The following is a 57,671-nucleotide window of genomic DNA, read 5'->3' as shown; positions in this document are numbered from 1 at the left end:
CTAAAAAAGAGGCTGCTGACGAAAATGCAGCCTGCATAGGCTTCGCATCACCATCCGCAGAAATACCGATTTCATCACGAGCATTCGCACCGAGTGCGTCATGCTCCATTAACTGAAAAGAGACCTGTTGGGCCAACCAGGGGTCGACGCCTCTTTGTTCGTAAATTTCGGCAAGTTCCAGCTGTTCAATCTCATAATTATCTTCTAATGATTTTCTTTCCAGCGCCAAATCGGCATTTTCTGTGTCAGATTGCGAACTGACGGAAACATACTCGCCGGCGGCCATCGACATGGCCCCGGCAACCAGTCCGGCAACGCCCGCTAACAAAATCTCATTATGTCCGGTTGAGGCTGACGCCACACCAATAATCAAGCTTGCCGTAGAGACAAGGCCATCGTTGGCACCTAACACCGAGGCTCTCAGCCACCCAACGCGATTCGACCTGTGAATTTCATGATGACTCATCAAAACATCTCCTGATTTCTGGCGTTAGCGCTTTATTTTTTGGCGAAACGTCATCAGACCCTGAAAAAATAAACCTGTGTTTACCATGTGTTTATTACATTCATTACTACTTCAAAACCATCCTGCCGTCCTGTGACTGGAGATCTTAGATGCAGGGGCATACCGGCACCTTTGGCAATGGCATCGGCAATCGCCAGGCCCAGGCCGGAACCGGAAGCATCTGTTTTTGAGCGGGTAAATCGATTGCGTAATAAAATGAGCTGATCCGGTGGCACGCTGTCACCGCCATTGCACACTCTTAGCGTGCCATTGTCCTCCAGGCTAACTTCCACCGGCTGGTTCGGTGAGCCATGCTTGAGCGCGTTTTCGATCAGATTACGCACCAGAATGGCGAAAGCATCGGGATCAAGAAAAGAACTCACCTCTTGCTCTGGCAGGGACTGGACAATTCTTCCAGGTACTTGGTCCTCAAAATCTCGGACGATTATTGCCAGTACGGGCACAAGATCGTGCGGGTTTTGTGATAGGGCGCCGCCACCTTCCGCTTTTGCCAGCTCAAGCAGTTTTCCGGAAAGCGTCGACAGGCTGCGCAAGGCCTCTTCAATTTCCGTAACATTCTTCTTCACTTGATCATCGAATATCCGGGTTTTCAGTCGCTGCACTTTGGCGAGCGCTGTTGCGAGTGGGGTTCGTAACTCATGGGCACTGTTGGCGGTAAAACTCCGTTCCGATTCAAGTGCACGGTGCAATCGTTCGAGTAGCCGATTGACGGCAATGGCGATCGGTTTAAATTCACGGGGCAGCTGATTCTCTGCAACCGGGGTAAGGTCTCCCGCGCCGCGGGATTCAATGTCTTGTTGAAAATCAACCACCTTGCGCAGCGAAAGCCGGACGATCCACCAGACACCCAGCAGGCTTACCGGAATCAGTACCACTAACGGCATCAATAAGGCCAATCCCGCCTCCAACGCGGATTCACGCCGATGCGCCAGGGGCTCAGCCACTTCAAGATAAATCGTATTACTGACCGCAAACGCGCCGTATAGCCGGTGGGTAGAGGTGTTTGAAAAGCCTTCTATGGGTGTTGTACCAAAAACCTCAGGATTGGCGTCGTGGGAGCGGAGCAGGAGGTTGCCCTGTTCGTCCCGTACCAGATAAGTCAGGTATTCATCGTGGTCTTTCAAAGCCGGAGCTCTTTGATTGCCGGTATCGTTTTCCCGGTTCAGGATGTCAGTAACGGCCAGCGGCAGGATTCGCTGGGCGGTTTCTTCCAGAGCGCTGTCGAATACCTCATTCATTTCGTGCTGGGCAACGAGTCCGGACGCAGTAACGCCTACCAGCCAAAGTAGGGTGACGCCCAGTGTAAGGCCGATACCGAGTGTTTTCTGAAGGCTGGTTCTAGTGGCCATGTGTTTCCAGGCGATAGCCCATTCCCCTAACGGTTACGATGGCGTCCCGCCCCAGCTTTTTGCGCAAGCGGCTGACATAAACCTCGATGGTATTACTTTCGATTTCGGCCCCGAAGGCGTAAAGACGATCTTCAAGCTGCGATCGCGATAACAGCATTCCAGGGCGTTGGATAAAGCCCTCGAACAGTGCCCACTCTCGGGCAGTCAGTTCTACCGGCAGCCCGCTGCGACGGATGCGATGATCACCAAGATCAACTTCCAGATTACCCACATGTACGACCGGGCTCGGATCGCCCCGGTAGCGGCGGGCGACGGCAGCCACGCGGGCTGATAACTCGGAAAGATCAAAGGGTTTTATCAAATAGTCGTCAGCACCGGCGTTTAATCCTTCAATCCGGTCAGAGACCTGGTCTCTGGCGGTAAGGATGATCACCGGTGTTTTTTTTCCGGTTGCCCGTAATTTCCGTAAAAAATCAAAACCATGGCCATCGGGCAGCAGCAGGTCGAGCAGAATCAGGTCGTAAGCGATTGTCTGAACGCTCGCCTCGGCAAAGTCCAGTGTTTGCACCCAGTCCACGGCGTGGTCGTCGTCGGTGATTTGATCTCGTACCGCCTCACCCAGCCCCGCCGTATCTTCCACCAACAGTACCCGCATAACACACCTCTGATTCTGCACCGATAAAAAGATATTACAGACAAAACCTGACATTAGCCTGAACGGCCACCAAGGCTGTAAAGAAGCCTTCCAGTTCCGCTGAAATAGTCTCGTCTGTTCAGGTCATTGTCAGGTTGGCGCCGTAGAGTGAATCGAAAGACATCAACAGGAGAACGATCATGAAAACGATCACAAAAACGATCAGAAAAACGACCACAAAAACAATATCCCTTTTTCTAAGCCTTTCTTTACTGCTTCTGAGCGGTTCCGCCCTGGCCGATGATGACTGCGATGACCCGGTGGCGAGTTGGCAGCCCCGCGAAAATCTGCGTGAAAAGCTGGAAGCCGAAGGCTGGAGAGTGCGCCGGATCAAGGTGGATGATGGTTGCTATGAGGTAAAAGGCCGCGATGCCAATGGCGTTAAGGCAGAGGCATCTTTCGCCCCCGCGTCTTTGCTGATGATGAAGTGGGAGCGGGAAGAAGACGACGATGACGAAGATGATGACGACAACAATTACGAACGGAATGACAAAGACCGGCTTGTGAACCAACAGCAGGGCGATGCCAGCAGTCGGATGTCGAGTAACGGCATTGTTAAAGATCGTCCCAGCGTAACGGTTGAATAAGCCGCCCGTAAGTTGTGCTTACGATTTATGCAGTTCCTGTTCTGACTTGAGATATCCCATGAAAAAAAACCTGTGTGCTCTGGGTCTGGCGATTGCGGTGGCTATTCCTGCTTTTGCCCAGGCCCGTGAAGTGGCGTTCACAACCGAATTACAGAATTACAGGGGCGATGGCGCCTACGTGGTGCTGTACCTGACCGATGCTTCCGGAACCTATCAGGGCACGCTCTGGGTGGCCGGTGAGAAATCCAAATACTACAAGCATCTGAGCGGTTGGGCGCGAGGCAGCAGGCTGGACCCAGCCGAGTACGATGGCCTGACTGGTGCCAGTGTCACTAGTGGCCGCACCCTGAAGATTACTCTGAACCTGGAGGATTCGCTGATCGATAGTGGTTATGAGGTTCGTGTTGACTCGGCGGTTGAAGATATGCGCGATATCAGGGCAGATGTGGTGGCTCCTCTTACCACAGAAGGGTCAGGTAAGCCGGTGTCCGGGCGCGGTTATGTAAGCTCTTTCACTTACGATCTTCAATAAGCAGGCAGGAGTTAAAGCCATGTTGCGCAAGTTCCACCGCTTACCGGGCCTGATGGCGGGTTTGTTTTTGATCGTTCTCTCAGTCACGGGGGCTGTCCTGGCGTTGGCGCCTACGCTGGATCGAGTCTCAGCGGTTATTCCGGCTTTCGGTGAGGTCAGTGTTGCCGAGCTGGCCGACCGGGTAGTCACTCACTATCCCGGGACTGAACAGATTGTGCGAGAGCCCTCGGGCAAGGTCATCGTTTATTACAGCCGTGATGGTCAGGCGGGCGCGGATCTGGTTAATCCAGTAACCGGTGAGGGCATTGCACCCTACGAATCGTCGGCATTTTTTGGCTGGGTCAAGGATTTGCACCGCGCCTTTATGCTGGATGATGCCGGAAGAGCGCTGGCTGGAGTGCTAGCTGCTTTCATGGTGCTTCTGTGTATTTCAGGAATCTTGTTGCTGGCCAGGCGTACTGGTGGATGGCGAAACCTGTTACGTCCGCTCTCCGGTTCGGGCAGCAAACGGATCCACGCCGAACTGGCCCGGTTTGCCGTGCTTGGCTTGCTGTTGTCAGCGCTGACCGGCAGCTATCTATCGGCGCAGCGCTTTGGTTTTCTGCCTGAAGCGTCTGAAATCGGGCCAACATTTCCGGCTGAGGTCTCGGGTGGGCAACCGGCCCCGGTGGGCACCTTGAAAGCGCTTGGCAATGTGGATTTTGGTGAATTCCGTGAACTGGTATTTCCCTATCCTGGCGACTCACAGGACGTCTATTCTCTCACCACTAGGGGTGGTTCCGGTTTTGTTGATCAAGCGACCGGTGAGTTACTGCAGTACCAGCCGCGCTCTGACGGCAGCGTGGTGCAGCAGTGGATCGTCAGTCTGCATACCGGCGAGGGCCTGTGGTGGCTAAGCCTGATTCTCGGGGCTGCAGCACTGACCGTACCGGTGCTCTCGATGACGGGGGGAATCATCTGGTGGCAGCGTCGGCGTTCCTCAGGGCAGCTTCCAGACAATGCTGATGCCTCTCAGGCGGATACGCTTATCCTCGTTGGTTCCGAGGGCAATGCCACCTGGGGCTTTGCCCGGGAACTCCACTCCAGCCTCAACAAGGCAGGGTTTCGGGTGCATTGCAGCGAAATGAATGCGCTGGCGAATCAATACCCGCAGGCTTCCAGGCTTTTTGTACTGACGTCAACTTATGGCGACGGTGATGCGCCAGCATCGGCCCAGCAGTTTATGGCCAGGCTTGGTAATTTTCGCCCCGGCAAAGCGCTGACCTTTGCGGTACTGGGTTTTGGTGATCGGCAGTTTCCTAACTTCTGCAAGTTTGCCGTGGAGGTGGATGCGGCGCTGGCCAATAAAGGGCTCGGCCGCCTGCATGGCCTTGAAAAAATTGATCGCTGCGCCGCGGCGCAATTCAGCGAGTGGGGAGAAAGCATTAGCAAGGATATTGGGGTTCCACTTACGTTGGATTACAACCCGTTGCCGCCCGCCACGGTCGAGTTGGAACTGGTAGAACGGGCAGATTATGGACTCGCGATACAGGCACCCACCAGCATTCTGCGTTTCAAGGCAGCAGAGCAGGGCGGATGGACGAAGGTTTTCTCTGGCAACCACAAGACACTACCCTCATTTGAAGCCGGCGACCTGCTTGGGGTTATGCCGCCGAACGGGCAGGCCCCGAGGTTCTACTCACTCGCCTCTTCTGCCACAGACGGTGTTGTGGAGATATGCGTTCGCAAGCAACCTGGCGGTCTTTGCTCCGGATACTTGCACGCGCTTAGGCTAGGTGATCGTATAGAGGGTTTCGTTCGCCAAAATCCTGAGTTCCGACCGGCCAAGGGCAATCTTCCGATCATTCTCATTGGTGCGGGAGCGGGAATTGGGCCGCTCGCTGGTTTCATCAGGAAGAACACTAGCCGCAACCCTATGTACCTGTATTGGGGTGGGCGTGATTCACGCTCAGATTTTCTCTATCAACCGGAGCTTGGGGATTATCTTGACGACCTCCGGCTGACGGGTCTGAATACAGCATTTTCCCGATCCGACGAACGCGCCTATGTCCAGGATAAGCTTAGGCAGGATCAGATGGCTTTGCGACAGATGGCCAGCAAAGGAGCTCAGTTCCTGGTGTGTGGTGGCCGTGATATGGCAGCGGGGGTTAGGCAGGTAATTGATGATATTTTAAAGCCTTTAAACACCGATGTGGAATCGTTAAAAAAGCAGGGGCGGTATCTGGAAGACATTTACTAGATGCCAAATGAGTGAGGGGTAGGTATTAAGCCAAAAGAAACAAAGCAACCACAGCCCCAACATCTGCCATACCTATTGCATCAAGTGTATCCAAAACTTTACACACTAAAAGGCGAAAAGGGATATGCATAATTGTACTTGTACTTGTACTTGTACTTGCACTGCTTAACCTCAATAGCTGAAATGTACGGCTGACCCCAATGCTAAAAATAGCGATGGTAATCTCAATGGACTCTACCCCAAATAGCACCAGGAGTACGTTTAACAAGGAAGTGCGATTAACAAGGAAGTGCGATTAACAAGGAAGTATGATTAACATAGTTAAAATACGCATAGCCGAAAAGAAACTATTTCCTATTAATGAGAGCAGTTTCATCACTAGGCATTCAATCATCAGGCGCTGTCTTTTTGGTTGATAAGAGCGATATGGACATTTCGATGCACCCGAATCGTGATGAGGATGCACCTACATTGCCATCAACTGCTTAACGATCACTTACGCGTTTAACTGCTAGAGGATTGTCGGCACGCTTGGCTAATGTCTCTTTCTTGCTGGTACACATCTGTTGCGACGCCAAGCAAACCCAGCACGCTGTGAAATAAGTTGTCGTGCGAGGCGGGTTGGTCAGCGATTTGTCGTAAGCACTCCGTATTGAGCCCTTGCTGTTGTGAAAACGTGTTGGAAAGCCACCAAGCCATAGGGACATGGGTTTGTTCATCGGGGGCAATGGCGTAGGGAACACCGTGCAAATAAAGTCCTTTTTCGCCTAGTGATTCACCATGATCCGAGAGATAGATCATCGCAGATGCGTATTCATTCTGACGCTCTAACGTTTCAATTACCTGATCCAATACGGAATCGGTATATAGAATGGCGTTGTCGTAGCTGTTGGTAATGGCGTCTCTTGAGCATTTGGCTAAATCAGCAGTGGTGCAGGTGGGAACAAAACGTTCATGAGCAGCAGGGTAACGCTGGTAATAGCTGGGTCCATGGTTACCTAGCTGATGCAGCACGACCACCTGGTCAACTGAGGTACTGCTAACTTGCGAGGTTAAGGAGTTCACCAGTGCCTCGTCCAAGCATCGCCCATCTTGGCACAAAGAAGCATAGTCCTCTGGCGACAGCGTTTTTGTAGTCACTCCCTCGCAAACGCCTTTACAGCCCGACTGGTTATCAAACCAGGTGACCACTATGCCCGCGTGGGTTAATACGTCCAGCAGGGATTCATGCTGCTGAGCATAGGATTTAGCGTAATTGGCACGCCCTGTTAATGAAAACATACAGGGTAATGAGACCGCCGTACTGGTACCGCAGGCGGTAACGTCGGGAAAATTAATCACATTGGGTTGCTGGGCAAGTTTGGGCGTGGTTTGGCGTTCATAACCATTTAACCCCCAATTCGCTGCCCGCACGGTTTCGCCTACCACGATGACGAGCAGTGTCGGTTTGTCACCCTCTTGCGAATTGATGTAGGCATCCTCTCCCACTGGGAGTCGTACCGCATTCACGCTAGCATGTTGACTGGAAAGCGCCTGTACCATCGAAACAATATAATTACCTGGGGTCACCAAATAGCGAAGCTGTTTATTGTTGCGCATGAGTGACGATACTTCTTGGTAAGATAAGAAGATCGTTAACAACAATATAGCCGTACTGGCGAGATAATAAGCCAAGCGGCGAACAATAGCTTTTTTCCAGGTTGAGGGCGTGATTTTTACTCGCCAAATCAGGAGGGTAGGCAAGCCAAAAAAAATTGCCAAATGGATCAGTAATCCAGCGGTAAGAAGTTCCCGTGCTTCGTTAATGTCCGTTTGAAGCACATTGTCTAACATGGAGGTATCAAAATAGGTGCCATAGTAACTGGTAAAGTAACTGACGAAGGCAGCAATCAGGAACAATAGAGTTAATAAGGGTTTTACTACCGGTCGAAAAGCAAAGCTGACGAAAACCACAAAGTTAAGGCAGGTCATTACCAAAAACATAGTGGCAAAGGTTAGCCACGTCTGGACGGCAAGAAGGTCATAGCCGGCAACGGTCTGTTGCCAGAAAGGTATATTGTAAAAAACACTGAATATGACAACGACCCATAAGACAAGCTGCTCCGTGCTTGTCGTGGGACGATACTTCCAAACGGAGTCAACAATTTTTGAAGGTAATGACAGCAACGGGGGCATCGAAAAGCTCTCTGTGAAAAGATTAATGAACGCGGGGGTTTAATAACAACCTTGAAAGGGCAAAGCTAACGGTCCAACAAAGCATGACGGTCCAGAGGTCGTGGGACAGAAAGTGCGCCCCGCGAAACTGTTGAGTGAGCCCAAACACAAGGCCAAGCCCTAACCCCACCGCAAGTCCTGCCCACCGCCAATGAGGCCGTGTGACGGCAAAAAAGAAGTAAAGGGCTATCCACGTATAGCCTGCGCTGGCATGCCCGGCGGGGAAGCACGCGGACGCCGGCATTGAAGAAGGACGTATATCAAGCAAGCCAATAAAATCTCGTTCTCCTCCATAGCGAATTAAATCCCAAGGGCATTCCATGCTTACCAGGTGTTTAATTGTCGATATCAGTAACGCTGAGAGAAGTGTTGCGGAAAAAAGATACAAAAGCGGCATGCGATAGGCTTTAAGACGAGTGACCGTGGTGCTTAGTATCAATAGGAGGAGTATGGCTAAACCCATAGCCAGGCTTAGCCATTTACCGCCTTTGTGAAAAATATCTTGGGTAATCAAGGCATCTTTCCACGCCCAGGTATTACCCTGAAAGCGATATATAACGTCTGCTAGCGTAATATCTATGTTTAAAACACCGAAAACTGACATGGCGATCAGAAATAAAAGCCAAGCGGCTGCCAAGGGTTTGACAATATTTAGTTGAGCAACACGCATAGCCACACACCCATCATCATTAAAAACGGTCGGCGTGACGGCGTCTGCCTCCAAGCCAACAGTTCACTTAGTAACGTAATATTAAGATCACTATAAGGAGCAAAACTTAAAAAGTTATGCGCTTTAATTTAGATTTATTAGCTAGAGTACGTATGAACTACACTAGGTGGCGTCGTTACGCATGGTCTTGGGTTGTTGGTTACCGAGACCGCAAGAGCGGGTGTTGTTGCGGCTTGGCCGTCAAGATTAGCGTGTATGGCTTCTATTACTGTGCTGATTTCTGGGCGCCACAGAATGGTGTCATTGGCTTCTCGTGGTACAAAAGCGAGTGATTTTTTCTGGCGTACCAAGGAAATGGTGGCGACATCGAGTGCTGCCGCCAAATGCATAGGTCCCGAGTCTGGTGTCACGAGTAACTGCGCCTGCTCTAAAACCGCGGCAAAATGACGGATTGGAAGCGGTGGGCATAAGCTGCCATACCGCGATGACAACAAACGCTGCTCAATCGGTGCTAGAAGCCTAAACTCTTCCGGTCCAAGAAATACGACATAACGTATTTTGCGGGCTTCCATGGCATCGATGAGCATTAGCCAAAATGCCAACGGCCAACGTTTGTCTTGATGCCCACCAACAAAGATCGCAATAAAGCCAGAATGTGATGGGGGATTGCTATGAAAGTTGACTAGCTGTTGTATCTTCGTTGTTGCCTGGTAGCGTTCCTGCTCGGTTAGCTGGAGAAGTGGCCGATTACGGCAGGTTACTCCGAGCGGACGTGTCAAATTAACGATGTCATCGTAGGCATGTGATGACTTACCTTCTGACTCAATGCTGTACCAGCGCTGGTGACCTTTACGTGAACCCATGCTGTACCGTGCCCCTATTAACCGGGTCACGATAAAGCCGCTTGTTGATCCTCCGCTTACTTGTACCGCTAGGTCATAGCGTTGTGCTCGTAATCGTCGTAATAGTGTCAGACACTGCCAAGGACGGAGAATGGCGGATCTCGACAGTAAATAAAAATGGTCAACAGGCCGCTGTTGTAACAGTGGTAATGTTTTGTCTGTCGCTAAATAATCTATGCGCGCGGAAGGGAAACGTTCACGAAAAGCATCGATGACAGGGGTGCTGATTAGCGCATTGCCCAGACGGAAATTAGGGCGAATGATTACAATTTTTTCTATGCCCACTAAGCTGTCGATGGTTTCCGGCGCAGGCGCTTTGACGATATACCGTATGCCTCTCAGTAAACTTCGTTTCATTCCTTTTTCTAAGAAACGAGCCATTATTTTTAAATAATAGTTTGTTCTAATGAGTGACAGTAAGTGCATAATTAGACGCTCGTCTTAGTTAATAAAAATTCTGCCCACGGCAGCTTCGAAGGCGATCCAAAGTAAACGCGAGTGAAGACGCTGTTTTGGCTTTGCCTACAGCGGAAGAAATAGTTTGGGCCTGATAACTTAAAAAAGACTTAAACAACGTAAGTGTTTGCGAAAAACCGGGTGGTAGGCATAACGCTTGAAGAAAGCCAGGCATGTTTTGTGGAATATAAGTCACTGTATTTAAGCAACGCTTAAGCTTTGGTAGCCAGGATAGTGATTTGTCGATTGAGGGGATCTGCATGCGCGCACTGCTGTTAGAGGATGACCCCTTGCTGGGGGACGGCATTAAGACGGCGCTGGAACGCGAGGGATACACGGTCGATTGGTTTATGCTTGGCCGTGAAGCCATCATTGCTGTCGGTAACGAGACCTTCAGTGTCATCATTTTGGATCTAGGGCTGCCCGATATGGACGGTATGCAGGTGCTGCAGTTACTACGTCAGCAGTCCGCTCTGCCTATTCTTATTTTAACGGCCCGCGATGCGGTGGAAGACCGTATTGGCGGCTTAGATGCGGGGGCAGATGACTACGTGCTTAAGCCTTTTAACTTGCAGGAATTACTCGCCCGTTTGCGGGTCGTAATGCGACGCGCAGAGGGGCGTGCTTCTCAGATAATAACGCTGGGAGCGCTGAGTATTGATGAAGCTCGTCATACGGTGAGTTGGCGGGGCAAAGACGTAAAGTTGAGCCGACGCGAGTATGCTTTACTTCTAGAGCTAGCTAGGCACCCCGGCAGGGTGCTATCTCGGCCCCGTTTAGAAAATTTGCTTTACGGCTGGGGCGATGAGGTAGAGTCCAATGCGGTGGAAGTTCACATTCATCATTTGCGTAAAAAGCTTGAAAAGCATCTGATCATTAATGTGCGCGGGATTGGCTACCGACTGGATAGCCAAGCGCAATGAGATCGATACGGCTTTATTTACTTCGCACGCTAGCCGTTACTATGGTTGTCGCCGGGGGCATCGCATTTACCGCTGCCTACTTAATTACCGATCACGAGCTAGAAGAAATTCTCGATACACAGCTCAGTCTGCATAGCCGGATTGTGGCTGGCCAACTCGATCCAAACGCGACCATTGACGACTACGCTCGCTTGGCTTCGCGCGTGGGCCTTCCAGAACATCCGGCTCAGCTATATAGAGACGGTAACGCAGTGCCCGTGAGTAGCGCTGAACCAGGTCCTAAGCTCTACCACGAGGAAGAGCTTAAATTAGTACTGGGTTTTTGGAATGCCGATGGCTCACCTAGGTTGTTAGGAGGCAAATGGAATGATGCTGGCCCCTTCCCCGCGCCTTTAGAGGAGGGTTTTCGTTGGGAACGTTACGATGGCCATCGTTGGCGGGTTTTTAGTATGTTCGATATTGCCAGCGATAGCTGGATCAGTATGGGGCTGGAAGGCTCGTTTCATGATGAAGTAGTGGAGCGCATCACCTGGAACAATTTATTGCCGATGCTCTTTTTGCTGCCAATCCTTCTTTGGTTGATGAGCCGTATTATCCGGCGTGGTATTGCGCCCATCCAAGCGCTTTCCAGTCAGGTACAAGGCCGCTCTGCCCACGACCTGAGTCAAATCGATAATCCGGTTCCTCTAGAGCTTAATGAATTACAGCAATCGCTAAACGACTTTATTGCCCGGTTGAAAGCGACGTTAGAGCGCGAAAGACGCTTTACCGCAGATGCGGCCCATGAATTACGCACTCCCTTGGCAGCGCTTAGAATCCACTTAGACAATGCGCAAGCGGGAGAAGAAAAATCTCTACAAAAGGCTTATGTCGGGGTTGAACGGCTTCAGCGGGTGGTAGAACAGTTGCTTATTTTGGCTCGTCTGGATCAAGTCGCCACAGCTTCAACGGCTACTATCAATCTTTATCCGATTGTTGCTGAATTGGTAGCAGAGCTATGGCCTCTCGCTGAAGAGCGAGATCAGCACTTGACGTTAACAGGATTAACCCGGCTGGAGGTTAACGCCGATGAGGTCGAGGTGGGGATTCTCTTTCGTAACCTATTGGATAACGCGTTGCGCTATACGCCGGAAGGCGGTCAAGTGGAGATAGAGTTAGCTCTTTGGGAAGGGTTGCCTCAACTCATCGTAAGAGACTCTGGCCCCGGACTCCCTGAGGCACTTTTGGTTAAAGTCACTGAGCGCTTTAGGCGTGCGTCTGGGCAGGGCATCACCGGCAGCGGACTGGGTTTATCGATTGTTTCGGAGTTAGTCCAGCGTCAAGGCGCGCACTTTACGCTTAGTAACCGCACGCCCAGTGGGCTAGAGGCAAGCGTGACGTGGGGGAAATACCAGCAGTAAGAACGTTGATTACTGATGTAGTGACATGCTGGTTTTGTTACCTCCTATTTTTAAGCTAACCTTCCTTAGCTCTTAAAATCATACGCTTAAAATCATACATAGCCGTTAGTTTTTCAAATTCATAGAATCGCTGCATCGCCTTAGACTTGGCAATGGGGAATGTCTGACAATGCTCAGCTTTATTGATTAACCTAGTAGACCTAAGTTTAGTGTGCGTTTGTCAGTCTTTTTAGTAGTGATAAGGTTACGCAGGTCAAATGTGTTCTTTTAGTTGGGCTATCTCATTACACTCTTATGTCGAGATTTACATTATTTGACGCGTGATTTGCTAAACGAGTTTATAAACCCAAATACCCAGTTGTGTTGCTCATAAGCAATAAATTTGTGGGTGCGCATCTAGACGCATGCCGAGGTCGCATAAGCACGCGAGTAATTTCTTCCCAGTAACGCTGACAAGGCAAAGGCTTTATGCAGGCTATAGCAATCACCACATTACCCTTGCTGGTGCCTTTAGGCTATTGGCTGGGGTTATTGTTTACCCTGATATGGGGAGTCCTTACTTGGAAAAAAAACCGACGCTGGCGCGGTATAAATCACGCGAACAGTCGTTTCGACCGCCTTCTGTTGATGTTGATTGTCGGGCTTGGTGCGGTCGACATTATGATTGGCGTATGGCATGACAGCTTGCGTCAGGCGTTGCCATTGGCAGGAGCCGCTTGGCTCGCTGCGCTGGTTGTGTTGATGATTCGCGCAGTTACACCACGGCCAGCTGCATGGTGGGCGGGGCTCGCGTTAAGTGGGTTGGGAGCGGGTGGATGGGCTGCGTGGCAAAAGTTTGGGATTGGGTTGACGCGTGCGACAGGCCACCCGCCGCTACACTCTATCTTCTTCGGTAATTTTGCATTATTGAGCGCACTGCTTTGTCTTGCCGGTTTAGGCTGGGCTTGGCACCAACAACAATTACGTCTTTGCTGGTTATTACTGTTGCTATTGGGCGCGGCGGGAGGTGCATTAGCCTCGGCACTGTCGGGTACGCGGGGGGGATGGTTGGCGTTGCCGATAGCCATAGCGGTGTTTTATTACGGCTATGCTTACCAGTGGCCAGCGATATGGCGCTGGCTGAGTATCTGCTGCGTATTAGCAGTGATGATGGTGTCGTATGTAATTCCGCAAAGTGGTGTAGAAAGGCGAGTGGATAAAGCAGTGGCTGACGTGCACCACTATATTGAGGGAACGGATGTTGGCTCCGTGGGGGCACGCCTGGAAATGTACCGCGGTGCGTTGTGGTTAATTCGAGAGCAGCCTTTATTGGGCTACGGTCACCAAGGTTATCAACCCGCAATGAACGTACTGGTCGCCGAGGGGAAGTTGAACCCGGCATTAGGCAATTACTGGCATGCGCACAACGATCTGCTTGATGCCTGGGTACGGCGAGGCTTACTGGGTATGTTGACGGTTCTGGGGCTTTATCTTGTTGCTTTATGGCGTTTTTTTCCAGGCTTGCGCAGTGAAAATCCTGCACAAAAATCTTTTTCCGTCGCTGGAATGTTGCTGACAACCTCTTTTATAAGCTTTGGCTTAAGCTACTCTTTTTTCGCATATCCCGCAGGAATTGCTGTATATATCAGTTGGCTAATTGTTCTGTGGGTTCAAGTTCCTGAGGTTCTTCCGCGAAAAAGTCGCTATGTATACGCTAATTAAAACGTTGGTAGCAATATTAGTAATGCCCACCGCCTTGATGGCAATCACCTTTGGGGTTGGGTGGGTAATTCGTGGGGTTGGAAGACATCGCTTAGGCAATAACCTGATTGCCAGTTCGATGGCCTTGTTACTGTTGGCGGCGTGGGCGCCAGTGTCAGATAGCCTGCTTATTCCGCTAGAGTCGAAATATGATGCCTTAAAGAGTTGGCCGGAAAACAAAGACGTTGATGCAGTGGTTGTGCTGGGCGGCGGTTGGCAGCCAGATCAGCCTTGGTCAATAACCGGAAAGTTGGGGGAAAGTTCGGGGTTGCGTTTAATGGAGGGACTAAGACTATGGCATCTGCGCCCAGGGTTGCCGCTACTTGTTTCAGGGAGTGGTGCAAATTCAGAAATGACGATGGCGCAGGGTTATGCCGAGGCCGCTGAGTCGTTAGGCGTACCGCTAGAACGCATCGTGAAGCTGCCATCGCCGAAAGATACTGCAGAAGAGGCAAGGGCGGTAAAGGCACTGCTTGGTGAAGGCGCTCAAGTTGTACTAGTCACCTCAGCATCACATATGCCACGCGCAATGCAGCATTTTGAGCGAGTTGGTTTGCGTCCTGTCGCGGCACCTACGCATTACTTAGGTAACCGCAGAGGGGGCATCGCTTACTGGATACCTTCAGCGCGTGAATTGCATAAAACCGAGCGTGCTATTTACGAGGCTTTTGGTCTGCTTGCTATCCGGTGGGAGCATTAAACATATTTAAACACTTACCATTCCGCTTCTTGTTAAGAGACTCAACACGTATGTTCACGCACATTTTGGTGGTTTGTACCGGTAATATCTGCCGTAGCCCTGTGGCTGAAGCACTGCTTAGGCAGCAACTCCCCGACTATCAGATCAGTTCAGCCGGCTTAGGCGCCTTGGAAGGTGAGCCTGTCTCACCGTTTGCACGACAATTGGCTGAAGATGATGGCCTTGATGTCACGGATCACCGAGCTCGCCAACTGACAGCCACAATGATTCAGACAGCCGACCTCATTTTAGTCATGACGGAGGGGCAGCGTCGTGCTGTCGGGAAACAAGCACCACAGGCTTTGGGTAAGACACTATTACTGGGTCGTTGGCTTAATGACGGTGAGGGGCAGGATATCCCTGATCCTTATAGAAAGACATTAGAAGTCTTTAAGTATGTTCATACGCTACTGAAAGGCGCTACTTTGTTATGGGCTGAAAAACTCCCGAAAACCTTACTCTGACGTTGATACTGGTTATGTGGAGTAGTGCCCCATCATGTCGAGTAGTGCCCCCTAAGCTTCGACCAGATGCTATCTGAAATCTCTTTTCCTATTTGGGGGTTTCTCTCCGCTTTGGCTGAGTCTTCATTGGTGCATTAAGGGGCCGGTAATCCTACGCTTGGCTTCTAATTAAGAATTTGCTCACATAGCTATCCCCTGTGCCAAGCACAATCTCGTTACATTTTGGTTACAAATCCGGGTGGTATCAAAAAACTGACTTACCTGCCTATACAACTATTGTAAAAATTAAATGACATTTTTGTTGAGTATTTTTTATTTCTATTAAAATGTTGATTTTAATAATAAATATTTTTTAATAATAACTAAACCCGTTTTTTTATACGTTTCTATCCTCGTTTTTCTCGTGTCTAAACCTGCCATTAAGCATGTCTCCCTGCCTAAAAAAGTAGCAGTTATTTCACCCTCCGTTAGTTATGTAAATGAAATTAATATTTCTGTGTTTTTATGTAACATTAAAAATAATTACCGTACCGGTAGTTATGTCTCATGGCGATGCGCGAATTTGCGTCGCCTAGGCAATGTTCAATAAGGCTCTGGGAATTGCCTGACTAAAATCCTCGGGCGGTAGCGTGGCTAGAAAAAAAGCACAGGGAGCAAACATGACTAATTTTAATAAAGTAGAAAAAGTGAAATCTAGTAACAATTCAGCTCGACTACTCCGCTATCTAGCGTTGACCGTGCTCTTGGGAGTCCTCAGTGGCTGCGCTATGGCCCCTGGTGGCCACATTGATGAAGACAAGCTTGGGCAATCATTAGATGGTCGAGTGGACGTTCAGCAGATCACCCCAGATTTGGTGAATGCGATGTTCGAAAGAGATGTATCTTCTCGGGTTCCGACCCCAACATCGAACCCAGTGGTGCCGGGCTATGAGTACCGGGTGGGACCTGGCGACATTTTAAGCGTCATTGTCTATGACCATCCTGAATTAACCATTCCCGCCGGTTCCGAGCGCTCCGCAGCAGAAACCGGTAATCGGATAAGACCCAATGGCACCATGTTCTACCCCTACGTAGGGCGTGTAAGGGTTGAGGGAATGACGCTTGATGAAGTGCGTGACCTTATTACTCGGCGTCTTGCCAATGTGATCAACGAACCACAAGTTGAAGTTGGCATCGCGGCGTTTAACTCCCAGAAAGTTTATATCAGTGGCGCTGTCCAAAATCCTGGCACATTACCACTGACCATTGTGCCGATGACAATCCTTGATGCCATTAGTGAGGTAGGTGGGGCGCAAGAAAATGCAGACTGGCGCAACGTAACATTGAGCCGTAATGGTAGCGAAGAACGCATTTCGCTATACGCCATGATGCGTCAGGGGGACATGACGCAAAATCGTTTACTGCGTGATGGTGACTTGTTGCATGTTCCTACAATGGAAAACCAGAACGTTATCGTGATGGGGCAAGTAATACGTCCAGGAGCGATTGCGCTGGGTAACGAGCGAATCACCCTGACGGATGCGCTAGGCAGAGCAGGTGGCGTGAATGAAGGCCGTGCTGAGCCTTCCGGTATTTTTGTCGTGCGAGGCAACGCGCCAGGTAGTGAAAAATTCGCCACTGTTTATCAGTTGGATATTAGCGATGCCACACGGTTATTGCTTGGCACTCGCTTTCCGCTCCAGCCTCAGGATGTGGTGTACGTAACGTCAGCGCCATTGGCTCGCTGGAACTCGGTCATTTCTCTGCTGCTGCCATCGGTCAGTCTGCCGGGTAATGTCATAAACGTAGCCAGTGATGCCAGCGAGCTTTAAGTGGCTATTTTGAATAGTATTTCTGAATAGCGAGGCATGACTATGAACTACTTTCCTCATCCACCTTCATCATCACCTGGCCCCCAGGAGAGCGATGACCTTAATTTACGCAAGTTAATTGACTCTCTCTCTGACCATCGCTGGTTTATCGTAACGATAACGGGGCTTTTTCTCCTGGCAGGATATTTTTACGCCAGTTCTCAGCCGCGTATCTATCAGGCTGACGCTTTAGTCCAGATAGAAAGTCGTGGCGCTAACTTAGCGTTTATGGAGTCATTGGGTGAGCAACAGCCAGGTAATCCTACCGCTGCGGAACTCGAAATCTTACGATCACGTATGGTGCTGGGGGAAACCGCTGATCGGCAAGACTTAGCTATCACGGTTGAGCCGCGCAGATTGCCAGTGATAGGGGATTTCCTGGTCAACCACGGGGTTAGTCAAGATTTGATAGAAAGTCTTACCCCTGCATTTATGCGTGAATGGTTAGGGATGGGCGAGGAAAGTCACTGGCAAAATCCTTATGTATGGGCCAATGAGTCGTTGCGTATCGCACGTTTTGATGTGCCTGATGAACATGTGGGAAGTGAGCACATACTGCGTATAAAGGAAGATGGTAATTTTGAATTATGGCTGGAAGATGAGCGGCAGCTTATCGGCACTGTTGGAGAAACCGTACAGGATGATGAATTAGGGTATCGCCTCTTCATTAGTCAGGCAGTTGCTCATCCCGGTGCTGAATTCAGATTAACGCGGATATCTTCTCTTAATGCGATAAAGAATCTTGAAAGTAGTTTTGAGGTGTTACCGCGAGGCACTGAGTCAGGCGTTTACGAACTCACGCTTAACGGCGCTGATCGCAGCAAGATTCAGCCGACGTTGGATACCTTGACAGGGGTTTTTCTGACCCAGAATGTTCAGCGACATTCTGAAGAAGCAGAGAAACAAATCGCCTTTCTTAGCGAGCAAATTCCCCAAGTTAGAGACCAATTATCCAATGCGGAAGGAATGCTCAATGACTATCGGGCGCAACGTGACTCAGTTGATCTAACGTTCGAGACCCAAAATCTTCTCACCCGTGTCGTGGAAGTCGAAAATCAACTCAGTGAACTGGCCATGAGTGAGGCTGATTTAGCTGAGCGCTATCGTCCATCGCACCCTAACTACCAAACCTTACTACGGCAACGCTCTCAGCTTGTGGCGGAGCGCGACCGTCTCAATGCTCAGGTCAATGAATTGCCTGAAACACAGCAGGAAGTGCTTCGCTTGACCCGAGACAGCCAAGTCAACCAGCAGGTGTATGTTCAGCTGCTTAATCAACTTCAAGAAATGCGTTTGGTTAAAGCCGGTACGGTAGGCAACGTGCGCATCCTGGATGCTGCAATTCTAAATCCTGGCACTATCGCACCACGCATTCCGTTGATAACGGCGGTTAGTGCGTTGATAGGAGCGTTGTTGGCGGCGACGTTAGTTGTGCTGCGCTTATTACTTAGTCGCGCAATTAAGTCACCCGAGCAGCTCGAAGAACTGGGATTGCCTGTATACGCCACGTTGCCAGATTCTGGAGCGCAGACAGGGCTCACCGAGCGAATTCGTCCGCGTCATTCAAAAAAGGGTCAGGAAGTTTTCCGAGGCTTGTTAGCCATTAAAAAACCCGCCGAAATTGCCGTGGAAGCGCTGCGTGGTCTGCGGACTAGCCTCTATTTTGCGATGCTTGAATCAGACAATAACCGTTTGATGATCACCGGTGCGAGCCCTGGAGTTGGAAAGAGCTTCATAGCCGCTAACTTGGCCGCTGTCTGTGCTCAGGCAGGTCAAAGAGTTCTGCTAATTGACGCCGATATGCGACGCGGACATTTGCACCACGCGTTTCACGGCAAGGGTGTAAAAGGCCTTTCTGAGTTGCTGGCACGACGAATTGATGCAGAAGAAGCTATTCGTCATAGCGATTTAGAAGGCTTGGATTATGTGTCCAGAGGCAGTGTGCCACCTAATCCATCGGAGCTGTTGATGCAGCAAAGTTTCCACGATTTCTTAGAAGCCATGAGCCAATGCTATGACTTAGTGATCGTAGATACGCCACCGATATTAGCGGTAACCGATGCTACGGTGGTGGGCAAGTTGGCTGGAACTAGTTTGATGGTTGTGCGTTTTGACAGAAACCCTCCAGGAGAAATTAAGGCCGCAAAGCGCCGTCTGGAGAGCGCTGGTGTGAATATCAAAGGTGCGATCTTAAATGGCGTTAAGAAAACGACGAATAGCCGTCATGGTTATTACGGCAGCTACCTCTATGCATATCGGTGATCCAAAATGCTGAAGCAATTGCGCGAACTTTATTCTTTGTTGACTAAGCAACAGCGGCGCCAATTGTTGAGGCTCCAGATACTGATTATCGGTATGGCGCTGGCGCAGATCGCCGGGGTGGTGGCTATCGGGCCTTTCATGGCGGTTGTAGGTGATATGAGTAAGCTCCAGGGCGATGGTTGGCTTGCAATGGCTTATAGCGCTTCCGGCTTGCAAAGCCCCAGAGCTTTCTTGAGCTTGTTGGGTGCTATGGTGCTCGGCGTTTTGTTGATGGCGGCGCTACTTTCTATATATACCTCGTGGCGCCTGGCGCTCTATAGCGCTCGAGTGGGAGCGGAGCTCTCAAGCCGCCTTTACCGCTATTACCTTTACCAGCCCTGGTTGTTTCATTCGAACTACAATACTAGCGGCCTGACCGCTAAGGTGTCTGCGGAAGTTCAACGCGTCACTATTAAGATCATTAACCCTGCCATGGAACTAAACGCTAAGTTGGTCATGGTGTCTCTCATGACCTTAGCCATTTTTCTCTACAACCCGCTGGTGGCAATTGTCGGCGTGGTGGTCTTTTTTGGCACCTACCTTTTGCTTTATCAAACAGTTCGCCGTTTTCTTATCAGCAATGGCAAGCGGATTTCCAAAGCGCAATCTAAACGCTTTAAATTGATGAGTGAGGGGTTCGGAGGGATTAAAGATCTGCTTTTATTACATCGTCAGGAAAATTTTACCTCACGTTTTGATGATGCCTGCAATAGTATCGCGCGTGGTGAGGGAGTAACGCAGGGACTTAGTGATGCTCCCCGTTATGCCATTGAGTTGGTGGCCTTCGGCTCGGTTATTGTGCTGGTGCTTTATTTGCTTAACCTTTACGACGGCAACCTTGGGGCAATTCTACCGGCACTTTCCATCTATGCGCTGGCAGGCTTCAAAATGCTACCCGGTTTTCAAAAGATATATACCTCACTTACGAAAATCCGCGGCAACTTGGCGGCTTACAACGTCATTCGTGATGATCTGATAGCTAGTCGTGATGAGTCGAAAAATAGTGCTGTCGCTGTTAGTGACACTCAGACATCCGCTCCGATAACGCCCTGGGTACCTCAGCAAGATATCAAACTTGAAGACGTGGTCTTTGACTATCCAGGAACGCGAGCCCTGGCACTTGACGGGCTGACGTTGACCATACCGGTCAATAAGATGGTGGCTATAGTCGGTTCCTCGGGTAGTGGCAAAAGCACGGCTATCGATTTACTGCTGGGCCTGATTGAGCCTCGGCAAGGACATGTACTGATTGATGGTGTTCCTTTAACCCAGGAAAACATACGGCAATGGCAGGCTGGGGTAGGGTTCGTGCCTCAGCAGATATTCTTATCCGATGCCAGCATTCTCGAAAACGTCGCATTTGCTATCGAGCGTAAGGATATTGATGTCGAAAGAGTCAAGGAAGCGCTACGCATGGCGCAACTTGATGATCTGCTGGATAGATTCCCCGAGGGACTCGAAACTCATATTGGCGAGCGCGGGGTGCAAATATCAGGCGGGCAGCGCCAACGTTTGGGGATCGCGCGCGCCCTTTATCAGCACGCCAAAGTGCTGGTGTTCGACGAAGCGACCAGTGCCCTGGATGGCATTACCGAACGCCGCGTGATGGAAGACATCAAGCATTTTTCTGGTCAGATGACCGTAGTGATGATTGCCCACCGCCTAGCAACAGTAAAGGACTGCGACATTATCTACATGCTTGAAGGCGGACGAGTTACGGATGCCGGCACCTACGACGAATTGGCCAGCCGTAATCATACCTTCCAGATGATGGCGAATCTCTAGCCAGGAGTCGCTAGCCAGTAGTCTCTTTCAAGATAGACAAAGGGTATCGTCATGAATCTGATAGGCGCACTACTACTTTTTATAGGTCTTTCGTTAAGCAGTCTTTATTTGTTTCCCAGTGGATCGCCGCAGCTAACTGATTTTATATTGTTAGGCTTTGTCGGCGTGATGCTATTGATGTCACTGGGTGACAAACACCTGAAAGTTTCACCTTTCGCCATAAGCTGGGCAATGATGGTGTTATGGGTAGTGATGGTATGTCTTAGCTGGACGCTGATCATTGGAACGACGAACTTTTTTAGACCTGCTCAGTTTTTCTTGTTTAATTTCCTTGTTGGCATGGCGTTATTACGTTTTCTTAGCGTATATGGTGAGCGCGCCATAGGGCTTATCCGTAATGGCGTCGCTATCGCACTAATGATTGCGGGTAGCCAGGCCTTGCTGCAGTTAGCCATGGGCGTGAACCGCACGACCGGAAGCTTTAATAACCCTAACCAACTCGCCTATTTCTCATTATGTGGCGTGGTGGTGTTATTGATGCTTGATGATTTTCGTCCTCGGATGAGGTTTTTGGGGGTTGCTGGGCTAGCTTCAGGCGTATTGGGGATTCTAGCCGCATCGTCGTTAGCCGCAATGGGGGGAGGTGTCTTGGTGCTGGCCGGTTGGGCCATGGCGAATGCTCGTCAAATTAAGCACTTCGCGCGCTTATTACTGCTATTTCCACTGTTACTGCTGGGCGTTTTGATTGCCAATATTAGCTCGGATGGACAAGTATTGCGCAACTTGGAGTCACGCATGGACAGAGCGCCAAGTAAAGTAGATAGCGTCTACGAAGAGCGCAAATTTGACCGACTAACGAACTTCCCTGAATACGCCATTTTGGGGGCGGGGGAGGCAGAGCGTCAGCGCTTCGCACCTTACGATGGGCACGAAATTCACTCTTCTTTCGTCAATATGCTATTTGCCTACGGGCTACCAGGACTAGGGCTTTTCCTATTGACGATCATCATCGCGTTACGACGAGCACCGCTATATGTTTGGGCCGGTGTGGCCGGCCCGCTGATCTATTCCACTACCCATAATGGTCTGCGGGCGACGCTATTCTGGGTTGTATTAGTGTTGTGTTGGCACCTTTACCGACAAGGGGAAATAGCCGCTTCGCATCATCGTCTGGTTGCTGATGTTCGCTGAAATAACGCTATTGCCAGTCGAGTGGCCGGATAATCAGCAGCTAAACCAGCAAGGAATATTAAAGGGTAAATCATGGATAGTTTAATGAAGTCGTTATCGGTGACGCCCCGCTGGATAAAACGCAGAGTACTGGTTTTGCTGGATAGCGTGATTGTAGCCAGTAGTTTACAGCTGGCTACAATGATTCATATGGAAAGTCTTCAGCCGCTAGAAGACGGTTCCCTCTGGATGGCTATTGGCTTGCTGGTGCCGACAAGCCTTTTGCTTTTCCACTGGCTCGGGCTATATCGAATAGTGATTCGCTACATGAGCCATGTCACTGTGCCGACAGTTGCTATGGCGGTAGTGACGTCTGCACTGATGGTGGTGCCGGTAAGTTACATGGTTGAACACGCTATCGGGCTATCCGTCATTGTTATTTACCCACTCCTTCTTCTATTAGGCATTGGAAGTCTGCGTTTTTTAATACGTGAACTGTATCGCTATAGCCAGCGCCGTCAGCGTAAGCCAGTGGTGATCTACGGAGCGGGGGCAGCGGGATGCGAATTGGTTGATGCACTTCGCCATGGTGAAGAATATGAACCGGTGGCTTTTGTAGACGATTGGCGAGGGCTAGAAGGCACCATGGTCGAAGGGCTGCGGGTTCATCAGCCGGTTGCATTAGCCGCTTTGGTTCAGGAGCATCAGGCTGCTATGGTTTTGCTCGCAATTCCCAGCGCTCCACGGTGGCGTCGACGTGAGATATTACATTGGCTTTCTGGCCTTTCCGTGCCTCTAAAAACGATTCCCGGTAGCGCCGATGTGATTGCTGGAAGAGCAAAAATTAGTGAGCTTCATGACGTGGCGCTCGAGGACCTATTGGGAAGAGAGGCAGTGCCAGCTTTTGCTGAGTTACTGCAAGCCAATATCCAAGATAAGGCAGTCATGGTGACCGGCGCAGGCGGGTCAATTGGCAGTGAGTTATGCCGTCAGATACTTGCTCAAAACCCAATACGGCTATTGTTGGTCGACAACTGCGAATTTGGCCTGTACGCCATTGAGCAGGAGTTGAGGCAGCTAATTGAAACGACCCATTCACGATGCGAGCTAAAACCGCTGCTTGTATCAGTTGAGCATGTGGTTAGCCTGAAGGCGGTATTTGAAAGCTTTGAAGTGCATACCGTCTACCATGCAGCAGCTTACAAACATGTGCCGATGGTCGAGTTTAACCTTGTTCAGGGAGTCAGCAACAATGTCTTTGGCACCTTAAACCTAGCTCAGGCAGCAATGACAGCGGGTGTAGAAACTTTTGTTGTTATTTCCACCGATAAGGCAGTACGTCCCACCAATGCGATGGGGGCTTCCAAACGGTTGACCGAACTTATTTGCCAAGCATTCGCCCACGCCCAGTCAAATACACGTTTCTGCATGGTGCGGTTTGGAAATGTGCTGGGGTCTAGTGGCTCTGTTGTTCCGTTGTTTCGCAAGCAGATTGAGCAGGGAGGCCCTATCAGGGTAACCCATCCGGAGATCACCCGTTATTTCATGACGATTCCTGAAGCCGCTCAATTGGTTATTCAGGCTGGCGCGATGGGCGAGGGCGGCGAGGTGTTTGTGCTCGATATGGGCGAACCCGTCCGTATATTAGATTTGGCAATGAATATGGTTCGACTTTCAGGGCTCGAAGTTAAAGATGCCGGTCACCCCGAAGGTGATATTGAGATCGTTTATTCCGGCTTGCGACCAGGCGAAAAGTTATATGAGGAGCTGTTGATTGGTGACGACGTTAGTAAGACGCGACATGATCGTATTATGACGTCAAAAGAACGTTTCTGGGAATGGCCTAGGCTTGAAGCTTTTTTAAGAGAACTAGAACAATCCTTTGCTGAAACAGACCATTTGCGTATTCGACAACTTTTACAATCGGCTCCTCTGGATTATCACCCTCTAGACGATATTGCCGACTTAGTATGGATGGCTCGTCAAAACACGCTTCACAAAACGCAGCCTCAACACCTAAATACAACTCCTTTTGTCAGTTCAATGACTCGGCTCGATCCAATACTTAATCCAGCCACTAAAGAAAGCTAACATGTTGATGGGAAGCCGAATAATGTCGCTTATTTTCTTGGAGTTTCTCCTGCTTAAGTGGGTAAGTTGGTCGGCGTTCCACTGGTAGTTAATTCCTGACCACAATATTAAAGCTCCATAAAATAAAAAAGACTGATTTTAAAAGTATTTTAAATCATCTTTAAAACTTTAATTAACGATTTTCATTTATCCGCTCTCTTATGACCTTTTTTACTTTTTTATGATCTTACTAGTTATTTTACTAGTGTTATTAAACAACCCTCTCTACTACTTCCTTGGCTTAAAAGGAGAAAAGCTATGATGAATAAACAACGTGATGTCGAGGAGCAGGAGTGGCTAACCGGTATGGCTGTTCTTGTAATAAGAGAGCGTGGGCTAGCATATTTAGATGTTTTACATAGCTTGCTGGATCGCTATGGTTTCAATATTTTGCACGAAATGACAATTCAAGAGGAGCAGCGAAAAACGTTAGCGCAGTGGATTGATGGCGTAGAGCAGGTGTCTGAAAAGTGGCCAGACAATGCCGGTCTGCCAGTTTACTTTTTAGTAGTGCACGATGTTCACCCTGTGATGGAGCAGCCGTCTTCAAGAGAAGCGCCCGGGCGAATTGACAATGCACGGTTGCTTACAGTCGAAACACTGCTAAACCAAAAGGTCAACAAGGGCCGCAGCAGCCAAGAGCAATACAGCCCGCTATATTTGTCGCGTAACACTACGGACACATTTGAATTTCTAAATCAAATAGTGCCACACCGGATAGATAAATTACGCACAGCATCTCAGCGCTATAACATGCAATTTCGTACGCCATATCCCGTTCTGGCCGACTTGAGTAAGCAAGTGTGTCGAGCCAAGGTTGAACTGGTGGAATTTCACGGTACAGAAGCAATTTGTAAAACGTTTCGCCCAGGTCGTGAACGGTATTTAGAGCGTGAAGTGCAAGCCCGTGAATTGGGAGCGTCATTACCTGAAGTATCGCGTTTGCTGGAGGTAGGGCCCCATTACTTAGTATTTGAGCGCTATTCCAATAGCATGGAGCGGATACTATCGCCCCGTGCGCCTTTCTCACCCCATGGGTTACTGCCTATCTGGACAATAGAACGTGTGAGAGCCGTTATCTTGCACTACCGACGTCTTGGCTACGAGTGTATTGATCTCACTCCACAAGATTTGATTTATGACCCTTGCCAGGGACTCAAAATCATCGATTTTGAATTCTTGCAGCCTGGTACTGAAGAGATAGAGACATTGAAGGGTAATTATGCCTGGTATGCCGTCCCGTCACGCTTCAAGGGAGATTTGCCGCTTTTGGCTCATCAGGGCTCTTATCATGAACGCTGGTTCCCCTATACCGGGCTACCTCGAACCTTATGTTTAAACAAGCTTCCGCGCCCGATACTTACCATGGTGCGTTCAATGGCACTAGTGCCTTTAACCTTGGATGGTTTGAGGCGGGTGAGTTGGCAACACATTCAACGTCTTGTCCGTAACTGAACTGTCTCCCTTCCTAATGCTCTTGGTTGTTTTGTCATGGAGTCACTGTATGAAGATTCTAGTTACCGGCCACGCTGGATTCATCGGCTTTCACACTGCTAAACGACTGCTAGAGCGGGGAGATAGTATTGTCGGTTTTGATAACGTTAATGATTATTATGACCCCAGGATAAAAGAAGCGCGGCTAAACATACTTGAAAAAACGGCTAGTGAGACGAAAAGCAACTACTTTTCCATTCGTGCCAATTTAGCTAATCAACAAGCGGTGAAGAAATGTTTTGAAGTACACCATTTTGATCGAGTTATTCATCTTGCTGCTCAGGCTGGCGTACGCTACTCACTGGAAAACCCTCTAAGTTATGTGGAAAGCAACGTGACTGGTTTTACCAATATATTAGAAGCGTGCCGCTACGCTAAGGTTGCTCACCTGACTTACGCCAGTACCAGCAGCGTTTATGGTGCTAATACGCTAATGCCATTTTCTGAGCACAATGGAGCAAATCATCCGTTGCAATTCTACGCAGCCACTAAGAAAGCTAACGAAATGATGGCGCATAGTTATAGTCACCTGTTTGGATTGCCGACGACTGGGCTTAGGTTTTTTACTGTCTATGGACCGTGGGGACGTCCAGACATGGCACTCTTTAAATTTACTAAGCATATTTTGGCGAATGAACCTATTCAGGTATTCAACTATGGCCACCACACACGCGACTTTACTTATGTGGATGATATTGTGGAGGGAATTATCCGTGCCAGTGATGACATTGCAACCCCAGCTCAGGAGTGGAATAGTGACAGCCCTGACCCAGCTACCAGTAATGCACCGTTTCGGCTTTTTAATATAGGTAATAACGATCCGGTATCGATCAGTGTTTATATCGAAGCTATTGAAAAAGCACTAGGTAAAAAAGCCATTAAAGAATTTTTACCTCTACAGGCGGGAGATGCGCTGGATACTTACGCAGACTCAGGCGAATTAGAAAAAATGGTAGGCTATAAACCCTCCACGCCGATATATAAAGGCATTAAAAACTTTACTGACTGGTATTGTGACTATTATTCGAAAAATAAATGTTCGACGAATATTTCACCTGATGCCGTAAGTTAAATGTCTGGCTTAATAAAGTTAAATGTCTAGTTTAGTTAAGTGAAATGCGCATCTCAATCTTCCCTTAGTACACCAAATCCTAGCAGGGACACCAATGAACGTTACAGTTTTCGGAACGGGTTATGTTGGCCTGGTTCAAGGCGCTATTTTATCTGAAGTCGGCCATCACGTTGTCTGTGTTGATGTAGACGCCGATAAGGTTGAACAACTTAAGCTGGGTATCATCCCCATTTATGAGCCGGGTTTGGAAGCGATAGTAAAAGAAAACCATGCTGCTGGACGGCTTGAGTTTACGACCGATGCGGTTGCGGCAATTCAACACGGGCAAGTTCAATTTGTCGCGGTGGGAACCCCGCCCGACGAAGACGGAAGCGCGGATCTTACCTATGTGCTCAACGTGGCTGCGACCATCGGCGAACATATGGAGCGCGACCAGGTTATCGTTAACAAATCGACCGTTCCCGTAGGTAGCGCCGACAAGGTGCGTGCTGCGGTGGAAAAAGTATTGAAGAGGCGTGGTCGTAGCGATATCAGCTTTGACGTCGTGTCTAACCCCGAGTTTCTCAAAGAAGGTAGTGCTGTTGCAGACTGCCAAAAGCCAGATCGCATCATTATCGGTACTGATTGCGCGGCCTCAATTGACATCATGCGAGAGCTGTATGCGCCATTCAATCGCAATCACGACAAGGTCATCGTGATGGATGTAAAAAGCGCTGAGCTGACAAAATATGCCGCTAACTGCATGTTAGCCACCAAGATTAGCTTCATGAATGAAATGGCAAACTTAGCTGAACTTCTGGGCGCGGATATCGAAGCGGTGCGTCAGGGAATCGGTTCGGATCCACGTATTGGGTACCATTTTATTTATCCTGGTGTGGGCTACGGTGGTTCCTGTTTTCCTAAAGATTTACAGGCCCTCATTCACACTGCAAATAGTATTGATTTTGATGCCAAGTTACTTAAAGCAGTGGAGTCACGAAATAAAGAGCAAAAAACCACGCTTTTTCAAAAAATAAATCAGCACTTCAATGCTCAGTTGAAGGGGAAGACTTTTGCTATTTGGGGGCTTTCCTTCAAGCCCAATACGGACGATATGCGCGATGCGCCAAGTAGAGTGCTTATGGAAGCTCTATGGAGTGCAGGGGCAAAGGTACAAGCTTATGATCCGGAAGCTATGGAAGAAACACAGCGGATCTATGGAAATCGTGAGTATTTAACGCTTTGTGGAACCAAAGAAGCAGCGTTAAAAAATACCGATGCATTAATCATCGTTACCGAGTGGCAAAACTTCCGTGCGCCTGATTTCGAACTTATTAAAGCGCTGCTATCTGAGCCTACTATCTTCGATGGTCGAAATCTTTACGAGCCAAATAGAATGGCAGCAAAAGGATTTAATTATTATTCAGTAGGTAGAGCTAATTTACCATTGGCCGCTATTTCTAAAATATGAGACCCTGTAGGAATAAATAAGTAAATAGTAAATAGTAAATAGTAAATAGTAAATAAAAAATAAAACAGGGGATATTGTCTATGCAGATTTTCTTTAAATCTTACGCTGATTTAAATAGCGATATCAAAAAAAACTTTGATAAAATATCGGGCAATTGGGATTTAGTGGTTGGTATACCAAGAAGTGGGATGATACCTGCTTACATTATTTCACTTGCATTAAATGTTAACTGTACTGACATATCTTCGTTGGTAAATAATTTCCCGTTAAAAAAAGGGGTGACACGTGGTATTAAAAATAATATTTCCCAGCCCTGGGATGCAAATAAGATATTATTGGTTGATGATAGTATATTAAGTGGTGATTCTTTAAGGAAGGAGATGAAATCCATCCCCAACTTTCTGAAAAAACGAATAACAACTCTTGCGGTTTATTCTAATAAGCCCGTTAGGAATGATGTTAATATTGTTATTGAGTTTATACCACTGCCTAGAGTGTTTGAGTGGAATATATTTCATCATAAAATAATAGAAGAGTCTTGTATTTCTCTGGAGGGCGTTATTTCAATTAATAAAAGTAATGGTAAAGATGTTATTAAGTCTAGTTATTTGCCTTCTCAGAAAGTAAATACAATAGTTTCTTGCCGGCATGAGCTGCAGCGTCAAAAAGTAGTCGATTGGCTTAAATTAAATAGTGTCAGTTTTACTAATTTGATAATGGTGAATAACGATGTTGAATTAAATAATATGGATAATTTTTCGATTGCCAAATTTAAATCGGAAGCCTTTAGAAATTCATCTGCTCGTTTATATATTGAAGGTGATGCTGAGCAAGCTAAAATGATAAATAGAAACTCTAATAAGCCTGTTTACTGCCAGGCGAGCAGTAAAATATATAACCCAGGAATAAATTTCGAATACAAAGAAATGAAAGCTATGGGTAAGCTTGTGGTGTGGAAGATGCTAAATTTAAGGCCGCGTTCTTAGTTTTTAAAGACTAAATATGATGTTATTGCTTATAGGTGTGTCATGATTAAGCGACAGTTTGATATTGCTATCTCTATAATGGGATTGATATTGCTATCACCAGTTCTAGTTATTATAGCGTTATTGATCCGCTATAAACTAGGCACGCCTGTTCTTTTTAGACAATATCGCCCGGGACTAAACGGAAAACCTTTTGAAATAGTCAAGTTTCGTTCCATGCGAGATCCTTATGACGAGCAAGGCAACAAGTTACAAGAAAAAGAGCGTCTAACTACCTTTGGTCGATGCTTACGTGCTACCAGCTTGGATGAACTACCTGAACTATGGAACGTGCTGAAAGGGGATATGAGCTTGGTAGGTCCTAGGCCGTTGCTAATGGAATATTTACCTTATTACAGCACCTACCAAGCTAGGCGACATGAGGTGCGCCCGGGTGTGACAGGTTGGGCCCAAGTGAATGGACGTAATGGCATCTCTTGGGAAAGAAAATTTGATTACGATATTTGGTATGTAGATAACCAGACAATGCTGTTAGATATCAAAATATTGCTATTAACAGTGAAGAAGGTGTTTGTTCGCGAAGGTATCAGTTACTCAGGTGACGTAGCGATGCCAAATTTCAAAGAGTCAAAACTGCAAAATGACAAAGGTGGAAAAAATGGCTGAGAAAATTAATATCCTTGTCACTGGTGTCGGTGGTCCTACGCCACGCAGTTTTGTCAGATCAGTTCTTGATTCTGGAACTGATCGTTATCGCTTTATTGGTGTTGATGCTAACCCATTAGCGATAGGCCTTTATGATAAATTTTCTTATAGTTACACCTATTTAGTACCCAGAGCCAATGATGAATGTTATTGGTCAAAAATCTCCCAAATAATTGACCTTCATCAAATTAAATTTGCCGTGGTGTTGCCTGAAGTAGAGGTGGTAGCATGGTCAAAACGTAAGGACCAGGAAGGACTGCCTTGCAAAACATTTATTTCATCAAGTCAACCAACTGAAGCGCTAATAGATAAGAAGACGCTTCATAAAGTGTTAGAAGATAAGCCTTATATACCCCGCTATAGCACTTTTTTAAATGGATCAAAAAGTAATGATCTAACGCTTGGCTATCCTTTTTGGGTTCGTGGAACCGTGGGTTCAAGTGGTCTGGGATCTTTGAAAATCACCAGTAAAAAAGAGCTTGAGGAATGGATGCGAATTAACCCCCTTATTGAAGAATTTATTGCATCAGAGTTTCTTCCTGGTAGAAATCTTGCGTGTAAGGTTATTTATATGGACGGAAAGATGTTGCGTTCTGCTTGTGCCGAGAGGGTAACGTATATTATGTCTAAGGTCGCGCCTTCTGGAATAACCGGCAATACTGCATTTGGGCGAATGATTAATGATCCGAAGCTTGTAAAAATTGCTGATGAAGCGATTAGTTACTTTTTTAATCAGTATCACTCTAAGGCTAATGGAGTTTTTACAGTAGATTTTAAAGAAGATGCGCAGGGAAATCCAATGATAACCGAAATAAATGTAAGGTTTGTTGCTTTTGTTTCCTCATTGGCCAAGGCAGGGGCGAATCTGCCTTTAGATTATCTTGAGGCAAATCTTAATTCTGAGCATTTTTCCCATACTTACAAACATTACGAGTTTCCCCAAGGCACTATATTTCTAAGAGACGTGGATGAGAAGCCGGTCGTCATGAATGAAAAAGATCTATTAACTATGGGGCCAAGCCATGCTTAACGGACCATTTTCTCCCTGGCCTTCCTTCACACAAGAAGAGGCTGAGGCTGTTCAGAATGTATTGCTTTCTAACAAGGTGAACTATTGGACGGGTAATGAGTGCGTTGAATTCGAGAAGGAATTCGCTCATTTCGCCGAGACTAAGCATGCTATTGCCTTAGCCAACGGCACCAACGCATTAGACTTAGCATTAAAAGGATTAGGAATTGGCGAAAAAAATAATGAAGAGGTAATCGTTACTTCTCGAACATATGTGGCTTCAGCATCAAGCATTGCAAATGCCGGTGCGGTGCCAGTCTTTGCTGATATTGATCGTGACTCTCAAAATATTACTGCCGCCACAGTGGCTGAAAAAATCACCCCGCGTACTCGCGCTATTATTGCCGTGCATTTGGCGGGCTGGCCCTGCGAAATGCGCGAACTGATGGCGTTGGCTGAACAGCACGGACTCTATGTAATTGAAGATTGTGCTCAGGCTCATGGCGCCCGTTACCAAGGCCAAAGCGTAGGTGGTATCGGTCACGTCGGCTGTTGGTCGTTCTGTCAGGATAAAATTATGACCACTGGTGGTGAAGGAGGCATGGTCACTACGAACGACACCGCGCTCTGGAAGCGCATGTGGGCCTACAAAGACCATGGCAAGAGCTGGGAGGCAGTCCATGAACAAAAGCACCCCCCCGGTTTTCGCTGGTTGCATGAAACGTTTGGCACCAACTGGCGTATGACTGAAATGCAGGCCGCAATAGGCCGTATTCAACTAAAACGGATGCCCGAGTGGAGCGCGAATCGCCAGACGAATGCTCAGCGTATTTGGAAAGCAGCAGTTGATTGTCCCGCGTTGCGTGTTCCTGTTTTTTGTTCAGATATAGTTTCTGAAACATCAAATCAAAATACCCAGCATGGCGCTTATAAATGCTATGTATTTATTGACCCACAACAGCTAGGGCCAAGTTGGGATCGCGATCGTATTTTGAATGAGATTAACCTGAGAGGTGTGCCCTGTTTTTCGGGAAGCTGCTCTGAGGTATATCTCGAAAAAGCCTTTGTAAATGCTGGCTGGCAGCCTCAAAGCAGTTTACCCGTGGCCAGAGAGCTTGGCCAAACTAGCCTGATGTTTTTGTGTCACCCGACACTCACTCAGGGAGAGATTGATAAGACGTGCCAAGTGCTTAATGACGTTATGAACTTAACGGTTTAATCATGATTTAACATGTCCTTCGCTCAAATCGAATCTGTTTTTCAAAACTACGTGTATGCATCACTAAGTGCTATTTCAAATAGTTAACGCCAAGACGTAAACACACAATATGTGTGTGACTTGGTGGTTTGCTAAGGAGTTCTCATGAAGCCCAAGGTTGTTATATCGAATCAGCGTTTTTTGTTGATATCGGGCACCAGCTATTCGTTGGTCAATTTTCGTGGGCCATTGGTGCAAGCCCTGATCAAGGCTGGATTAGATGTGCATGTAGCCGCTCCAGGGCTTTCTGAAGACACCAATACTCGCCAGCAACTTGAGGCTTGGGGAGCAGTTGCTCACGATTTTCCGATGCAGAGAAACGGGCTAAACCCGTGGAATGATGCTTTAACATTGCATGCTCTCTACCGCCTTATGCGCAACATTCGGCCAGAAATGGTTTTGAGTTACACAATAAAGCCAGTTGTTTACGGTCTGCTGGCGGCTAGGCTAGCCAGCGTTCCTCGTCGCTATGCACTAATTACCGGTTTAGGATACGCGTTCGCCAGTCAAGCCAGCGGTAAGCGGGCTTTGGTCTATCAAGTCGTGCGTCGACTTTATGCGGCGGCGTTAAATAAAGCAGATATGGTGTTCTTTCAGAATCCTGATGATGACGCATTGTTTCGTGAGCTGGGAATACTGCATAAAAAAGTGCCTTCCCAAGTGCTTAATGGTTCAGGGGTCGACATGAGCCATTTTACAGTAGCGCCTTTGCCTGTTGGCCCACCACGCTTCTTATTGATTGCGCGTTTGTTGGGCGACAAAGGTGTACGTCAATATGCTAAAGCTGCGCGCCGAATTAAACAGCGGCACCCAGAGATCGTATTTCAGCTGGCCGGAAATATCGATAGTAATCCCGATACGATTACCCAGGAAGAATTGGATACCTGGATTAAGGAGGGGTCTATTGACCATTTAGGCTGGCTTGATGATGTGCGGCCAGCGATAGCAGATTGTAGCGTATATGTACTTCCCAGCTATTATCGAGAAGGCACTCCCCGTTCAGTATTAGAAGCCATGGCGATGGGGCGAGCGGTGATCACCACTGATGCGCCTGGTTGTCGTGAAACGGTCGTTGAAGGTGATAATGGCTACTTGATACCTGTTAAAGATGTCGATGCGCTAGAGCTAGCCATGCAAACGTTTATTGATGAGCCTAGCCTTATACACACCATGGGTCGACGGTCTTACGAAATTGCTAAAGATCGATATGATGTTCATAAGGTTAATGCCGTTATGCTTAAATCAATGGAAATAGCATATCCGGTGTCAAGTAGTACAGCGCATAATCTATTAAGTAGTAATTCTATTAATGAGCCAACAAACATCTGATATTGTTTCCCCGCACTGATTTATCTAGTGTTCAATAATTTATCGCTCTTTGAAGAATTCTAATTCCTATAATACATCGAGAATCTATTAATATGGCTTTCTTCTCAGTGATCATACCTGTCTATAATAAGGTAAAAACCTTGAATGATTCATTGAAATGTCTTTATCGACAGACTTTCAAAAATTTCGAGGTGATTGCTGTAGATGATGGCTCTACGGATGGTTCTCTTGATGTGCTACGAGAACACCAAAAAGCGGGTTTGTTGAAGCTTTTCCAGCGTAGTTCTCCGGGGCCGGGGGGGTATGCTGCACGCAACTTTGGGGCAGAGAAATCGACAGGTCAGTGGTTAGTGTTTTTTGATGCTGATGACATTATGTTATTTGATCATTTGTCGTACTTTGCTAATGCTATTTCTCATCATTCTGATATTGAGTTATTCGTCAATGCCTATCAGAAGATTGAAGGCCAGCGGCGATTACCTTGCATAAAAGGAATGCCAATTGACCGTCTGAGCCGCTTGGAAGCCTTGAGATCCTTTGCTCGTTTCGACTTTATTCACATGAACGGAGCGTGTATCTCCCGTGAGCGATTTTTATCCATGGGAGGATTTCCCGCGGGACTTTACCGCCGAGGAGGAGATGTATATTTTTGGTTAAAAGTGCTGTGTGAACTTAAAGCAATTCACTATAACGCTTCTGTGACCAGTTTATGGCTCCTTGAGAATAGCGATATCACCCGTGATAAACGCAACCTGATTGGCTTGCATCCTGGGGTGGATCTTTTGAAAGAGTATGAACCGATATTAACGCATAGTGAGCGAAGACAGTTGCGTTTGGCAATTAATCGAAAAGTCCTTTCTTGGGCCGTTGAGAAAAAACAACTTGGTCAGTCAGTGCGCTTGGATTTAGAAGCATTGAAATTGGGGGGAATGAATATGCGATTATGGCTGCACGCTATCTCATTATTAGTGCCCCAACCTTATTACGATCAGTTACGTAGCCGTATTAAATAAACTGAGTGAGCAAAGGGGGCGAACTCATGACTAAGACGATAATTACTTATGGAACCTTTGATATGTTTCATATTGGCCATCTGAATCTAATTAGACGGTTAGCTGATATGGGGGATCGGCTGATGGTGGGCATTTCTACGGATGAGTTCAATACTGTTAAGGGTAAGCGTACGTTGATTCCCTTCGAGCACCGTGCCGAGATTGTGCGCTCCTTGCGCTATGTCGACCAAGTGATCCCTGAGACTGACTGGGAACAAAAGATTCAGGATATCAAGCGCTATTCAGTAGACACTTTTGCTATTGGTGATGACTGGAAAGGCCACTTTGATTTTCTTTTGCCTCACTGCGAAGTGGTATATCTGCCGCGCACCGATGGTGTCTCTACGACTCAATTGAAACGCTCGCTTAATCCTTTTTACAGCGTTTCACGTGAGGAGTTAATGAATGCCTTCGACGTGCTCGATACGTTAAGAAAAGACTTCGGTTAATAATCCGTTGACTGACGGCGATAGTGACAAGGAAATCACAATGTCTTCATACACACTTCGTTTAGCAAAGCAGTTGGCATGGTTACCGCTGTGCCTGATTGGCGGATGTTACCCGCGCAATGATCGCCTATGGATATTTGGAGCTTGGCACGGGCGACAGTTTGCTGACAATACCAGCTATTTGTATCGCCATGTTCGTGATCATGAGCCTAGCTTACGTGCAGTTTGGCTGGCCCATGATCAAGAGGTGGTTAAGCGAGTTCGTGAAGAAGGTGGGGAAGCCTATCTTGCTTACTCTGCCAAAGGAATACTGTTGTCATTGCGTGCACGATTGTTTCTGGTTACTCACTCAGCGGAAGACATTAATGCGCATGCATCGTTCGGCGGGCAGCTCATCAATTTAACTCATGGTACTCCCCTTAAACGCCTGGTTCAGGATGCTCGGTCTTCTCGACTTGGTGTTTTTACAGTCGTGTTTGATCGATATCTGCGCAGGTTGTTACCTGGTCAGCGCAGGCCTCAACAAGTACTGGTGGCTTCCGGCGTTGGTCGGGAGCGCATGATCTCTGCATTTGGTTTGCCAAGCGATCGTGTCACTGCGCTTGGCTATCCCCGATGGGATGCCTTCCGAGAAAACGCGTCTATACTATTGCAGAAAGCTGGTATCGATACTTCTGCGTTTAACAAAGTGTTGCTATACGCGCCGACTCTAAGAATGCAGGGCAAAGGAGGGCTTGATGTGTCGCAAGGAAAGCGCCTACAAACACTATTGCCATGGCTAGAAAAGCACCGTCTGCTATTGCTTATTCGCGGGCACGCTTCTTTGAAAATGAGTGGTGTACAAGCACTGATGGAGGGTAATGCCAGTATACGTGAAGCGCCGGTGAGTATATTTCCAGATGTCAATGCTTTGTTCCCGGCAGTAGATGTGCTCATCACTGACTACTCGAGCTTAATGTTCGATTATGCATGTTTGAACCGTCCTATTATCTTAATGGCCCCTGATCTGGATGATTATCTCAACCTCGATGTAGGAGTTTATGGTGATTATTTTGCTGATGCGCCAGGCCCGGTTATTGAATCTTGGGAACAATTTCCTGACGCTTGGGAGTCGTTGGTTGAAAAGCACCATCATCAGCGCTTGGCAAATTTTGTAGCACGCCATGCCGCCATGAACGATGGTCGCGTTTGCGAACGAGTTACCTCTCATCTACGTAACAGTTGTCGTCTTGAAGCAATTAGTCATGCCTGAACATACTAAACATAAAACGAGCACGCATTTTAAGTAGAGAAAAGAGTTATCTTCTCAACGATTTCGTGAGGGCGTGAAATGTCTTTTTATGATAAAGAGATAGAAAGCTGGCAGGTAAGCGACGATCTTAATGTCAATTGCCAAACCAGAATTCCAAGAGTTTCTGTGATCGTTCCAACGTATTATGACTGGGAGCGCTTAAAGAAATGTGTTGTTGCATTAGAGAAGCAGACACTTTCTCAAGATGATTATGAAGTTATTATTGTCAATAATGCTTCTGATGATTGCCCGCCCCCAGATTTTTTGTTGCCCAAAAACTTCATCATGATCACAGAGGCTAAACCTGGTTCTTACTCGGCAAGAAATGCTGCTTTGAAAATTTCAAGAGGTGAAATAGTCGCATTTACTGATTCTGATTGTATCCCTGACTCTCATTGGCTGGAGACAGCAACTAGTCGGCTTGATAAAGGTGCTGAGCGAATTGCAGGCCATGTGGATCTTTTCTTTAAGTCTGACAAACTTACGCTTGTTGAAATTTATGAAAAAGCCTTTGGGTTTGACCAACAACGCTATGCCCAGAGGGGAGGAGCTGTAACTGCTAACATGGTGACCTGGAGAAAAAACTTTGAAATAGTTGGTTTTTTTAACGATAGCTTGATGTCGGGTGGTGATAATGAATGGGGTGTGCGAGCTTACGAAAAAGGTATACCTGTTGAATATGCTCAGGAAGTTATCGTGAATCACCCAGCACGTTCCGATGTAAAGACTATTCTTAAGAAGCGAAGACGAGTGCTTGGCGGAGAAGCGGATAAAATGAATAAAAATAAAAAGAAGAATTTCTTTTTAATTTTAATTAAAGGCTATTTTCCACCTCGCAAAGCGATGAAGTTTTTTTTAAAAAAAGAATTGACTTTATCGCAAAAAGTTTCGGTTTATTTTTTGTGTTATTATTTTAAGTCATACTCAGCAACGTATAGGCTGGCTCTGCTACTAGGTTTGGCTAAACCAGAAAGATCCTAGGTTATTATTATTTTAGTTTTATTAAAAATGCCTCGCCGAATATTTTATTAAAATATTCGGCGAGGCATTTTTTTTAATCATTTTTTTGTAGATTCAACGTTAGGCATTTAAGTAGGCATGGTTCATGCCTGAATGATTTCTTGCGTCTGATCTCTTTAATAATGAGATACACCAATCGCTTGGCAGTTATGGAACTGATCTCAAGATTCATTTTGAATAAGGTACTTAAAGCTCGTTCCAATAGCAGTGCTGGTGGGTTTCACAGCGCGAGACTCGGTATTCAAGGGCTTCGCCTTGAAGGCCTCGGGCAATCCGGTGGACTTCAAGCAGCGGTGAACCGATCTCGACCCCGAGATGTTTCTGTTCCTGAGGGCCCGCCGCAACAGCAACCAGGCGTTCTTCTGCCTTTGCCACGCTTTGGCCGAATTTCTGCTGGTAGAGTTGGTAAAGCGTGTTGGGCAGTGTTTGTGGTTCACTTTCGAGTACCGGAAATCTTATCGCATCAACCACCAAGTCTTCTAGCAATGCGGGCACATCATCCAGCACCCTGATCCGCTGAATATGTACGACCACTGCGTTTTCCTCTATGCCCAACGCTTTTGCTTCATCCTGCGTCGCTGGGCGGCATTCCCGCTTAAGTACACGTGAAATCGGCAGCGAGCGGGTACCATCGTGACGTGCAAAATGAAAAAACTGGAAGAGTGACCGATCACTGTCATGTGTGGCCACGACAGTGCCTTTGCCTTGATGACGAATCACCACATGCTCACTGGCGAGTGCATCCACTGCCTTGCGAAGAGTTCCTACGCTGACGCCGTACTCCTGTGACAGAGCGGACTCACTGGGAATAAAGGTACCCGGTGGCCAAACGCCTGACACGATGCGTGAAAGTAGGGCTTCCTTGATCTGTTGGTAAAGCGGGCGATAGCTGGGGGTTGGGTCGGCGTTCATGTTCGGTTCCTTGAAGTACTGCTAATACGGCATTCATTACCGTCAATTATTTTCGCTTGTCCTAATAATATCAAAAAAATGTGTCATGGACTTGCTATCCTCTGTCATATGTCATATATATGAGTAGTGGTTTTACAGCATGTACTTCGCATTGCTTTTGAATATTTTAAGCAGCTTAGTGCAGACAGATTTTGTAGACAGCTGTTTTAGATAGATGTTGTAAGCGGTTTCCGTCATTGAATGTTTTGTCATTCGACACCGGAACAACGTTAATAACCTCACAAGTTGAGAGGAGATACCATGAGCATCGACTTTATAGTACATGATGCCGACGACAGCGTCGGGGTCATTGTGGTCGAGGGGATTCAAGCTGGCCAAGAGGTCACAGGTTGGATCATGGAAGGTAACGAGACGGTGACGTGCACCGTTCATGATGCCATTCCGATCGGTCATAAGCTGGCGGTTCGTGATCTGGCAGAAAATGATGCTGTCATGAAGTACAGCGTCGATATTGGTCGCGCCATCAAGCCGATCAATAAGGGTGAACACCTGCACGTCCACAATGTTAAAACCAAGAGGTGGTAAAAATGGAAATTTCAGGTCGCAAGTTTCAAGGCTATCGTCGCGAGAACGGACGTGTTGGTGTCCGTAACCACGTCATCGTTATGCCGGTCGACGACATTTCCAACGCTGCCGCTGAGGCCGTCGCCAATAACATCAAGGGAACTCTGGCACTGCCGCATGCTTATGGCCGTCTGCAGTTTGGTCCTGATTTGGATCTACACTTCCGTACGTTGATCGGTATTGGTTGTAACCCGAACGTTGCTGCGGTCATCGTGATTGGTATCGAGCCAGGTTGGACGAACAAAGTGGTTGATGGCATCAAGGCTACCGGCAAGCCCGTTGAAGGCTTCTGGATTGAGCAGAACGGTGACCACAACACGATTTGCGCGGCATCTAAGAAAGCTCGTGAGTTTGTGCAGCACGCCAGTGAATTGCAGCGCGAAGAGTGCGATATCAATGAGCTGTGGGTCTCTACCAAGTGCGGCGAGTCTGACACCACCTCGGGTCTGGCTTCTTGCCCGACGACAGGTAACGCGTTTGACAAGCTCTACGATGCAGGCTGTACGCTAGTGTTCGGAGAAACATCTGAACTGACGGGTGGCGAGCATCTGGTTGCTGAGCGTTGCGCGACGCCTGAAGTGCGTAAGCAGTTCCAGGCGATGTTTGACGGTTATAGCAATATGATTGACCGCTACAAAACCAGCGATCTATCCGAATCTCAGCCGACTAAGGGCAACATTGAAGGTGGTCTGACGACCATCGAAGAGAAGGCGCTGGGTAATATTCAGAAGATCGGTAAGCGCTGCATGGTTGACGGTGTGCTGGATAAAGCTGAAGCACCGACCGGGCCAGGGCTGTGGTTTATGGATTCTTCTTCCGCAGCTGCCGAGATGGTGACGTTATGCGCAGCGGCGGGCTATGTCGTGCATTTCTTCCCGACGGGCCAGGGCAACGTTATCGGTAACCCGATTCTGCCAGTGATTAAGCTATGTGCTAACCCGCGTACCCTGCGGACAATGAGCGAGCATATTGATGTTGATGTGACGCCGCTTGTCAGACGCGAGATGGATATGGATGAGGCTGGTGATGCGTTGCTGGAAATGATGGTGCGTACCGCCAATGGTCGCCACACTGCCGCTGAAGCGCTGGGACATCGTGAGTTTGTTATGACACGCCTTTACGAAAGCGCCTGATGCTTTTTTGACGCCCTTGCTTTATTTGGCTGGGCGTCGCTTTTTTTAGGAGAAATGTTTAACAAAAAGCGCCTTTCACCCAGTGCCGTGGACTATCGCAAGCGTCGGTACTGTTTGCTCGCAAGTTAAAAACGACAATGACAATACTTGGAGAATAATTTATGCGAATTTCTTTATCTATCGGCCTGGCCGCCGGCCTTGGGTTATCTCTTGTCAGCGCTCTGACCATGGCTCAAACGGACGATTTTCCATCTAAAGATATCCAGTACGTGATTCCCTTTGGCCCAGGCGGTGAGTCTGATATCAGCGCCCGGCTGCAGCAGAAGTATTTCGAGGAAATCACCGGTGAACAGTTGATCGTCCAGTACATGCCGGGCGGCGGTGGTGCCGTGGGTTGGTCTCAACTCTCGGGTATGCCGGCGGATGGCTACACCATCATGGGCTCTAATTTGCCGCACATTATCCTCAAACCGATGGGGAAAGATGTCGGTTTCCAGCTGGAAGATCTCAGCAACTTTCACTATTTCCACTATTCGCCAGATGCCATTCTGGTGCGCAATGACAGCCCGCACCAGACCCTTGATGACTTAATTGAAGCTGCCAAGGCAGCGCCGGGCGCGGTAACCCTCTCCGGTAGTGGTACCTACAGTGCCAACGATGTCGCAAATACACGTTTCCAGCAGTTAGCTGATGTCACCACGACCTATATTCCCTTCAAGGGAACCGGTGCAGCGGTAACGGCGCTACTCGGTGGTCAGGTGCAGGCAGAGTGGGGCTACACGACAGTCGCCGCCAATCATCATGACAAAGTCCGCATGCTGGCAGTGGCCTCTGAGGAGCGTCATCCGATGTTCCCTGATGTGCCGACTTTCCGGGAGCTTGGCTATGACATGGTAGGCGGTGCCTATCGTGGTATGGCAGTGCCAGAGGGAACGCCTGACGACATTCAGCAGAAGCTCTCTGATATTTTCCAACAGATTAACCAGCATCCTGAATTCCAACAGGAAATGCAGGATCTGGGTTTTGTGCTGCTCGATATCCCGTTAGATGAAATGGATGCCTTCATGGCGGAGCAAATGGATGTTTACGAGGCTACTGCTCGTGAACTCGGCCTGATCGACTGATCTGACCCCGGGAAGGAGTCGTATGGAAATTCTCAGCCATGCATTAGGCGCTTTGTCGCCAATGAATCTGGGGTTGGCGCTGCTGGGTGTTGCTGCGGGAATCATCATCGGGGCGCTGCCAGGACTTTCGGCCACCATGGCAGTTGCTGTGCTTGTGCCGGTGACCTTTGGTATGACACCGGAGTCAGCGCTTATCATGTTGGGCGCGATTTATACCGGTGCCATTTATGGTGGGTCGTATTCGGCCATTTTGGTTAATACGCCGGGAACGCCGTCGGCAATAGCGACAACGTTCGATGGCTTCCCGATGGCGAAACGTGGCGATGGTGACCTAGCGGTCACCCTCTCAACGTTGGCTTCAGTGGTGGGCGGGCTTGTCGGCGTGCTCGCCTTGCTGACGTTGGCCCCCCTGTTGGCACAGGTGGCGCTGAGCTTCGGTCCTGTGGAATATTTCTGGCTAGCCATTTTCGGGTTGACGCTGATTTCAGCGTTGTCCGAAGGGTCGACGTTGAAAGGTTTCATGGGCGCTGGGTTTGGTTTATTGCTTTCCACCGTTGGCGTGGCCGTAGTGGGGGGCGATATTCGTTATACCTTTGGTTCTCAGGTGATGCTTGGCGGCATTGAGACGGTATCGGCGCTAATTGGGCTGTACTGTATTCCGGTGCTGATTGATCTGGTCGCTACCCCTGAGTCTCATCTTAAAGTCAATGAGGAGCCACGTGGAATCCGTTTGCGCGAAGGCTTGAAACATGCCTGGGTAGGCAAACTGAACCTATTGCGTTCGGCCACCATTGGCACCGGGGTGGCGATTCTGCCGGGGGCTGGCGGGTCGATAGCCAGTTTGGTGTCTTACTCGGAAGCCCGACGCGCCGCTAAAGATTCCAGTTCCTTTGGAAAGGGAAATCCCCAGGGCGTTCTGGCCACCGAATCCGCCAATAACGCGACGGTGGGCGGTGGCTTCATTCCCACTCTGGTGTTGGGGATTCCCGGAACACCGCCGGATGCCGTTATTCTGGGGGCGCTGTTGGTGCAAGGGTTTCGTACCGGCCCAGAGCTCTTCACCACTAATGCGAGCATCACCTACACCTTTATCGCTGGGCTGTTTATTGCTACTTGCCTGCTGTTGCCGTTGGGGTTATTGATTGGTCGCTATGCCTTCAAGTTCATTATCACCATTCCCAAAGCGTTACTGGTGCCTACCATCGCCTTTATGACGGTAATTGGCACCTATGCCATTCGCAATAGCGTGAGTGATGTCATCATCATGCTGACGTTAGGGGTGGTGGGTTGGTTGCTCAATCGCTATGGGTTCAAACCCTCGCCGATCGTGCTGGGTTTGATTCTGGGGCCCATTGCCGAGCAAGGGTTTGTGCAGGGCTTCCTGATGGGGCGTGCAAGCGGCTCCTACGCAATGATGTTCTTTGGTGGGCCAATTTCACTGACGATCATTGCTTTATCGATCCTCAGTGTCTTTTACCCGATTATCAAAGCGCGCCGAGCCCAGCGTCGTCATCAGAACGGTGCGGATGATCCCCAACAGGAGATTTCATCATGAGCAAAGCGATTCCCAAGCTCCAGGCGTCGTGTTCGGCACGCTCAGAATTCCTGATGCCGCTGCTGTTCATTAGCATTGGAGGTATTTGCTTATGGAAAAGCCAGGATATGAGCCAACTGGGCGCTATATTTCCCGCCACCATCGCTATTGTGGTGATTGTTGCGGGGTTACTGCGGCTTGCTCAGCTGGTGGTGCGCGGGGTGTTAAGCAATACGGAGCGTGACAAGGGGTCTACGCCCAGGCGGGTGCTACTGGTAGTCGTAATGACCGCCTGGGCGTTGGTGATGCCATGGGCGGGTTTTCTGCTGACAGGGCTGGCAAGTTTTGTCAGTTTGATGATGGTGGCTCAATACCAACCCTGGACAACACGACGTTTAATCGGACATCTGGTAACCGGGGCTTTGCTTGTGGCTTTTTTCTACGGTCTCTTCGCCTTACTGCTAAATGTGCCGTTACCGCTAGGGCGGTGGTGGATGTAGCCGTTTTGTTGCGCAGAGATATATACCCCTTGCTGCCGGGACTGCCTCGGTAATAACCACTGTTCCGCTAATAAAAACTGTCCCGGTAATAACAACGTTTCCGGCAAAAACAACAGGAGTACTCATGACTAAAATCGTGATTTCTGAGTTCATGGACGAAGCTGCCGTCGAGAACCTTCAAACGCAATTTGATGTCATTTTTGACACCAACCTCGTTGATAACCGTTCGTCCCTGCTTGAGGCTGTCGTCGACGCTGACGCCATTATCGTGCGCAATCGCACCCAGGTCGATGTCGAGTTATTGGCGGCGGCTCCCCGCTTGAAGGCGGTAGGACGCCTGGGCGTGGGACTTGATAATATCGACCTCAAGGCATGTGACGCGCAAGGGGTGGCGGTTAAGCCGGCCCATGGCGGAAATGGCAGTTCAGTTGCTGAATACGTACTGACCGGTATCTTGATGTTGCGCCGCAATGCCTATTTCTCCAGCCAGCCAATGCTGGCGGGCGAATGGCCTCGTCAGGCGTTGATTGGACGTGAAGCAAGTGGCTCAACACTGGGCTTGGTTGGTTTTGGTGCCATTGCGCGCGAGACGGCGCGACGAGCACTTGCTCTGGACATGAAAGTCGTGGCTTTTGATCCTCACTTAGCGGCGGATGCGCCAGAATGGGCAGGAGTCGAACGTCATGAGAGTCTTGATAGCCTGCTGGCAGTTGCCGATTCAGTTAGTTTGCATGTTCCCTTGACAGATGAGACGCGTCACCTGATCGACGATGCCGCACTGAATCGCATGAAGCCCGGCGCCATCCTGATTAACGCGGCACGCGGCGGTATCGTGGATGAAGTGGCCCTGGCAGCGGCGTTGCGCGAAGATCGGCTGGCCGGTGCCCTGCTGGATGTCTTTGAACAGGAGCCCTTGCCAGGAGGTTCAGCCCTTGGCGGTGTGCCCAACCTTATTCTGACGCCTCATATCGCCGGTGTTACCGAAGAATCCAATGCCCGTATTAGTCAGATGACCGCCGATAATGTGCGTGATGTGCTGGCACACGCGGGGGTGAGCGCATGACTGACAACGTCAAATTAAGCGTCGCCGACGTGCGTGATCTGGCCATGGCCGCCATGCGGGGACGTGGATTTGGTGAGGCCGAAGCAACAGCGACCGTTGAGGCTTTGCTGGCCGCAGAACATGATGGTTTACCGTCTCATGGCTTATCACGGCTGCCTTTCTATCTGGATCAGGCAGCAAGTGGCAAAGTCGATGCCTCAGCAGTCCCTCGTGTGGAGACCGAAGGGGCTGTGGTGCGTGTTGATGCCGCCTATGGGCTGGCCTTTCCCGCCGTAGAGCAGGGGCTTAAAGCGGGCTATCAATGCGCCGCGCAATTGGGGATGGCGGCCGTGTCGATCGCACATTCTCACCATTTTGGGGTGGCCGGTGCATCGGTGGAAGCGGCTGCTCGGCAGGGTTATCTGGCGCTGGCGTTCAGTAATGCCCCGTCTGCCATGGCCCCCTGGGGCGGAAAGCGTCCGTTGTTTGGCACCAACCCGATTGCTTTTGCTTGCCCACGTCGCGAAGACGACCCGCTGCTGATTGATTTGTCGCTGTCTAAAGTGGCGCGTGGCAAGGTAATGATGGCGAAGTTGCAAGGTAAGCCGATACCGGAAGGCTGGGCGCTAGATATAGACGGGCAGGCCACCACGGATCCGGAAGACGCGCTGGCAGGCAGTATGGTGCCCGCCGGTGATGCCAAAGGGGCCGCGTTAGCGCTGATGGTAGAGCTACTGACAGCAGGACTGACCGGTAGCAACTTTGGGTTTCAGGCCAGCTCCTTTTTTGATGCAGAGGGCAAACCTCCCGGTATTGCGCAACTAATTTTGCTGATTGACCCACAGCGGTTTTCATCGGGCTTTGTTGAGCATGCTGAAAGTCTGTTTGCGGCGATGTTGGAACAGCCCGGCGTTCGCATACCGGGTGAGCGTCGTTTTCAACTGCGCCGTGAGGGTGATGGCCAAATCACATTGTCCACCTCTCTCGTCGCCGCGCTTGAAAGCCATGCGGTAGCGAGCTGACATTCAAGCGGTTGTGTTTAATGGGCCAGTTGATTCGCGGATGACTAAGGGAGCGTCCAGCAACTGCCGATGTGCGGGTGTTTCGCCCGCGATGCGGGCCACTAATGCATCGGCAACTTGATGCCCGATATCAGCGGCCGGAACCGCCACGGTGGTGAGTGCTGGGGTCATAAAGCGTGCTTGGGGGAGGTCATCGAAGCCCGTGACCGAAAGGTCATCAGGTATGCGAACGCCAGCCCGCTGGGCGGCCAGCATGACCCCAAACGCCAGGATGTCGTTACCGCAAAGTATGGCGGTGGGGGGCGGTTTCAGGCGCATCAGTGCCTCAAATGCCTGAAACCCTTCAGCAATGCCGTAAGCGACAGTGATGATACGTTCCGGCGGTATGGGACATCCAGCCCGCTCGGTTGCCTGAATAAAGCCCTGTAAGCGGGCGCGAGCGCGGTCATTGCCTTCTGTTGGCGCGCCGACCACGGCTAACAGGCGATGCCCAAGCGACAGTAGATGTTCGGCCAGTGCGTGGGCTGGTGCCGTATTATCAAAGCCAATGGATGGCCAGTTGGCATCATCAATGCTGTGCCAGCAGGTTAAAAAAGGCAGCTGGCGGCGCGTTAGCGTTGTCAGTGCACTGGGTCGATGGTCATGGCCGATCAGTACCATGCCATCAACGCCTTGCTGGATCAGCGTGTGTAAGGCTTCCAGTTCATCATCAAGATCGTAGCGGTAGGTGGCAATCAGCAAACGGTAATCGTGATGTTTAAGACGCTGTTCCAAACAGTTGATGCCTGTACTGAAAATAGCATTGTCTAACGTAGGGACCAGCGCCCCAATGGCGCCGATACGCCGCGAGGCAAGGGCTCGAGCAGAGCCGTGGGGGACATAACCAAGCTTTTCGATAGCGGTTTCAACACGGGATCTAAGTTGTTTGCTGACGTGTGGTGCTCGGTTCAGTACACGTGATACTGATGCCGTAGAAACGCCAGCTTCTTGTGCGACATCCGCCAGTAAAATATTTTTTAGTGGCTTGTTCATAAAAGGATTTTTCCTTTTTTTTGTATGCTGCCATCAGGCTTGCTTCAAGAAGATGGAATTTTTTTCTGGACAATTCATATATATGAGTCTAGTTTGAATACACGGCCTTGTAAGCGCTTACATTCAAGCACACCTTTATATACAACATCGAATGGGCGGCTGCCAGGGCTGATTAAGCAAACACTGATAGAAAAAATAACTACAAGAATAATGAACGTTAGAGGAGTAATCCTATGCCGGATTCATCTAAACAACCTTCCAGTCATAAAGGGATAGGGGCTCTCATGTGGATAGCCTTCGGTCTTTTTGTGGTCTTTTTCCTCAATGTTTTGCTGCAACGCTTCAGTCCAGGAACGTTAGACCTCACCCCCGCTCAGGAAGCCTTGTTTTTACTGGTCGCAACAGGTGTCTTTATTTCTGCCTGCCTGAAGCTCGAATCTCGCAATTCCCACGCTGCATGAAACCCAGGCCTGATATGCGCCTGACAGCAATGATCGATAACAACTACAAGGAGCATGCTAATGTCTCTGTTTAATCGTTTTGAACTCTTCAAGTCCGGTGTCGCTGGTGAGCCTAGTCTGCCAGAGCGTCGTCAATTCATGGTTAACGCGGGTCGCTATGGCTTTAGCGCTGCCGTGATTGGCGCAGTTGGCGGAACGCTGTTTTCAGAGCAGGCGATGGCGCAAACCGCTCAAGAGGAGAGCGAACTTCAAGCGGCTGCCGAAATGACCATCGTTCTGGCAACCGGGTATCGGGTAGGCGCGACGCGGGCTTACCCCATCATGCAGCTGAACTATAAAGAGAACCTGCAGAATTTCACGGGTGGCCGAATCTACGTCAGGCTGGCGCCTGCCGGTGAGCTGGGTGTTGGCGACACGCTGATCAGCAAAGTGCAAGGCGGGTCCATCGCGATTGCGCAGCATTCCATGGCGAACCTGGCAACTTTTGCACCAGAAGTGGATTTGATCAATATTCCTTACTGGTGTGGCAATAACCAGAATCTTATCAACCTGGTGACCTCACAGGCTTGGCAGAATGTGGTGCACAACAAGATTGAGGAGCGCGGTTTCAAGGTGCTTTCCTATATCTGTATTGATCCACGTACAGTGGCGGTTCGTAAAGGGTTGCTTGACGGTCCCGTCAAAACGCCGGATGACATCAAAGACATCAAGTTCCGGGTTCCGGGCTCAGAGATCCTGCAAAAAGTGTATCGCTTGCTGGGCGCTAACCCAACGCCGGTTGCTTGGGGGGAAACATCCTCTGCTATGCAACAAGGTGTTGCCGATGCACTTGATCCCAGTGTTCAGGCCTTACTTGTGTTTGGTTTCACCGACGTGCTAAACAGCATTTCCACCATTCGATCCGTCGCGGACGCTCAAGTATATACCTGCAACAAGGAATGGTTTGACTCACTTTCTGCCCCGCTTCAGGAAGGAGTGATGCAGGCGTCTGCTACAACGTTCCGAGAGAACCTGGCCAAGGTGCCTGCAGCGCGCGCTTATGCTTACAACCAGATGCGCCAGGCAGGCGTCGAGATTTACAACCCGACAGATGATGAAATTGCACAGTGGCGCGATCGCTGTGGCCATCAGCTGGCGGATTGGGACGAGACCAAGCTAAAGCTTGCCGGTTCTATGGATGTCTTTGAGCAACTACTCGCGGCTACGGAGGAGAGCAATGGCTACTTCGTCGACAGCAACAGCTAAAGTGTCGAAGTGGCGGGCGTTCCGGCTGCGCTGTGACGGAATTGATCGCAAGGCTGAGCGTTGGCTGCTGCTGACATTTTACGCCTTGATCATTCTGACCATTGCCATCGAAGTGTTTCGCCGCTTTGTCATTAACTACTCCTCGCCCTGGGGCGAGGAGGTTGCCCGCTACGCGTTTATATACTTGGCATGGCTGGCTGCAGCGGCAGCGGTAAGAGATCGGGCGCACATCCGTATCGATGTGCTGGTGAATCTGGGTGGCCCGAAAGTGAAGCGCCTTGGTTGGTGGCTAGCAGATATTGCCACCTTGGTATTGGCGGTATGGGCCCTTTGGTTATCGATTGCCCCCATTCTCACGTCGCTGAACTTTGGCTCGATTACTCCCGGTTTGCGAGTATCACAGGCTTTTTTCCTGGCGGCCGTGCCCCTTGGCTTTACCCTGGTGGTATTGCGAGTGGTGCAGTCAATGCTGGCAGATGTTCGCCGTATGAAGCGTGGTGAACCCGTGTTCGATGGACAGAAGCTGTTTGACTGAGGTAGATCGCTATGGAATTTATGTCATATCAACCTGCTGCGGCAGATTTGGGGTGGAGCTTTTTTCTTCCCATTCTAGGGTTGGTCACTTTGATTACATTAGGTGTGCCGATCTGGGTAGCGATTGGGCTAGGGACGCTGGCGGCAATGACCTTCACCGAAGCGTTGCCCTTATCGGTGTTTGGGGCGTCGTTGTTTGAAGGCATCAATGCCTTTGCCTTGATTGCAGTTCCGTTGTTTATCCTGACCGGCGATGCGCTGGTGCGCTCAGGCCTATCGGAAAAGTTACTTAACCTGGCACAGGCCACGGTGGGTGGGTTTCGAAGCGGTATGGGTAGTTCTACGACGCTGGGCTGCGGCTTCTTCGCCTGTATCTCCGGCTCTGATGCGGCAGGTGCTGCTGCTGTTGGGCGCATGACTATCCCTCGGCTGGTTGAAAGAGGGTATCCGCTTCCCGCCGCCTGTGCGCTGGTAGCAGCGGGCGCCTGCACCGGGATTCTGATACCGCCCTCGATTGCTTATATTGTCTTGGGTCTTGTATTGGGTATGCCGGTTTCCACATTATTTCTGGCAGCTATTATCCCCGGTATTCTGGTGATGTTGGCGATCATGATAACCAATGTGATATTGAACCGGATGTATGGCTTTGAAAAAGGACACGAGCGTTTCTCGTTTCAAAACTGGCTAAAAGCTCTCTGGGATGCCAAATGGGCACTGTCTGTTCCTATCGTGATTCTGGGTGGGATTTATTCGGGTATCTTTACGCCGACGGAGGCAGCGTCGATCGCCGTTATCGTTGTTGTGCTGGTGGGTTTTCAGCAAGGCACGCTCAGTTTGAGTGATATTCCCCGAATGCTGGAATCATCGGCACGCGTATGTGGCGTGATTGTGCCCATTATTGCGATTGCCCATCCATTGGCTCAGATGCTTGCCAGCCTGTCCATTCCCCAGACCATGGTCGGCAGTATCACCGGTTTTACCGACTCTCCGGTAGTGATTATTCTGATGATGATCGGTGTCCTGGTCTTAGCAGGCTGCGTGATGGAGGCAACGCCTAATATCGTTATTCTGGCACCGCTTTTACTGCCACTAGCACAGATGGTAGGCATGGATCAGTTCCATTTTGCGATCCTGATGGTTACGACGCTAGGGCTAGGGTTCATTACTCCGCCATTAGGGTTGAATCTCTTCGTAGTGGCAGGGTTAACACGCTGCTCCGTTCTCGCTATCGCACGCTATGCCATTCCCTTTGTGCTCGCCATGCTATCGGTAGCTTTACTGGTCGCGTTTGTGCCTTGGTTGTCGCTCTGGTGGCGGTAATCAAATAACCATCGTGGGATGAATTGATTTGCAACATACCTACAAAATGTAGCGAAAAAAAATTGTAAGCGCTTACAATTTGTAGGGGTAATGCCTGATGTGCCCTTGAATGTCTTGAACGTCTTGTGCACAGGGTCTGAAACGTCAGTAAAAAAACGTTAAGAAAACAAACCAGAGGAATGTAAAAATGGCGATTACTTACTACAAAAAAGCCGATAAAAATGCATCAACTGGGCATGACCAGACACAGGAACTGGTGGCCAGAATGCTTTCTGAAATTGAAGCGGAAGGAGAAAGTAAAGCAAAAGAATATTGTCTGAGCCTGGATAACTGGCAAGGCGATATCGTGGTCAGTCGGGAACAGATTGAGGCCGCAAAAACCAAAGTACCCGAGCAGCTCAAAAAAGATATCGAGTTTGCTTACGAGCGCGTCAGTCGTTTTGCGGTGGCCCAGCGTGACAGTATCCAGGAGTTTGAAACGGAGTTGTCGCCGGGGCTTTTTGCCGGCCAGAAGCTGATCCCGATGGAAACAGCTGGCTGTTACGTACCGGGTGGTCGTTATGCGCACATTGCGTCAGCCATCATGAGCGTGGCCACAGCGAAAGTCGCTGGTGTCAAAAATGTGGTGGCGTGTTCAGTGCCGCGTGATGAGCAGGGGATTCACCCAGCCATTCTTTATGCCATGGACTTGGCCGGAGCGGACACCATCCTGCAGATGGGTGGCGTGCAAGGCATTGCTTCGATGGCTTTTGGTCTTTTCACCGGCAAACCGGCCGATATTCTTGTCGGCCCCGGTAACCGCTTTGTTGCCGAAGCCAAGCGCCAGCTATTTGGCCGCTGCGGTATTGATATGTTTGCTGGCCCTACCGAAATCGGCATCATCGCGGACCACACTGCTGACCCGGATATCGTCGCCGCTGACCTAGTAGGGCAGGCGGAGCATGGCCCAGACTCTCCCGTTTGGCTATTCACCACCTCCAAAGAGCTGGCGGATGAAGTGACGGCGCGTATGCCTGGCCTGATCGAGTCGCTGCCAGAAACCCAGCGTAATGCCGCTGAAGTGGCTTGGCGTGATTATGGCGAGATCATCCTCTGTGATACCCGTGAGGAAATTGTGGAAGTCAGTGACCGGTATGCCTCTGAGCACTTGGAGCTGCAGGTTGAAGACCTTGACTGGTGGGTAGAGCGACTGAACAGTTACGGTTCACTATTTGTGGGTGAAGAAACCACCGTTGCCTTTGGTGACAAGTGTTCAGGTACCAACCATATTTTACCAACCAAGGGCGCTGCTCGTTATACGGGTGGCCTGTCGGCGCAAAAGTTCCTCAAAATCGTCAGCTACCAGCGCCAGAGTCGTGAAGCAACCCGCAGTGTCGCTGCGGCTACGGCACGGCTGTCTCGCTGCGAAGGTATGGAAGGACATGCGCGCACCGGTGATGTTCGTCTGGCTAAGTACTACCCGGACGAGACCTTTGATCTGGTGATCAACGAGGAGGTCTGAGATGCAAGCGGACTTCAGTCTCGATGGCCAAGTGGCGCTAGTAACCGGCGGAAGCAGCGGTCTAGGGCGCGCCATGGCAGAAGCACTGGCGGCGTCAGGTGCCAGGGTGGTGGTTGCTGCTCGAAGGCGCGAGGCGCTGGAAGAGAGTGTCGCGACGATTGAAGCGCAGGGCGGCCAGGCGGCCGCCCTTGTGGCAGATCTTGCCGCGCCAGAAGCGCTCGATGATATTGCTAAGCGTGCCGCCGAACCCTTCGGAGCCGTTACGATTTTGGTCAATGCGGCAGGCGTCAATCTACGCCAACCCATTGACGAGGTTGATCTGGCTTCTTGGCAACTGACGCTGCAGTTGCATCTGGGTACGCCGTTCTTTTTATCCCGTGCGCTGGTACCGGGAATGCGTGAAAAGGGCTATGGACGAATCATCAATCTGGCCTCGCTGCAATCGCAGCGGGCCTTCCCCAACAGTGCGCCTTACGGAGCGGGTAAGGGCGGTATTGTTCAACTGACGCGGGCTATGGCTGAGGCGTGGTCTCAGCATGGCATTAATGCCAACGCGATCGCGCCAGGATTTTTTCCTACGGAGCTTACGGCATCGCTGTTTAACGATTCGGCGGCAGCTGGAAACCTGGCAGAACGAACGGCGATTGGTCGCAATGGCAGCATGGCCGATATCGCTGGTCCAACGGTGTTCCTGGCGTCCCCGGCATCAGGTTATATCACGGGGCAGACACTCTACGTTGATGGCGGATTTACCGCAAAATAACGTGATTCTGTAAGGAGTTGCACTATGCAAGCGCTTTATTATGTTGGCCCGGAACAGGTAGAAATGCGCGAAACCGAGGAATTGCCGTTAGCTGAAGGCGAATCCCGGGTGCGCATTCTGGCAACGGGCATCTGTGGTTCCGATTTGCATGCCTTTCACGGCCATGATGCGCGTCGTCAGCCACCATTAATATTGGGTCACGAAGCGGCGGGTGAGGTGCTGGAAGGCCCTTTGGCTGGCAAAAGAGTAACCATGAATCCACTTATCGTATGTGGGCACTGTGAGTACTGTATTTCCGGGCGCCAGAATCTTTGTGCCAACCGCACCATGATTGGTATGACCCGTCCTGGAAGCTTTGCTGAAACATTGACGATTCCCAGCCATTGCCTGATTGAACTGCCAGATTCACTGTCTGCAGAAGCGGCGGCACTGACAGAGCCGGCTGCCACTGCCTTGCATGGTGTTAACCGGTTAGCACAGTATCTTTCAAGGCCGCTTTCCGAAGCGCGGGTGCTGGTCATTGGCGCGGGTGCGATTGGTTTATTAACGGGGTTGATTCTGCGCCATAAAGGGGTACGTCATCTGCAGCTTGCCGAAACGAACCCCTTGCGTCGAAGCACGGCGGAAGCAGCTGGGCTAAGCACCTTTGATCCGCGTGAAGAAACACCGCCAACGGATAGCTTTGAAGCTGTTTTTGACTGTGTCGGTTCAGCGCCTACCCGGGATATGGCTGCGCGTTTCATCCGACCGGGCGGGGCGATCATGCACTTGGGGTTGCAGGATAATGAAGGTGGGCTGGATACTCGAGCCATCACGCTCAAGGAAGTCGCTTTCCTCGGGGCTTACACCTACACCTCTACTGACTTGCGCGCGACGGTTGATCTGCTGGATTCACAGGCACTTGGCCCGCTTTCATGGGTCGAAGTCCGCCAGCTTGAACAGGGCGCTTCCGCTTTTGCTGATCTTGTTGCCGGTCGTACGCCTGCGGCCAAGATCATTCTGACGCCTTGAGGCTAAACCACCGTGACGGCTGACATATAGCTGCGCCGGGTAAGGCTCACAACGACAATACATACTGCCTGAAGTGGCACTGGGTGATTGCGTTAGGTTGAACGCCAACCTCGTGCCAGTGACATGCCTTTGGCTAGGCATGACAGGAAAAGGAGAGTTGGCAAATGAAGCCACCTATATTCACAACACCAGAAGAAGGCTGGTTGGCGCGCCTGACGGATCGGCTGGGCAGTTATCGCAAGATTGGTCGCGGGCTGCTGGTGTGTTTCATGATTGCGCTGGCGACCACCTTTATTGCTGACCATTACGGGGGGCCAACACTTCTGTACGCCTTGCTGTTTGGAATGTCGCTACACTTTCTGAGCGATGAGGGACTTTGCCGAGAGGGCATTGAATTTGCTGCTCGAACGGTACTGCGTCTTGGTGTGGCTTTGCTGGGTGCGCGGATGACGTTTGATCAGGTCGGTGAGCTAGGCATCGGGCCTGTACTCACCGTCATCGGATCGGTAGCCATCGTCATCCTGTCAGGGGCGGTGCTTGCCAGAATGCTAGGCTTACAGCGTGATCTTGGCTTACTGACGGGGGGGGCGGTTGCTATCTGTGGTGCCTCTGCGGCGTTAGCGTTGTCGGCGGCGATGCCACGTCATGAGAACAGCGAGCGCAACACCATTCTGACGGTGGTCGGCGTGACCACGCTGTCCACGGTTGCCATGGTGATTTACCCTTTGATTGCGGGCGTCTTGGCACTCACCAATACGCAGGCAGGCATTTTCCTGGGCGGTACTATCCACGATGTCGCTCAAGTGGTGGGGGCGGGTTACATGATCTCTGAGGAAACGGGAGATACCTCAACACTGGTCAAGTTGGTCCGCGTTGCCATGCTGGTGCCTGCTGTCATGGTGTTCATGTGGCTTTTCCGGGCGTCACGCCGAGCAGAGAGTGGCGCGAGCAAGGTGCCCATGTTGCCGGGATTTCTGGTGGGCTTTGTGGTGCTGGTGGTGATTAACAGCCTTGGGTTGATCCCTGAAGTAGTGAATGACGGGATGTCGACATTGTCCCGCTGGTGTCTAGTCACGGCTATTGCAGCCCTGGGTATCAAAACCTCTTTCCAGAAGCTTGCCGTCGTTGGATGGAAACCGGTGATATTAATGGTCTTGGAAACGCTTTTATTGCTGGCCATTGTACTAGGGGTGGTGCTTTTTGGCGGTCTAGGAACTTAGTAATTTTAAGGTATTTTATATTTACTAATATTTTGGAGATCCAACGTGAAGATTGGCGCACCGAAAGAGACAGCTCAAGGAGAAGCGCGTGTAGCGCTGACACCTGAGAGCGCAACACAGCTCCAAAAGCTGGGCCATGAATGCCTGGTGGAAGCCGGCGCGGGGGTTGCCGCGGGCTTTAATGACGACACGTATCGCGACGCGGGTGTCAGCGTTGTGGAAAGCGCGGAAGCGTTGTGGCGTGATGCGGACGTGGTGATTAAAGTCCGTGAACCTTCGGAAAAAGAGGCTCACTACCTGCGGGAAGGCCAGACGCTGATTGCATTCTTCTGGCCGGCACAAAACGACGCGCTGTTGGAAACCTGTAAAGCGCAGGGCGCGTCGGTTATTGCGATGGACATGGTGCCGCGTATTTCCAGAGCGCAAAAAATGGACGCGCTCTCCTCAATGGCTAACATTGCGGGCTACCGTGCGGTGATTGAGGCTGGCAATAACTTTGGCCGCTTCTTTACTGGTCAGGTCACGGCCGCGGGTAAAGTCCCCCCAGCCAAGGTGCTGGTGATTGGCGCAGGTGTAGCGGGCTTGGCGGCGATTGGTACCGCGACGAGCCTGGGCGCTGTGGTACGTGCGTTTGATGTGCGCCCCGAAGTGTCCGAGCAGATTGAATCCATGGGCGCTGAATTCCTGTTCCTCGATTTTGAAGACAGTCAGGACGGTTCGGAAAGCGGTGGCTATGCGTCACCTTCCAGCCCAGAGTTTCGCGAGAAGCAGCTAGCATGTTTCCGCGAACAAGCGCCGGATGTCGACATCGTCATCACCACGGCACTCATTCCAGGCAGGCCCGCGCCGAAGCTGTGGCTAGAAGATATGGTCGCGGCCATGAAGCCGGGCTCAGTGATTATCGACTTAGCCGCTGAAAAAGGCGGTAACTGCGATTTAACCAAGCCTGATGAACGTGTTGTCAGTGATAACGGCGTGGTGGTGGTTGGCTACACCGACTTCCCCTCACGCATGGCTACCCAAGCGTCGCTGCTGTACGCCACCAACATCCGCCACATGCTGACCGATCTCACCCCAGAGAAAGACGGTGTCATCCATCACAATATGGAAGACGACGTGATTCGCGGTGCCACGGTCACGCACCAGGGCGAAATTACCTTCCCACCGCCGCCCCCGAAAGTGAAAGCGATCGCCGCGGCGAAGCCGAAGAAAAAAGAGAAAGCACCAACGCCTGAAGAGAAAAAAGCCGCTGAACTGGCCACGTTTAAAGCTCAAACCAAACGGCAAGCTGGCTTGCTCGCGGTGGGTGGCGTGCTAATGCTGCTGTTAGGCCAAATAGCGCCCGCCTCATTTATGCAGCACTTCATCGTATTTGTGTTGGCGTGCTTCATTGGCTTCCAGGTAATTTGGAAGGTGAGTCATTCGCTGCATACGCCCCTAATGGCGGTTACCAATGCCATTTCGGGCATCATTATCTTAGGCGCCATTTTGCAAATCGGCTCAGGCAGTAGCGTCGTTATCGTGCTGGCTGCTATTTCGGTACTGATTGCGTCGATTAACATCGTGGGTGGCTTCCTGGTGACACGCCGGATGCTCGCCATGTTCCAAAAATCCTAAGCGGCGGAGAAACGATATGTTAGGACAAGGATTCGTATCTGCCGCGGCAATTGCGGCAAGTGTGTTATTTATTTTATCGCTAGGCGGGCTGAGTAATCAGGAAAAAGCCAAACGAGCCGTGTGGTACGGCATTATCGGTATGGCCGTGGCGGTGTTCTTTACCTCCCTCGGGCCTGGTATCGGTGGCTACTGGTGGCTGATTCCAGCGATGCTGATCGGTGCTGGGATTGGCGTCTATGTCGCCGGCAAGGTCGAAATGACCGAAATGCCTCAGTTGGTAGCGGCGCTTCATAGTTTTGTGGGCTTAGCAGCGGTATTGGTTGCCTGGAGCGCCGATTTAGAGCGCCGCCGGGTACTGGCAGCACAAGCCGCCGACGGCGCGATGCAAGAGTTTTCAGCGTTTGCCGCGTTGGTCGCTACAAAAGCCCCAGATGAGCTGACTTTTTTACAAATAGAAGTCGTGTTCGCCATTTTCATTGGTGCGGTGACCTTTACCGGCTCGGTGGTAGCATTCGGTAAGCTGGCAGGCAAAGTGGATGGCAAACCTCGCCAGCTGCCGGGTGGGCATATGCTCAACGCCGGTGCGGCGGTGCTTTCGCTGCTGCTCGCGATTATGTACCTCAATGGCGCAGGCTTCTGGACATTGATCGTGCTAGCGGCACTGTCGTTATTTATCGGCTATCACCTGATTATGGGCATCGGCGGTGCGGATATGCCGGTCGTGGTATCGATGCTCAATAGCTACTCCGGCTGGGCCGCCGCGGCGATTGGCTTCACGCTTTCCAACGACCTGTTGATTGTGACCGGCGCGCTGGTGGGTTCTTCAGGGGCCATCCTTTCTTACATTATGTGTAAGGCAATGAACCGCAACTTTATCAACGTGATTTTGGGTGGCTTCGGCGGCACCCAAGGGCCGGCGGCTGAGATTGAAGGCGAGCAAATCGCAATCGATGCCGGCGGTGTGGCCAGTGCCTTAAACGATGCGGATAGCGTGATTATTGTGCCGGGTTACGGCATGGCGGTGGCGCAAGCGCAAAGTGCAGTAAGTGATCTGGTGCGCAAACTGCGAGCCTCCGGTAAAAATGTTCGCTTTGGTATTCACCCAGTGGCGGGGCGTCTGCCCGGGCACATGAACGTGCTGCTGGCGGAAGCGAAAGTCCCCTACGATATCGTACTGGAAATGGACGAGATCAATGACGATTTCCCCAAGACTGACGTGGTGATCGTGATTGGTTCCAACGACATTGTGAACCCTTCTGCCGAGGAAGACCCCAATAGCCCTATCGCCGG

50 protein-coding genes (1 of these 50 running past the window's edge) are annotated in these 57,671 nt (G+C 50.0%); 42 read left to right on the top strand and 8 right to left on the bottom strand.

What is annotated here, in order from left to right; genetic code table 11:
- The 3 genes from ELY33_RS14115 to ELY33_RS14105 form a co-directional block, all read right to left on the bottom strand.
- A protein-coding gene (locus tag ELY33_RS14115; protein ID WP_126948551.1) for a VIT1/CCC1 transporter family protein crosses the window boundary here: on the bottom strand, positions 1-466 show its 5' portion. 227 nt of this gene lie to the left of the window's left edge; the window shows 466 of its 693 coding nt (coding positions 1-466); the start codon lies at positions 464-466; its stop codon lies beyond the left edge, outside the window.
- Positions 467-546: 80 nt separating this feature from the next.
- A complete protein-coding gene (locus ELY33_RS14110; protein ID WP_126948550.1) occupies positions 547-1,875 on the bottom strand; it encodes a sensor histidine kinase in 1,329 nt (442 codons plus the stop codon).
- On the bottom strand, positions 1,865-2,530 hold the full coding sequence (locus ELY33_RS14105; RefSeq protein WP_126948549.1) for a response regulator: 666 nt from the start codon (positions 2,528-2,530) through the stop codon (positions 1,865-1,867). The genes ELY33_RS14110 and ELY33_RS14105 overlap by 11 nt, the downstream gene beginning before the upstream one ends.
- Before the next feature lie 179 nt (positions 2,531-2,709).
- Here ELY33_RS14105 and ELY33_RS14100 point away from each other — a divergent pair, with 179 nt between their 5' ends.
- Genes ELY33_RS14100 through ELY33_RS14090 form a run of 3 tightly spaced genes read left to right on the top strand, consistent with a single transcriptional unit; the run spans position 2,710 to position 5,927 of the window.
- On the top strand, positions 2,710-3,156 hold the full coding sequence (locus tag ELY33_RS14100; RefSeq protein WP_126948548.1) for a PepSY domain-containing protein: 447 nt from the start codon (positions 2,710-2,712) through the stop codon (positions 3,154-3,156).
- A gap of 58 nt (positions 3,157-3,214) precedes the next feature.
- Entirely contained in the window at positions 3,215-3,688 is a 474-nt protein-coding gene (locus ELY33_RS14095; RefSeq protein ID WP_126948547.1) for a DUF2271 domain-containing protein, read from the top strand.
- 19 nt (positions 3,689-3,707) lie between these two features.
- Positions 3,708-5,927: a PepSY domain-containing protein gene (locus ELY33_RS14090; protein WP_126948546.1), complete on the top strand. Its 2,220-nt coding sequence runs from the start codon at positions 3,708-3,710 to the stop codon at positions 5,925-5,927.
- A gap of 504 nt (positions 5,928-6,431) precedes the next feature.
- Here ELY33_RS14090 and ELY33_RS14085 read toward each other — a convergent pair.
- The 3 genes from ELY33_RS14085 to ELY33_RS14075 all read right to left on the bottom strand — a co-directional run bounded on the left by ELY33_RS14085 (position 6,432) and on the right by ELY33_RS14075 (position 10,070).
- On the bottom strand, positions 6,432-8,102 hold the full coding sequence (locus ELY33_RS14085) for a phosphoethanolamine transferase (RefSeq protein WP_126948545.1): 1,671 nt from the start codon (positions 8,100-8,102) through the stop codon (positions 6,432-6,434).
- A gap of 22 nt (positions 8,103-8,124) precedes the next feature.
- Entirely contained in the window at positions 8,125-8,811 is a 687-nt protein-coding gene (locus ELY33_RS14080; protein ID WP_126948544.1) for a phosphatase PAP2 family protein, read from the bottom strand.
- A 137-nt stretch (positions 8,812-8,948) separates the two neighbouring features.
- Positions 8,949-10,070, bottom strand: coding sequence for a glycosyltransferase family 9 protein (locus ELY33_RS14075; RefSeq protein ID WP_244208615.1), 1,122 nt, complete (start codon positions 10,068-10,070; stop codon positions 8,949-8,951).
- A gap of 359 nt (positions 10,071-10,429) precedes the next feature.
- Here ELY33_RS14075 and ELY33_RS14070 point away from each other — a divergent pair, with 359 nt between their 5' ends.
- The 22 genes from ELY33_RS14070 (at position 10,430) to ELY33_RS13965 (ending at position 37,747) form a co-directional block, all read left to right on the top strand.
- Positions 10,430-11,092 (top strand): response regulator, encoded by a 663-nt coding sequence (locus ELY33_RS14070; RefSeq protein WP_126948542.1) that lies wholly within the window; start codon positions 10,430-10,432, stop codon positions 11,090-11,092.
- On the top strand, positions 11,089-12,492 hold the full coding sequence (locus ELY33_RS14065; RefSeq protein ID WP_126948541.1) for an ATP-binding protein: 1,404 nt from the start codon (positions 11,089-11,091) through the stop codon (positions 12,490-12,492). Before ELY33_RS14070 ends, ELY33_RS14065 begins: the two co-directional genes overlap by 4 nt.
- Positions 12,493-12,960: 468 nt before the next feature.
- Positions 12,961-14,193 (top strand): O-antigen ligase family protein, encoded by a 1,233-nt coding sequence (locus ELY33_RS14060; protein ID WP_126948540.1) that lies wholly within the window; start codon positions 12,961-12,963, stop codon positions 14,191-14,193.
- Positions 14,177-14,932, top strand: coding sequence for an ElyC/SanA/YdcF family protein (locus tag ELY33_RS14055; protein WP_126948539.1), 756 nt, complete (start codon positions 14,177-14,179; stop codon positions 14,930-14,932). Before ELY33_RS14060 ends, ELY33_RS14055 begins: the two co-directional genes overlap by 17 nt.
- Before the next feature lie 50 nt (positions 14,933-14,982).
- A complete protein-coding gene (locus ELY33_RS14050; RefSeq protein WP_126948538.1) occupies positions 14,983-15,435 on the top strand; it encodes a low molecular weight protein-tyrosine-phosphatase in 453 nt (150 codons plus the stop codon).
- A 659-nt stretch (positions 15,436-16,094) separates the two neighbouring features.
- Positions 16,095-17,246: a polysaccharide export protein gene (locus ELY33_RS14045; protein ID WP_126948537.1), complete on the top strand. Its 1,152-nt coding sequence runs from the start codon at positions 16,095-16,097 to the stop codon at positions 17,244-17,246.
- Positions 17,247-17,288: 42 nt separating this feature from the next.
- Entirely contained in the window at positions 17,289-19,547 is a 2,259-nt protein-coding gene (locus tag ELY33_RS14040) for a polysaccharide biosynthesis tyrosine autokinase (protein ID WP_126948536.1), read from the top strand.
- A gap of 6 nt (positions 19,548-19,553) precedes the next feature.
- On the top strand, positions 19,554-21,371 hold the full coding sequence (locus tag ELY33_RS14035; RefSeq protein ID WP_126948535.1) for an ABC transporter ATP-binding protein: 1,818 nt from the start codon (positions 19,554-19,556) through the stop codon (positions 21,369-21,371).
- 51 nt (positions 21,372-21,422) lie between these two features.
- Positions 21,423-22,562: a hypothetical protein gene (locus tag ELY33_RS14030; RefSeq protein ID WP_126948534.1), complete on the top strand. Its 1,140-nt coding sequence runs from the start codon at positions 21,423-21,425 to the stop codon at positions 22,560-22,562.
- Between the two features lie 72 nt (positions 22,563-22,634).
- Positions 22,635-24,632 carry a polysaccharide biosynthesis protein gene (locus tag ELY33_RS14025; protein ID WP_126948533.1) on the top strand — a complete coding sequence of 666 codons (1,998 nt, stop codon included), beginning with the start codon at positions 22,635-22,637 and terminating at the stop codon, positions 24,630-24,632.
- A gap of 297 nt (positions 24,633-24,929) precedes the next feature.
- Positions 24,930-26,126 (top strand): hypothetical protein, encoded by a 1,197-nt coding sequence (locus ELY33_RS14020; RefSeq protein WP_126948532.1) that lies wholly within the window; start codon positions 24,930-24,932, stop codon positions 26,124-26,126.
- Between the two features lie 49 nt (positions 26,127-26,175).
- Positions 26,176-27,237 (top strand): NAD-dependent epimerase, encoded by a 1,062-nt coding sequence (locus tag ELY33_RS14015; RefSeq protein WP_126948531.1) that lies wholly within the window; start codon positions 26,176-26,178, stop codon positions 27,235-27,237.
- A gap of 94 nt (positions 27,238-27,331) precedes the next feature.
- Positions 27,332-28,687 (top strand): UDP-glucose dehydrogenase family protein, encoded by a 1,356-nt coding sequence (locus ELY33_RS14010; protein ID WP_126948530.1) that lies wholly within the window; start codon positions 27,332-27,334, stop codon positions 28,685-28,687.
- Positions 28,688-28,767: 80 nt separating this feature from the next.
- Positions 28,768-29,673 carry a phosphoribosyltransferase family protein gene (locus ELY33_RS14005; protein ID WP_126948529.1) on the top strand — a complete coding sequence of 302 codons (906 nt, stop codon included), beginning with the start codon at positions 28,768-28,770 and terminating at the stop codon, positions 29,671-29,673.
- A 42-nt stretch (positions 29,674-29,715) separates the two neighbouring features.
- Entirely contained in the window at positions 29,716-30,339 is a 624-nt protein-coding gene (locus ELY33_RS14000) for a sugar transferase (RefSeq protein ID WP_126948528.1), read from the top strand.
- Positions 30,332-31,408, top strand: a complete 1,077-nt coding sequence (locus tag ELY33_RS17990) for an ATP-grasp domain-containing protein (RefSeq protein ID WP_208644254.1) — start codon at positions 30,332-30,334, stop codon at positions 31,406-31,408. The genes ELY33_RS14000 and ELY33_RS17990 overlap by 8 nt, the downstream gene beginning before the upstream one ends.
- Complete coding sequence (locus ELY33_RS13990) at positions 31,401-32,606, top strand: DegT/DnrJ/EryC1/StrS family aminotransferase (protein ID WP_126948527.1); 1,206 nt, start codon at positions 31,401-31,403, stop codon at positions 32,604-32,606. Before ELY33_RS17990 ends, ELY33_RS13990 begins: the two co-directional genes overlap by 8 nt.
- 144 nt (positions 32,607-32,750) lie before the next feature.
- Positions 32,751-33,974: a glycosyltransferase family 4 protein gene (locus tag ELY33_RS13985; RefSeq protein WP_126948526.1), complete on the top strand. Its 1,224-nt coding sequence runs from the start codon at positions 32,751-32,753 to the stop codon at positions 33,972-33,974.
- A gap of 92 nt (positions 33,975-34,066) precedes the next feature.
- Positions 34,067-34,987 carry a glycosyltransferase family A protein gene (locus ELY33_RS13980; RefSeq protein ID WP_126948525.1) on the top strand — a complete coding sequence of 307 codons (921 nt, stop codon included), beginning with the start codon at positions 34,067-34,069 and terminating at the stop codon, positions 34,985-34,987.
- Between the two features lie 26 nt (positions 34,988-35,013).
- On the top strand, positions 35,014-35,475 hold the full coding sequence (locus tag ELY33_RS13975; RefSeq protein ID WP_126948524.1) for an adenylyltransferase/cytidyltransferase family protein: 462 nt from the start codon (positions 35,014-35,016) through the stop codon (positions 35,473-35,475).
- A 40-nt stretch (positions 35,476-35,515) separates the two neighbouring features.
- On the top strand, positions 35,516-36,727 hold the full coding sequence (locus ELY33_RS13970) for a CDP-glycerol glycerophosphotransferase family protein (protein ID WP_126948523.1): 1,212 nt from the start codon (positions 35,516-35,518) through the stop codon (positions 36,725-36,727).
- 78 nt (positions 36,728-36,805) lie between these two features.
- On the top strand, positions 36,806-37,747 hold the full coding sequence (locus ELY33_RS13965; RefSeq protein WP_126948522.1) for a glycosyltransferase family 2 protein: 942 nt from the start codon (positions 36,806-36,808) through the stop codon (positions 37,745-37,747).
- A gap of 225 nt (positions 37,748-37,972) precedes the next feature.
- Here ELY33_RS13965 and ELY33_RS13960 read toward each other — a convergent pair whose 3' ends face one another.
- Positions 37,973-38,698, bottom strand: a complete 726-nt coding sequence (locus ELY33_RS13960; protein WP_126948521.1) for a GntR family transcriptional regulator — start codon at positions 38,696-38,698, stop codon at positions 37,973-37,975.
- 300 nt (positions 38,699-38,998) lie between these two features.
- On the opposite strand from ELY33_RS13960, the gene ELY33_RS13955 reads away from it, so the two are divergent.
- The 7 genes from ELY33_RS13955 to ELY33_RS13925 all read left to right on the top strand — a co-directional run bounded on the left by ELY33_RS13955 (position 38,999) and on the right by ELY33_RS13925 (position 45,677).
- Positions 38,999-39,283 (top strand): UxaA family hydrolase, encoded by a 285-nt coding sequence (locus ELY33_RS13955; RefSeq protein ID WP_126948520.1) that lies wholly within the window; start codon positions 38,999-39,001, stop codon positions 39,281-39,283.
- Between the two features lie 2 nt (positions 39,284-39,285).
- Positions 39,286-40,455: a UxaA family hydrolase gene (locus ELY33_RS13950; protein ID WP_126948519.1), complete on the top strand. Its 1,170-nt coding sequence runs from the start codon at positions 39,286-39,288 to the stop codon at positions 40,453-40,455.
- A gap of 161 nt (positions 40,456-40,616) precedes the next feature.
- Positions 40,617-41,579 (top strand): tripartite tricarboxylate transporter substrate binding protein, encoded by a 963-nt coding sequence (locus tag ELY33_RS13945; RefSeq protein ID WP_126948518.1) that lies wholly within the window; start codon positions 40,617-40,619, stop codon positions 41,577-41,579.
- A 22-nt stretch (positions 41,580-41,601) separates the two neighbouring features.
- Entirely contained in the window at positions 41,602-43,134 is a 1,533-nt protein-coding gene (locus ELY33_RS13940) for a tripartite tricarboxylate transporter permease (protein WP_126948517.1), read from the top strand.
- The gene (locus tag ELY33_RS13935; protein ID WP_126948516.1) at positions 43,131-43,613 is read left to right on the top strand and encodes a tripartite tricarboxylate transporter TctB family protein; all 483 of its coding nucleotides are present in this window, start codon (positions 43,131-43,133) and stop codon (positions 43,611-43,613) included. Before ELY33_RS13940 ends, ELY33_RS13935 begins: the two co-directional genes overlap by 4 nt.
- A gap of 124 nt (positions 43,614-43,737) precedes the next feature.
- A complete protein-coding gene (locus tag ELY33_RS13930) occupies positions 43,738-44,676 on the top strand; it encodes a hydroxyacid dehydrogenase (protein ID WP_126948515.1) in 939 nt (312 codons plus the stop codon).
- Complete coding sequence (locus ELY33_RS13925) at positions 44,673-45,677, top strand: Ldh family oxidoreductase (RefSeq protein ID WP_126948514.1); 1,005 nt, start codon at positions 44,673-44,675, stop codon at positions 45,675-45,677. The genes ELY33_RS13930 and ELY33_RS13925 overlap by 4 nt, the downstream gene beginning before the upstream one ends.
- A 3-nt stretch (positions 45,678-45,680) precedes the next feature.
- On the opposite strand, the gene ELY33_RS13920 is transcribed toward ELY33_RS13925, so the two are convergent.
- Complete coding sequence (locus ELY33_RS13920) at positions 45,681-46,709, bottom strand: LacI family DNA-binding transcriptional regulator (RefSeq protein ID WP_126948513.1); 1,029 nt, start codon at positions 46,707-46,709, stop codon at positions 45,681-45,683.
- A gap of 233 nt (positions 46,710-46,942) precedes the next feature.
- Between ELY33_RS13920 and ELY33_RS13915 the strand changes: the two genes are divergently transcribed.
- From ELY33_RS13915 to ELY33_RS13870, 10 genes are all read left to right on the top strand, one after another.
- Positions 46,943-47,170, top strand: a complete 228-nt coding sequence (locus ELY33_RS13915; protein ID WP_126948512.1) for a hypothetical protein — start codon at positions 46,943-46,945, stop codon at positions 47,168-47,170.
- A 60-nt stretch (positions 47,171-47,230) separates the two neighbouring features.
- The gene (locus tag ELY33_RS13910; RefSeq protein WP_126948511.1) at positions 47,231-48,415 is read left to right on the top strand and encodes a TRAP transporter substrate-binding protein; all 1,185 of its coding nucleotides are present in this window, start codon (positions 47,231-47,233) and stop codon (positions 48,413-48,415) included.
- Positions 48,387-48,950 carry a TRAP transporter small permease gene (locus ELY33_RS13905; protein ID WP_126948510.1) on the top strand — a complete coding sequence of 188 codons (564 nt, stop codon included), beginning with the start codon at positions 48,387-48,389 and terminating at the stop codon, positions 48,948-48,950. Before ELY33_RS13910 ends, ELY33_RS13905 begins: the two co-directional genes overlap by 29 nt.
- A 20-nt stretch (positions 48,951-48,970) precedes the next feature.
- Complete coding sequence (locus ELY33_RS13900) at positions 48,971-50,269, top strand: TRAP transporter large permease (RefSeq protein ID WP_126948509.1); 1,299 nt, start codon at positions 48,971-48,973, stop codon at positions 50,267-50,269.
- Positions 50,270-50,456: 187 nt separating this feature from the next.
- The gene (gene hisD / locus ELY33_RS13895) at positions 50,457-51,770 is read left to right on the top strand and encodes a histidinol dehydrogenase (RefSeq protein ID WP_126948508.1); all 1,314 of its coding nucleotides are present in this window, start codon (positions 50,457-50,459) and stop codon (positions 51,768-51,770) included.
- A gap of 1 nt (position 51,771) precedes the next feature.
- A complete protein-coding gene (locus ELY33_RS13890) occupies positions 51,772-52,533 on the top strand; it encodes an SDR family NAD(P)-dependent oxidoreductase (protein ID WP_126948507.1) in 762 nt (253 codons plus the stop codon).
- 24 nt (positions 52,534-52,557) lie between these two features.
- A complete protein-coding gene (locus tag ELY33_RS13885; RefSeq protein ID WP_126948506.1) occupies positions 52,558-53,544 on the top strand; it encodes an alcohol dehydrogenase catalytic domain-containing protein in 987 nt (328 codons plus the stop codon).
- A gap of 164 nt (positions 53,545-53,708) precedes the next feature.
- Positions 53,709-54,764, top strand: a complete 1,056-nt coding sequence (locus tag ELY33_RS13880) for a YeiH family protein (protein WP_126948505.1) — start codon at positions 53,709-53,711, stop codon at positions 54,762-54,764.
- 45 nt (positions 54,765-54,809) lie between these two features.
- On the top strand, positions 54,810-56,381 hold the full coding sequence (locus tag ELY33_RS13875) for a Re/Si-specific NAD(P)(+) transhydrogenase subunit alpha (RefSeq protein WP_126948071.1): 1,572 nt from the start codon (positions 54,810-54,812) through the stop codon (positions 56,379-56,381).
- Between the two features lie 16 nt (positions 56,382-56,397).
- A partial coding sequence (locus ELY33_RS13870; protein WP_136624668.1) for an NAD(P)(+) transhydrogenase (Re/Si-specific) subunit beta occupies positions 56,398-57,671 on the top strand: 1,274 nt, incomplete at its 3' end.

This window comes from Vreelandella andesensis, from assembly GCF_003989795.1.
Lineage (GTDB): Bacteria > Pseudomonadota > Gammaproteobacteria > Pseudomonadales > Halomonadaceae > Vreelandella > Vreelandella andesensis.
The sequence above is the reverse complement of the archived record's forward strand: the minus strand, read 5'-3'. Positions and strand labels throughout refer to the sequence as shown.

Coding starts and splice junctions, on each gene's coding strand:
- ELY33_RS14050 (WP_126948538.1), top strand. CDS start 14,983: ATGTTCACGCACATTTTGGTGGTTTGTACCGGTAATATCTGCCGTAGC.
- ELY33_RS14100 (WP_126948548.1), top strand. CDS start 2,710: ATGAAAACGATCACAAAAACGATCAGAAAAACGACCACAAAAACAATA.
- ELY33_RS14025 (WP_126948533.1), top strand. CDS start 22,635: ATGGATAGTTTAATGAAGTCGTTATCGGTGACGCCCCGCTGGATAAAA.
- ELY33_RS14015 (WP_126948531.1), top strand. CDS start 26,176: ATGAAGATTCTAGTTACCGGCCACGCTGGATTCATCGGCTTTCACACT.
- ELY33_RS13965 (WP_126948522.1), top strand. CDS start 36,806: ATGTCTTTTTATGATAAAGAGATAGAAAGCTGGCAGGTAAGCGACGAT.
- ELY33_RS14055 (WP_126948539.1), top strand. CDS start 14,177: ATGTATACGCTAATTAAAACGTTGGTAGCAATATTAGTAATGCCCACC.
- ELY33_RS14040 (WP_126948536.1), top strand. CDS start 17,289: ATGAACTACTTTCCTCATCCACCTTCATCATCACCTGGCCCCCAGGAG.
- ELY33_RS13955 (WP_126948520.1), top strand. CDS start 38,999: ATGAGCATCGACTTTATAGTACATGATGCCGACGACAGCGTCGGGGTC.
- ELY33_RS14030 (WP_126948534.1), top strand. CDS start 21,423: ATGAATCTGATAGGCGCACTACTACTTTTTATAGGTCTTTCGTTAAGC.
- ELY33_RS13945 (WP_126948518.1), top strand. CDS start 40,617: ATGCGAATTTCTTTATCTATCGGCCTGGCCGCCGGCCTTGGGTTATCT.
- ELY33_RS13910 (WP_126948511.1), top strand. CDS start 47,231: ATGTCTCTGTTTAATCGTTTTGAACTCTTCAAGTCCGGTGTCGCTGGT.
- ELY33_RS13885 (WP_126948506.1), top strand. CDS start 52,558: ATGCAAGCGCTTTATTATGTTGGCCCGGAACAGGTAGAAATGCGCGAA.
- ELY33_RS14020 (WP_126948532.1), top strand. CDS start 24,930: ATGATGAATAAACAACGTGATGTCGAGGAGCAGGAGTGGCTAACCGGT.
- ELY33_RS13900 (WP_126948509.1), top strand. CDS start 48,971: ATGTCATATCAACCTGCTGCGGCAGATTTGGGGTGGAGCTTTTTTCTT.
- ELY33_RS14010 (WP_126948530.1), top strand. CDS start 27,332: ATGAACGTTACAGTTTTCGGAACGGGTTATGTTGGCCTGGTTCAAGGC.
- ELY33_RS14075 (WP_244208615.1), bottom strand. CDS start 10,070: ATGAAACGAAGTTTACTGAGAGGCATACGGTATATCGTCAAAGCGCCT.
- ELY33_RS13975 (WP_126948524.1), top strand. CDS start 35,014: ATGACTAAGACGATAATTACTTATGGAACCTTTGATATGTTTCATATT.
- ELY33_RS13925 (WP_126948514.1), top strand. CDS start 44,673: ATGACTGACAACGTCAAATTAAGCGTCGCCGACGTGCGTGATCTGGCC.
- ELY33_RS14070 (WP_126948542.1), top strand. CDS start 10,430: ATGCGCGCACTGCTGTTAGAGGATGACCCCTTGCTGGGGGACGGCATT.
- ELY33_RS14090 (WP_126948546.1), top strand. CDS start 3,708: ATGTTGCGCAAGTTCCACCGCTTACCGGGCCTGATGGCGGGTTTGTTT.
- ELY33_RS14110 (WP_126948550.1), bottom strand. CDS start 1,875: ATGGCCACTAGAACCAGCCTTCAGAAAACACTCGGTATCGGCCTTACA.
- ELY33_RS14080 (WP_126948544.1), bottom strand. CDS start 8,811: ATGCGTGTTGCTCAACTAAATATTGTCAAACCCTTGGCAGCCGCTTGG.
- ELY33_RS13960 (WP_126948521.1), bottom strand. CDS start 38,698: ATGAACGCCGACCCAACCCCCAGCTATCGCCCGCTTTACCAACAGATC.
- ELY33_RS13950 (WP_126948519.1), top strand. CDS start 39,286: ATGGAAATTTCAGGTCGCAAGTTTCAAGGCTATCGTCGCGAGAACGGA.
- ELY33_RS14035 (WP_126948535.1), top strand. CDS start 19,554: ATGCTGAAGCAATTGCGCGAACTTTATTCTTTGTTGACTAAGCAACAG.
- ELY33_RS13935 (WP_126948516.1), top strand. CDS start 43,131: ATGAGCAAAGCGATTCCCAAGCTCCAGGCGTCGTGTTCGGCACGCTCA.
- ELY33_RS13990 (WP_126948527.1), top strand. CDS start 31,401: ATGCTTAACGGACCATTTTCTCCCTGGCCTTCCTTCACACAAGAAGAG.
- ELY33_RS13890 (WP_126948507.1), top strand. CDS start 51,772: ATGCAAGCGGACTTCAGTCTCGATGGCCAAGTGGCGCTAGTAACCGGC.
- hisD (WP_126948508.1), top strand. CDS start 50,457: ATGGCGATTACTTACTACAAAAAAGCCGATAAAAATGCATCAACTGGG.
- ELY33_RS14000 (WP_126948528.1), top strand. CDS start 29,716: ATGATTAAGCGACAGTTTGATATTGCTATCTCTATAATGGGATTGATA.
- ELY33_RS13905 (WP_126948510.1), top strand. CDS start 48,387: ATGGCTACTTCGTCGACAGCAACAGCTAAAGTGTCGAAGTGGCGGGCG.
- ELY33_RS13940 (WP_126948517.1), top strand. CDS start 41,602: ATGGAAATTCTCAGCCATGCATTAGGCGCTTTGTCGCCAATGAATCTG.
- ELY33_RS13920 (WP_126948513.1), bottom strand. CDS start 46,709: ATGAACAAGCCACTAAAAAATATTTTACTGGCGGATGTCGCACAAGAA.
- ELY33_RS14105 (WP_126948549.1), bottom strand. CDS start 2,530: ATGCGGGTACTGTTGGTGGAAGATACGGCGGGGCTGGGTGAGGCGGTA.
- ELY33_RS14065 (WP_126948541.1), top strand. CDS start 11,089: ATGAGATCGATACGGCTTTATTTACTTCGCACGCTAGCCGTTACTATG.
- ELY33_RS14095 (WP_126948547.1), top strand. CDS start 3,215: ATGAAAAAAAACCTGTGTGCTCTGGGTCTGGCGATTGCGGTGGCTATT.
- ELY33_RS13930 (WP_126948515.1), top strand. CDS start 43,738: ATGACTAAAATCGTGATTTCTGAGTTCATGGACGAAGCTGCCGTCGAG.
- ELY33_RS14045 (WP_126948537.1), top strand. CDS start 16,095: ATGACTAATTTTAATAAAGTAGAAAAAGTGAAATCTAGTAACAATTCA.
- ELY33_RS13880 (WP_126948505.1), top strand. CDS start 53,709: ATGAAGCCACCTATATTCACAACACCAGAAGAAGGCTGGTTGGCGCGC.
- ELY33_RS13985 (WP_126948526.1), top strand. CDS start 32,751: ATGAAGCCCAAGGTTGTTATATCGAATCAGCGTTTTTTGTTGATATCG.
- ELY33_RS13970 (WP_126948523.1), top strand. CDS start 35,516: ATGTCTTCATACACACTTCGTTTAGCAAAGCAGTTGGCATGGTTACCG.
- ELY33_RS17990 (WP_208644254.1), top strand. CDS start 30,332: ATGGCTGAGAAAATTAATATCCTTGTCACTGGTGTCGGTGGTCCTACG.
- ELY33_RS14085 (WP_126948545.1), bottom strand. CDS start 8,102: ATGCCCCCGTTGCTGTCATTACCTTCAAAAATTGTTGACTCCGTTTGG.
- ELY33_RS14005 (WP_126948529.1), top strand. CDS start 28,768: ATGCAGATTTTCTTTAAATCTTACGCTGATTTAAATAGCGATATCAAA.
- ELY33_RS13980 (WP_126948525.1), top strand. CDS start 34,067: ATGGCTTTCTTCTCAGTGATCATACCTGTCTATAATAAGGTAAAAACC.
- ELY33_RS14060 (WP_126948540.1), top strand. CDS start 12,961: ATGCAGGCTATAGCAATCACCACATTACCCTTGCTGGTGCCTTTAGGC.
- ELY33_RS13915 (WP_126948512.1), top strand. CDS start 46,943: ATGCCGGATTCATCTAAACAACCTTCCAGTCATAAAGGGATAGGGGCT.